The sequence below is a fragment of the Pseudomonas sediminis genome, assembly GCF_002741105.1.
GTDB classification, from domain to species: Bacteria; Pseudomonadota; Gammaproteobacteria; order Pseudomonadales; family Pseudomonadaceae; genus Aquipseudomonas; species Aquipseudomonas sediminis.
In genome coordinates this window covers 53,780-111,000 of record NZ_NIQU01000009.1, presented here as the reverse complement: position 1 = coordinate 111,000, position 57,221 = coordinate 53,780, and the positions used below count along the sequence as shown (strand labels likewise).

General features: G+C 64.1%; 54 protein-coding genes, 1 pseudogene and 2 riboswitches (2 of these 57 running past the window's edge). Of the genes and pseudogenes, 24 read left to right on the top strand and 31 right to left on the bottom strand.

What is annotated here, in order from left to right; translation table 11 throughout:
• The 5 genes from CDO35_RS19795 to CDO35_RS19775 all read left to right on the top strand — a co-directional run.
• Positions 1-577 carry the final stretch of a hybrid sensor histidine kinase/response regulator gene (locus tag CDO35_RS19795; protein ID WP_099526335.1) on the top strand. Its footprint begins 1,688 nt before the window's first position, so the window shows 577 of its 2,265 coding nt (coding positions 1,689-2,265); its start codon lies off the left edge, out of view; it ends in the stop codon at positions 575-577.
• A complete protein-coding gene (cheB, locus tag CDO35_RS19790) occupies positions 574-1,578 on the top strand; it encodes a chemotaxis response regulator protein-glutamate methylesterase (protein ID WP_099526334.1) in 1,005 nt (334 codons plus the stop codon). The genes CDO35_RS19795 and cheB overlap by 4 nt, the downstream gene beginning before the upstream one ends.
• Before the next feature lie 61 nt (positions 1,579-1,639).
• Positions 1,640-2,662 (top strand): response regulator, encoded by a 1,023-nt coding sequence (locus tag CDO35_RS19785; protein WP_099526333.1) that lies wholly within the window; start codon positions 1,640-1,642, stop codon positions 2,660-2,662.
• A gap of 209 nt (positions 2,663-2,871) precedes the next feature.
• The gene (aroQ, locus tag CDO35_RS19780; protein ID WP_099526332.1) at positions 2,872-3,312 is read left to right on the top strand and encodes a type II 3-dehydroquinate dehydratase; all 441 of its coding nucleotides are present in this window, start codon (positions 2,872-2,874) and stop codon (positions 3,310-3,312) included.
• A 4-nt stretch (positions 3,313-3,316) separates the two neighbouring features.
• Positions 3,317-4,171 (top strand): shikimate dehydrogenase, encoded by an 855-nt coding sequence (locus CDO35_RS19775; RefSeq protein ID WP_099526331.1) that lies wholly within the window; start codon positions 3,317-3,319, stop codon positions 4,169-4,171.
• A gap of 61 nt (positions 4,172-4,232) precedes the next feature.
• Here the strand turns inward: CDO35_RS19775 and CDO35_RS19770 are convergent, their stop codons facing one another.
• From CDO35_RS19770 to CDO35_RS19745, 6 genes are all read right to left on the bottom strand, one after another.
• Entirely contained in the window at positions 4,233-4,904 is a 672-nt protein-coding gene (locus tag CDO35_RS19770; RefSeq protein WP_099526330.1) for a TetR/AcrR family transcriptional regulator, read from the bottom strand.
• 98 nt (positions 4,905-5,002) lie between these two features.
• The gene (gene quiC, locus CDO35_RS19765) at positions 5,003-6,910 is read right to left on the bottom strand and encodes a 3-dehydroshikimate dehydratase QuiC (protein ID WP_099526329.1); all 1,908 of its coding nucleotides are present in this window, start codon (positions 6,908-6,910) and stop codon (positions 5,003-5,005) included.
• Between the two features lie 188 nt (positions 6,911-7,098).
• Complete coding sequence (locus CDO35_RS19760) at positions 7,099-7,986, bottom strand: DMT family transporter (protein WP_099526328.1); 888 nt, start codon at positions 7,984-7,986, stop codon at positions 7,099-7,101.
• Positions 7,987-8,113: 127 nt separating this feature from the next.
• Positions 8,114-8,929, bottom strand: coding sequence for a sugar phosphate isomerase/epimerase family protein (locus CDO35_RS19755; RefSeq protein ID WP_099526327.1), 816 nt, complete (start codon positions 8,927-8,929; stop codon positions 8,114-8,116).
• Between the two features lie 156 nt (positions 8,930-9,085).
• Positions 9,086-10,135, bottom strand: a complete 1,050-nt coding sequence (locus CDO35_RS19750; protein WP_099526326.1) for a Gfo/Idh/MocA family protein — start codon at positions 10,133-10,135, stop codon at positions 9,086-9,088.
• Positions 10,136-10,416: 281 nt separating this feature from the next.
• Entirely contained in the window at positions 10,417-11,193 is a 777-nt protein-coding gene (locus CDO35_RS19745) for an IclR family transcriptional regulator (RefSeq protein WP_099526325.1), read from the bottom strand.
• A 554-nt stretch (positions 11,194-11,747) separates the two neighbouring features.
• Here CDO35_RS19745 and CDO35_RS19740 point away from each other — a divergent pair.
• The 3 genes from CDO35_RS19740 (at position 11,748) to CDO35_RS19730 (ending at position 14,816) form a co-directional block, all read left to right on the top strand.
• The gene (locus CDO35_RS19740) at positions 11,748-12,218 is read left to right on the top strand and encodes a tripartite tricarboxylate transporter TctB family protein (RefSeq protein ID WP_099526324.1); all 471 of its coding nucleotides are present in this window, start codon (positions 11,748-11,750) and stop codon (positions 12,216-12,218) included.
• Between the two features lie 13 nt (positions 12,219-12,231).
• Positions 12,232-13,746 (top strand): tripartite tricarboxylate transporter permease, encoded by a 1,515-nt coding sequence (locus CDO35_RS19735; protein ID WP_036998328.1) that lies wholly within the window; start codon positions 12,232-12,234, stop codon positions 13,744-13,746.
• Positions 13,747-13,814: 68 nt separating this feature from the next.
• A complete protein-coding gene (locus CDO35_RS19730) occupies positions 13,815-14,816 on the top strand; it encodes a tripartite tricarboxylate transporter substrate binding protein (protein ID WP_013717226.1) in 1,002 nt (333 codons plus the stop codon).
• 53 nt (positions 14,817-14,869) lie between these two features.
• On the opposite strand, the gene CDO35_RS19725 is transcribed toward CDO35_RS19730, so the two are convergent.
• Positions 14,870-15,739 carry a helix-turn-helix domain-containing protein gene (locus CDO35_RS19725; protein WP_099526323.1) on the bottom strand — a complete coding sequence of 290 codons (870 nt, stop codon included), beginning with the start codon at positions 15,737-15,739 and terminating at the stop codon, positions 14,870-14,872.
• Positions 15,740-15,870: 131 nt separating this feature from the next.
• On the opposite strand from CDO35_RS19725, the gene pobA reads away from it, so the two are divergent.
• From pobA to CDO35_RS19690, 8 genes and pseudogenes are all read left to right on the top strand, one after another.
• A complete protein-coding gene (gene pobA / locus CDO35_RS19720; protein WP_099526322.1) occupies positions 15,871-17,061 on the top strand; it encodes a 4-hydroxybenzoate 3-monooxygenase in 1,191 nt (396 codons plus the stop codon).
• Positions 17,062-17,267: 206 nt separating this feature from the next.
• Entirely contained in the window at positions 17,268-18,320 is a 1,053-nt protein-coding gene (locus CDO35_RS19715) for a TRAP transporter substrate-binding protein (protein ID WP_099526321.1), read from the top strand.
• 58 nt (positions 18,321-18,378) lie between these two features.
• Entirely contained in the window at positions 18,379-18,909 is a 531-nt protein-coding gene (locus tag CDO35_RS19710; RefSeq protein ID WP_243699111.1) for a TRAP transporter small permease, read from the top strand.
• Complete coding sequence (locus CDO35_RS19705) at positions 18,906-20,228, top strand: TRAP transporter large permease (RefSeq protein WP_099526320.1); 1,323 nt, start codon at positions 18,906-18,908, stop codon at positions 20,226-20,228. The genes CDO35_RS19710 and CDO35_RS19705 overlap by 4 nt, the downstream gene beginning before the upstream one ends.
• A gap of 177 nt (positions 20,229-20,405) precedes the next feature.
• Positions 20,406-21,602 carry an OprD family porin gene (locus CDO35_RS19700; RefSeq protein ID WP_425048548.1) on the top strand — a complete coding sequence of 399 codons (1,197 nt, stop codon included), beginning with the start codon at positions 20,406-20,408 and terminating at the stop codon, positions 21,600-21,602.
• Between the two features lie 107 nt (positions 21,603-21,709).
• Positions 21,710-22,789, top strand: a pseudogene (locus CDO35_RS23335) (methyl-accepting chemotaxis protein); the annotation flags it as partial.
• Entirely contained in the window at positions 22,781-23,644 is an 864-nt protein-coding gene (locus CDO35_RS23330; RefSeq protein WP_425048547.1) for a methyl-accepting chemotaxis protein, read from the top strand. The pseudogene CDO35_RS23335 and the gene CDO35_RS23330, both read left to right, overlap by 9 nt.
• Positions 23,645-23,875: 231 nt before the next feature.
• Positions 23,876-25,570 (top strand): FAD-dependent oxidoreductase, encoded by a 1,695-nt coding sequence (locus CDO35_RS19690; protein WP_099526317.1) that lies wholly within the window; start codon positions 23,876-23,878, stop codon positions 25,568-25,570.
• Between the two features lie 81 nt (positions 25,571-25,651).
• Here the strand turns inward: CDO35_RS19690 and pcaC are convergent, their stop codons facing one another.
• The 12 genes from pcaC to pcaQ all read right to left on the bottom strand — a co-directional run bounded on the left by pcaC (position 25,652) and on the right by pcaQ (position 36,918).
• Positions 25,652-26,047: a 4-carboxymuconolactone decarboxylase gene (gene pcaC / locus CDO35_RS19685; protein ID WP_074856978.1), complete on the bottom strand. Its 396-nt coding sequence runs from the start codon at positions 26,045-26,047 to the stop codon at positions 25,652-25,654.
• Between the two features lie 89 nt (positions 26,048-26,136).
• Positions 26,137-26,925, bottom strand: a complete 789-nt coding sequence (gene pcaD / locus CDO35_RS19680) for a 3-oxoadipate enol-lactonase (RefSeq protein ID WP_099526316.1) — start codon at positions 26,923-26,925, stop codon at positions 26,137-26,139.
• Between the two features lie 9 nt (positions 26,926-26,934).
• Entirely contained in the window at positions 26,935-28,287 is a 1,353-nt protein-coding gene (locus CDO35_RS19675; protein WP_099526315.1) for a 3-carboxy-cis,cis-muconate cycloisomerase, read from the bottom strand.
• A 190-nt stretch (positions 28,288-28,477) separates the two neighbouring features.
• A complete protein-coding gene (pcaF, locus tag CDO35_RS19670; RefSeq protein ID WP_099526314.1) occupies positions 28,478-29,683 on the bottom strand; it encodes a 3-oxoadipyl-CoA thiolase in 1,206 nt (401 codons plus the stop codon).
• Entirely contained in the window at positions 29,680-30,462 is a 783-nt protein-coding gene (locus CDO35_RS19665; protein WP_099526313.1) for a CoA-transferase subunit beta, read from the bottom strand. Before CDO35_RS19665 ends, pcaF begins: the two co-directional genes overlap by 4 nt.
• On the bottom strand, positions 30,462-31,313 hold the full coding sequence (locus tag CDO35_RS19660; RefSeq protein ID WP_099526312.1) for a CoA transferase subunit A: 852 nt from the start codon (positions 31,311-31,313) through the stop codon (positions 30,462-30,464). The genes CDO35_RS19665 and CDO35_RS19660 overlap by 1 nt, the downstream gene beginning before the upstream one ends.
• Positions 31,314-31,444: 131 nt before the next feature.
• Positions 31,445-32,290 carry an IclR family transcriptional regulator gene (locus CDO35_RS19655; RefSeq protein ID WP_099526311.1) on the bottom strand — a complete coding sequence of 282 codons (846 nt, stop codon included), beginning with the start codon at positions 32,288-32,290 and terminating at the stop codon, positions 31,445-31,447.
• Positions 32,291-32,528: 238 nt separating this feature from the next.
• On the bottom strand, positions 32,529-33,476 hold the full coding sequence (locus tag CDO35_RS19650) for an AEC family transporter (protein WP_099526310.1): 948 nt from the start codon (positions 33,474-33,476) through the stop codon (positions 32,529-32,531).
• On the bottom strand, positions 33,470-34,513 hold the full coding sequence (gene zapE / locus CDO35_RS19645) for a cell division protein ZapE (protein ID WP_099526309.1): 1,044 nt from the start codon (positions 34,511-34,513) through the stop codon (positions 33,470-33,472). The genes CDO35_RS19650 and zapE overlap by 7 nt, the downstream gene beginning before the upstream one ends.
• A 4-nt stretch (positions 34,514-34,517) precedes the next feature.
• A complete protein-coding gene (gene pcaG, locus CDO35_RS19640) occupies positions 34,518-35,126 on the bottom strand; it encodes a protocatechuate 3,4-dioxygenase subunit alpha (protein WP_099526308.1) in 609 nt (202 codons plus the stop codon).
• Between the two features lie 12 nt (positions 35,127-35,138).
• A complete protein-coding gene (pcaH, locus tag CDO35_RS19635) occupies positions 35,139-35,858 on the bottom strand; it encodes a protocatechuate 3,4-dioxygenase subunit beta (RefSeq protein WP_099526307.1) in 720 nt (239 codons plus the stop codon).
• A gap of 127 nt (positions 35,859-35,985) precedes the next feature.
• Complete coding sequence (gene pcaQ / locus CDO35_RS19630) at positions 35,986-36,918, bottom strand: pca operon transcription factor PcaQ (protein ID WP_099526306.1); 933 nt, start codon at positions 36,916-36,918, stop codon at positions 35,986-35,988.
• Positions 36,919-37,063: 145 nt separating this feature from the next.
• On the opposite strand from pcaQ, the gene CDO35_RS19625 reads away from it, so the two are divergent.
• From CDO35_RS19625 to CDO35_RS19590, 8 genes are all read left to right on the top strand, one after another.
• Entirely contained in the window at positions 37,064-37,837 is a 774-nt protein-coding gene (locus tag CDO35_RS19625; protein WP_099526305.1) for a sulfite exporter TauE/SafE family protein, read from the top strand.
• 162 nt (positions 37,838-37,999) lie between these two features.
• On the top strand, positions 38,000-38,242 hold the full coding sequence (locus tag CDO35_RS19620) for an exodeoxyribonuclease VII small subunit (RefSeq protein ID WP_003463176.1): 243 nt from the start codon (positions 38,000-38,002) through the stop codon (positions 38,240-38,242).
• Positions 38,239-39,126: a (2E,6E)-farnesyl diphosphate synthase gene (gene ispA / locus CDO35_RS19615; protein ID WP_064494999.1), complete on the top strand. Its 888-nt coding sequence runs from the start codon at positions 38,239-38,241 to the stop codon at positions 39,124-39,126. The genes CDO35_RS19620 and ispA overlap by 4 nt, the downstream gene beginning before the upstream one ends.
• A gap of 7 nt (positions 39,127-39,133) precedes the next feature.
• Positions 39,134-39,442 (top strand): DUF2388 domain-containing protein, encoded by a 309-nt coding sequence (locus tag CDO35_RS19610; RefSeq protein WP_099526304.1) that lies wholly within the window; start codon positions 39,134-39,136, stop codon positions 39,440-39,442.
• A 191-nt stretch (positions 39,443-39,633) separates the two neighbouring features.
• Positions 39,634-42,906, top strand: coding sequence for a carboxyl transferase domain-containing protein (locus CDO35_RS19605; protein WP_099526303.1), 3,273 nt, complete (start codon positions 39,634-39,636; stop codon positions 42,904-42,906).
• Positions 42,907-42,912: 6 nt separating this feature from the next.
• A complete protein-coding gene (locus tag CDO35_RS19600; protein WP_099526302.1) occupies positions 42,913-43,863 on the top strand; it encodes an alpha/beta fold hydrolase in 951 nt (316 codons plus the stop codon).
• A gap of 82 nt (positions 43,864-43,945) precedes the next feature.
• The gene (dxs, locus tag CDO35_RS19595) at positions 43,946-45,841 is read left to right on the top strand and encodes a 1-deoxy-D-xylulose-5-phosphate synthase (RefSeq protein WP_099526301.1); all 1,896 of its coding nucleotides are present in this window, start codon (positions 43,946-43,948) and stop codon (positions 45,839-45,841) included.
• Between the two features lie 72 nt (positions 45,842-45,913).
• A riboswitch (cobalamin riboswitch) is annotated at positions 45,914-46,119 on the top strand.
• Between the two features lie 87 nt (positions 46,120-46,206).
• Positions 46,207-48,093: a TonB-dependent receptor domain-containing protein gene (locus CDO35_RS19590; protein WP_099526300.1), complete on the top strand. Its 1,887-nt coding sequence runs from the start codon at positions 46,207-46,209 to the stop codon at positions 48,091-48,093.
• Between the two features lie 57 nt (positions 48,094-48,150).
• Here CDO35_RS19590 and CDO35_RS19585 read toward each other — a convergent pair whose 3' ends face one another.
• The 12 genes from CDO35_RS19585 to ribD all read right to left on the bottom strand — a co-directional run.
• Positions 48,151-48,945: a cobalamin-binding protein gene (locus tag CDO35_RS19585; protein WP_099526299.1), complete on the bottom strand. Its 795-nt coding sequence runs from the start codon at positions 48,943-48,945 to the stop codon at positions 48,151-48,153.
• Positions 48,945-49,358, bottom strand: a complete 414-nt coding sequence (locus tag CDO35_RS19580) for an MFS transporter (protein ID WP_099526298.1) — start codon at positions 49,356-49,358, stop codon at positions 48,945-48,947. Before CDO35_RS19580 ends, CDO35_RS19585 begins: the two co-directional genes overlap by 1 nt.
• The gene (gene ribA, locus CDO35_RS19575) at positions 49,355-49,975 is read right to left on the bottom strand and encodes a GTP cyclohydrolase II (RefSeq protein WP_099526297.1); all 621 of its coding nucleotides are present in this window, start codon (positions 49,973-49,975) and stop codon (positions 49,355-49,357) included. Before ribA ends, CDO35_RS19580 begins: the two co-directional genes overlap by 4 nt.
• Positions 49,976-50,086: 111 nt before the next feature.
• Complete coding sequence (locus CDO35_RS19570; RefSeq protein WP_099526296.1) at positions 50,087-50,731, bottom strand: TIGR02281 family clan AA aspartic protease; 645 nt, start codon at positions 50,729-50,731, stop codon at positions 50,087-50,089.
• Between the two features lie 18 nt (positions 50,732-50,749).
• On the bottom strand, positions 50,750-51,484 hold the full coding sequence (locus CDO35_RS19565) for a substrate-binding periplasmic protein (protein ID WP_099526295.1): 735 nt from the start codon (positions 51,482-51,484) through the stop codon (positions 50,750-50,752).
• Between the two features lie 9 nt (positions 51,485-51,493).
• Entirely contained in the window at positions 51,494-52,021 is a 528-nt protein-coding gene (locus CDO35_RS19560) for a phosphatidylglycerophosphatase A family protein (RefSeq protein WP_064495007.1), read from the bottom strand.
• Between the two features lie 15 nt (positions 52,022-52,036).
• A complete protein-coding gene (gene thiL / locus CDO35_RS19555) occupies positions 52,037-52,990 on the bottom strand; it encodes a thiamine-phosphate kinase (protein ID WP_099526381.1) in 954 nt (317 codons plus the stop codon).
• Positions 52,991-53,140: 150 nt separating this feature from the next.
• A complete protein-coding gene (nusB, locus tag CDO35_RS19550) occupies positions 53,141-53,620 on the bottom strand; it encodes a transcription antitermination factor NusB (RefSeq protein WP_099526294.1) in 480 nt (159 codons plus the stop codon).
• The gene (gene ribH, locus CDO35_RS19545) at positions 53,617-54,093 is read right to left on the bottom strand and encodes a 6,7-dimethyl-8-ribityllumazine synthase (protein ID WP_064495009.1); all 477 of its coding nucleotides are present in this window, start codon (positions 54,091-54,093) and stop codon (positions 53,617-53,619) included. The genes nusB and ribH overlap by 4 nt, the downstream gene beginning before the upstream one ends.
• Positions 54,094-54,273: 180 nt before the next feature.
• Positions 54,274-55,353 (bottom strand): bifunctional 3,4-dihydroxy-2-butanone-4-phosphate synthase/GTP cyclohydrolase II, encoded by a 1,080-nt coding sequence (gene ribBA / locus CDO35_RS19540; protein WP_099526293.1) that lies wholly within the window; start codon positions 55,351-55,353, stop codon positions 54,274-54,276.
• Between the two features lie 11 nt (positions 55,354-55,364).
• Positions 55,365-56,027: a riboflavin synthase gene (locus CDO35_RS19535; RefSeq protein WP_099526292.1), complete on the bottom strand. Its 663-nt coding sequence runs from the start codon at positions 56,025-56,027 to the stop codon at positions 55,365-55,367.
• Between the two features lie 126 nt (positions 56,028-56,153).
• Positions 56,154-56,308: riboswitch (FMN riboswitch) on the bottom strand.
• A 64-nt stretch (positions 56,309-56,372) separates the two neighbouring features.
• A protein-coding gene (ribD, locus tag CDO35_RS19530) for a bifunctional diaminohydroxyphosphoribosylaminopyrimidine deaminase/5-amino-6-(5-phosphoribosylamino)uracil reductase RibD (RefSeq protein WP_099526291.1) crosses the window boundary here: on the bottom strand, positions 56,373-57,221 show its 3' portion. Its footprint extends 267 nt past the window's final position; 849 of the gene's 1,116 nt are visible here — the last part of the coding sequence; its start codon lies beyond the right edge, outside the window — the gene reads right to left on this strand; the stop codon is at positions 56,373-56,375.

The following is a 57,221-nucleotide window of genomic DNA, read 5'->3' as shown; positions in this document are numbered from 1 at the left end:
TGGCGAGTTCACCCTGGTGCTGATGCCCCTCGATGGACGCCTGGGCAAGATGCGCGACGTTGCTGCCGGTGCCCTGCTGCACGACGGTACGCCGGTGCTGATCCTCGACGTCGACGACCTGCTCAACTCGGTGGGTAAATTGCTCGGCACCGGTCACCTGGAGCGTGTCGACCATGCCAGTCATGCGCGCCAGGCTGTCAGCAAGCGCGTGCTGGTGGTGGATGACTCGCTCACCGTGCGCGAACTGGAGCGCAAACTGCTGCTCAGCCGCGGTTATCAGGTATCGGTCGCCGTCGACGGCATGGATGGCTGGAACGCCCTGCGTGCCGAGACCTTCGACCTGCTGATCACCGATATCGACATGCCGCGCATGGACGGTATCGAGCTGGTCACCCTAGTGCGCCAGGACCCACGCCTGCGCTCGCTGCCAGTGATGGTGGTGTCGTACAAGGATCGCGAGGAAGATCGCCGCCGCGGCCTGGAGGCCGGCGCCGACTATTACCTGGCCAAGGCCAGCTTCCATGACGAAGCACTGCTGGACGCCGTACAAACCCTGATCGGTGAGGCCCGCGAATGAGGATCGCCATTGCCAACGACATGCCCCTGGCGGTCGAAGCCCTGCGCCGTGCGCTGGCGGCAGAACCCGAGTACCAGTTGATCTGGGTCGCCAGCAATGGCGAGGAAGCGGTCAGCCGCTGCCGCGACGACCTGCCCGACCTGCTGCTGATGGACATGCTAATGCCCGGCATGGACGGCGTGGAAGCGACCCGACGCATCATGCACGACACCCCCTGCGCCATTCTCATCGTCACCTCGGATGTCGAGCGCAACATGTCACGGGTGTTCGACGCCATGGGCGCCGGTGCGCTGGATGTGGTTGCCGCGCCGTCGCTTGGCCCGCAGCAGGTGCTCGATGCCGCGACCGTGCGGCGCAAGATCCATAACATCGCCTGGATGATCGGCCACAAGACCTCGCGCTCGGTCAAACCGACGCCCGTGCGCAGTGCCGACAACCGTGGCAAGAGCCTGGTGGCCATCGGTGCATCGGCGGGCGGCCCGGCTTCACTGGTGGAACTGCTGCGGCAGATCCCGGCGGATTTTCCTGCCAGCATCGTGCTGGTGCAGCATGTCGACGAAGTCTTCGCCGCCGGCATGGCCCAGTGGCTCGGCAGTGAATCGCACATACCCGTGCGCCTGGCGCGGGAAGGCGAAGTGTTGCAGCCGGCTACCGTGCTGCTGGCCGGCACCAACAACCACCTGTATCTGGCGCCCGAGGGGCGCCTGGTCTATCGACGCGAACCTGCCGATCAGGTCTACCGGCCCTCTATCGATGTATTCTTCGAAAGTGTGGCCACCTACTGGCGAGGTGATGCTATCGGCGTGTTGCTGACGGGCATGGGCCGCGATGGCGCCAGGGGCCTGAAGCTGATGCGTGAACGCGGCTTTCATACCATCGCCCAGGACCAGGCCAGCAGCGCCGTCTACGGCATGCCCAAGGCCGCCGTGGCACTGGGTGCCGCAGCAGAAGTACTAGCCCTGGACAGAATTCCCACGCGCCTGATCGAGCGCCTGGGCTAAAAACGCCAACCGCGGCCAAAGCAGCCGCGTAACCTACGAAAACAAAGGCGGAGACGCGCTTATGCAACGGCCTCAAGGTAACTCCAACCATCATCACGGTTTGCCCGACTATTCGATGATGGTGCTGCTGGTCGACGACCAGGCCATGATCGGCGAAGCCGTGCGACGTGCCCTGAGTGAAGAGAGCGATATCGACTTCCACTTCTGCTCCGACCCGCACCAGGCGCTGAGCGTGGCTCAGCAGATCAAGCCGACGGTGATCCTGCAGGACCTGATCATGCCCGGTGTCGACGGCCTTGAGCTGCTCGCCCAGTACCGCGCGGCGCCCGGCCTGCGCGATGTGCCGATCATCGTGCTGTCGACCAAGGAAGACCCCAAGGTCAAGAGCGCCGCCTTCACCGCCGGTGCCAACGATTACCTGGTCAAGCTGCCGGATGTGATCGAGTTGCTCGCGCGCATTCGCTACCACTCGCGCTCCTACCTGACCATGCTGCAGCGCGACGAAGCCTACCGCGCCCTGCGCGAAAGCCAGCAGCAGTTGCTCGATACCAATCTGGTGCTGCAGCGCCTGATCAAGTCCGACGGCCTCACCGGCCTGGCCAACCGCCGCTACTTCGACGAATACCTGGAGATCGAGTGGAGCCGCGCCCTGCGCGATCAGAGCGAACTGTCGCTGCTGATGATCGACGTCGACTATTTCAAGGCCTACAACGACCAGCACGGCCACGTCGCTGGCGATGAAGTATTGCGCCGCGTTGGTGAGTCGCTGCGCGCCAGCTGCACACGCGCCACCGACCTGGCAGCCCGCTACGGTGGCGAGGAATTCGCGGTGATCATGCCCGGCACTGCAGCCGGCGGCGCGCGCCTGCAGGCAGAAAAAATCCGCCGCGCAGTGGAAGGGATGGGTATTCCTCACGACCTACCCAAGCCGGGCTCGCCAATCAGCGTAAGCATAGGTATCGCCACCATCCGCCCCTCTGTGGAACATGACCCGCTGAGCCTGGTGATAAAGGCCGATGAAGGCCTTTACCTGGCCAAGCACAGCGGCCGCAATCAGGTGGCGCAGGCAGGCGAAAATCACTGAGCCCGCTCCACGGGCGGTAATCGCCCACTTTCCTGACTCTCTTCGGCTCTGCCGAGATTCCTCGTAACCCGCGCATTTACTGATGCCTGCCGCCCCATCCAGGGGCAGCAGGCATTTTTTGCGTGCCCGTTTGGCCGCCACTGAATTGACTGAATTAACCAGTTAGTACATTTTCCCCGCAGTCACGTCACAACAACAAGAGACACCCCATGACGCCCTGCATTCTTGTACTCAATGGCCCCAATCTGAACCTGCTTGGAACCCGCGAACCGGCCACCTATGGCCATGAAACCCTCGCCGACATTTCCCAGCTTTGCGCCGATACCGCCGCCGAACACGGTTTGAAGATCGAGTTTCGCCAGACCAACCACGAAGGCGAGCTGCTCGACTGGATTCATGCCGCACGTGGGCGCTGCGCCGGCATTCTGATCAATCCGGCAGCCTGGACCCACACTTCGGTAGCCATTCGCGATGCGCTGGTGGCCAGCGAACTGCCGGTGATCGAAGTGCACCTGTCCAACGTGCACAAGCGCGAGCCGTTCCGTCATCACTCGTTCGTCTCGACGATCGCCGTCGGTGTCATCTGTGGCCTCGGCAGCCAGGGTTATCGGCTCGGCCTGCAGTACTTCGCTCAATCGCTCAAGGGGTAAGGTCATGTCTAGCGTCAACAGCGGCATTCTCGCCGGTCTCATCGGCAAAGGTATTCAGGCCTCCCGCACGCCAGCCATGCACGAGCGCGAAGGCGATGCACAGGGGTTGCGCTACCTCTATCGTTTGATCGACCTCGACCAATTGGGCCTCGACCTCGATGCGCTGCCTAGCCTGCTCGATGCGGCGCAGCACATGGGCTTTACCGGCCTCAACATCACCTTCCCGGCCAAGCAGGCGATCATCCCACTGCTCGACGAGCTATCGAGCGAGGCGCGTGGCATTGGCGCGGTGAACACCGTGGTGCTCAAGGACGGCAAGCGTGTCGGCCACAACACCGATTGCCTGGGCTTCGCCGAGGGCTTGCGCCGTGGCCTGCCCAACGTGGCCCGCCGTCGCGTAGTACAGATGGGCGCTGGGGGGGCCGGCGCAGCCGTGGCTCATGCCCTGCTCGCCGAAGGCGTCGAACGCCTGTGCATTTTCGAGGTGGAGCCAGGCCGCGCCCAGGCCCTGGCAGACAACCTCAACGCTCACTTTGGTAGCGAGCGCGCCATCGCAGGTGACGACCTGGCAGGCGAAGTCGCGGCTGCCGATGGCCTGGTCAATACCACGCCAGTGGGCATGGCCAAGCTACCGGGCACACCGCTGCCGGTGGAGCTGCTGCACGCCGAGTTGTGGGTCGCCGAGATCATCTACTTCCCGCTGGAAACCGAACTGCTGTGCCACGCCCGCGCCCTGGGCTGCCGCACCCTGGATGGCGGCACCATGGCGGTGTTCCAGGCGGTCAAGGCGTTCGAACTGTTCAGCGGCCGCCCGGCCGATGCCGAACGCATGCAGGCGCACTTCGCCAGTTTCAGCTGAGCCACATGCAAAGAGGCCCTGGCCGCGCACAGCGCGGCCAGGGCCTCTTTTTTGTTCCGTCCTAGCCCTGGATGTAGCGCAGCACCGCCTCGCAGATCATTGCCTTGTGGCGTTGCTTGACCTGTTCGTCAGGCAGATCGATCTGGAAGATCTCGCCAAAGGTATGCCGGTTCGATACGCGGTAAAAACAGAACGAGCTCATCAGCAGGTGTACGTCCAACACATCGATGCCTGGGCGGAACACGCCCTCTTCCTCGCCGCGGCGCAGGGTCTTGCCGAGGGTATCGAGCACCACGTTGCTCATCTGGCGAATGACCGGCGACTGCTTGACGTATTCGCCGTAGTGGATGTTCTCGATGCTGACGATGCGCACGAAGTCGACGTTGCGGTCATGGTGATCGAAGGTGAATTCCACCAGCCGACGAATCGCCAGGACCGGTGGCAAGGACGCCAGGTCGAGGCGGCTCTCGGTACCGCGGATGTCGCCGTAGAGTTTGACCAGCACCTCGAGGTAGAGCTGCTCCTTGCTGCCGAAGTAGTAGTAGATCATCCGCTTGGAGGTGGCGGTGCGCTCGGCGATGGCATCCACCCGCGCCCCGGATAGCCCCTGCTGGACGAACTCCGTGATGGCAGCCTGGAGGATGCTCTCACGGGTTTTCTCAGGGTTGTTCTTACGTACCTTGCGCACCACCTCGGTCGGTGGCGGGGTCAGGTTGGCAACGGCTTCTGTCATACGGCAATGGTCTTTTTTATAGGTATTGGTGTACGGATTATGGCAGGCCGCACAGACGCTGGGCAGCGGCGCCCCTCATGGTCACCGTCAGACCAGAATCAAAGCCTCGGTTTCTTCACCGCACCGCTGCGCGTCTTGGCCATGGCCGCCAGGCGTACCGCGACGTTGGCCGCGCCATAGCCGACATAACCGCCCTTGCGCTGAATGATCTCGAAGAAGAAGCGCTCCTCGAACGGCTCGGTGTAGACATGAAACAGCTCGCCGCCCTGAGCATCACGATCATAGAGCACGTTGTAGTAGGCCAGCTCGCTCAGGAATTCGTCGTCGAAATCGAAGCGCGCGGCCAGGTCGTCATAGTAGTTCAGCGGGATTTCCAGTAGCGGCACACCCGCTTCCTTGGCCCGCGCCACCTCGGCGAAGATGTCCTCGCAGGAGAACGCGATGTGGTGCACACCGGAGCCCTGGTAGCTGGACAGCGCATGGGCGATCGCCGTGTTGCGGTTCTCCGAGATGTTCAGCGGCAGACGAATCGAGCTGCAGCGACTACGAATCGCGCGGCTTTTCACCAGGCCGTAGGGGTCGGGCAGGACCACCTCGTCGTCCGCCTCGAAGTCCAGCAGGCTCTTGTAGAACAGCACCCAGCTGTCCAGCGAATCGGCCGGCAATGCCAGGGCCATGTGGTCGATACGTTGCAGGCTGCCCGTGGCCGTAGCGGCCGGGTTCAGGCTGAAGTCGGTGTCATAGATGGTCTGGCCTTCACCAGCCTGCTCCACCAGATAAATCAGGCTGCCATCCGGAGCGCGTACAGCCGGCACCTCGCGCTCGTTCGGGCCGACCAGGCCACGATAGGGCTGGCCGCGATAATCGCAGGCGCGCTGGAGCGCATCGGCACCATCTTTGACCCGCAATGCCGTGGCGCACAATGAAGGGCCATGGGATGCGAAGAAGTTGTGCGCGAAAGAGTAAGGCTCGGCATTGAGCACGATATTGATATCGCCCTGACGCAGCAGGCTGACATCCTTGGAACGGTGCTGACCGGCGTGAGCGAAACCCAGACGCTCCAGCCAACCGGCCAGGCGTGCACCCACCGCCTCATCGACGGCGAACTCGAGGAACTCGATACCCGCGTAGGGATGGGCCGCCGGCGGAGTGAACAGTAGGCCCGGCTCGATCTGATGCCCCTCTTTCTCGAGACGCTTGTGGGTCTTTTCCTCGAGGTAGAGCAATGAGCGCAAGCCATCGGCCGCGTTCTGCCGCGGCGGTGCGGCGCGGAAGCCATCGTTGAAGATTTCCAGCGACAGCGGGCCGCGATAGCCAGTACGCAGGATCGGCGCGAGAAAGCCCGCCAGATCGAATTCACCCTGGCCCGGGAAGCAGCGGAAATGCCGGCTCCACTCCAGCACGTCCATCGCCAGGATCGGCGCGTCAGCCATTTGCACGAAGAAAATCTTGTCCCCGGGAATCTCGGCGATGGCACTCGGGTCGCCCTTGAGCGACAGGGTATGGAAGCTGTCGAGGATCATCCCGACGGCCGAGTGATCGGCCTGTCGCACCAGGTTCCACACCTGCTGATAGGTGTTGACGTGACGCCCCCAGGCCAGCGCTTCATAGCCGATACGCAGGCCGCGCGCACCGGCGCGCTCGCCCAGCAGACGCAGGTCATCGACAAGGATTTCTTCATCGCCCAGCGAATCGGCGGCGACGTTACTGCACACCAGCACCAGGTCGGTGCCCAGTTCCTGCATCAGGTCGAACTTGCGCTCGGCGCGGTCGATGTTGCGCTGCAGACGATCACGGCGGCAGCCTTCGAAGTCGCGAAATGGCTGGAACAGGGTAATGGCGATGCCAAGGTCGGCGCAGCGCTTGCGAATCTCGGTAGGGCTGCCGTCGTAATAGAGGAGGTCGTTCTCGAAGATTTCCACGCCGTCGAAACCGGCCGCGGCGATGGCTTCGAGTTTCTCTGGCAGGGTACCGCTGAGGGAAACGGTGGCAATTGAACGCTGCATAGACGGCTCCGGGCTAAGGCGGCGCCGTGGCGGGCAAAGTGAGGGAGGCAAGACGCGCTCATGAGCCCTCACTCGGCCGGTTGGTCGGCGCTCATGGATTGTTCGTAGCCTGGATTATTGGCAGGGGCGGGAACATCGGCAATTCAAAATGAACGAACTGGTTAGTTTTCTGTTCGATTATCGAACAACTATGATTTCTGACGCCCTCGCCCATTCTGCCAGGCCGCCGCCAGACCACTGAGGCAGATGATGAGAATACCGACCAGCGCGGTGCTGTCCGGCTGATGCTGGAACACCAACAAACCCAGCAGCCCGGCGAAGATGATCTGCCCATAGCCAAACGGCGCCAGCATCGCCGGCGCCGCATAACGGAAGGAATGCGTCAGCAGCAAGTGTGCGGCCATGCCACAGCCCCCTAACGCCAGCATCATCAGCCCATGCGTGACGCTGGGTATCTGCCAGAAGAACGGCACCAGCAGGCTCATCACCAGGGTGTTGACCAGCCCGGCGAAGAAGTTGCTGGTGGTGGCGCTGTCCACGGTACTCAGGCGCCGGGTCAGTATTTGATAGAGACTGAAGCACAGTGCAGCGCTCAGCGGTAACAACACCGCCGGGGTAAACAGATCGCCACCGGGATGGACGATGATCATCACGCCGACAAAGCCAACGATCACCGCGACCCACTGCCCACGGCTGACCTTCTCGCCCAGCAGCGGCACCGACAGGGCAGTCACCAGCAAAGGCGCGAGGAAGATCACCGACGTTGCTTCAGCCAACGGCATGAACATCAGGCCCGTGGTGAACAGCAGGCTGACGCTAAGCAGGCTGAGCGCCCGCAATACCTGCAAACCCGGACGCTTGGTGCGCAGAACGCGCAAGCCTGACTGTGGCAGGAAGATGCCGGCCATCAACAAGGTATGCACGACGTAGCGCGCCCAGACGATCAGGACGATCGGATAGAAGCCGGACAGGTACTTGGAAATCGCATCGTGACTGGCGAACAGAAAGGTCGCCAGCACCATCAGCGCAATGCCCTTGAGTGGATGATTGACGCCGGATAGCGGTTTGGAGCTCATGGGGTACTCGGGATGCGGCAAGCCGCGCAACCATAGATAGGTAGCTAACTATACAGACCGCCCTATCCTGCCGCCTATGACCCGCGTGACAGTATTCGACCCGCGGGTGACGGACGGCATCGAGGCGCTACAAGCGCTCCAGCAGGCGCAGAGTTTTGTGCATGGCCATTTGCGCCCGTTCCAGGGCGCTGACGCCCTGTTCGAGCAGCTGACGCGTGGGTATTTCCAGGCTCAGGGCAATACTCGGCGGCAGCGCACGCAGCAGACCGAGCAAGTCGCTGTCGCCATCACCGGGGAAACGCCGTTCGTTGCGCGCCTGGCGCAAGATCTCGTCCATGTCGTCCGGGCGCGGGCCGTTGACGTCGCACAGTTGCGCGTAACGCATGCGTGCGGCCGGTACCTGCGCCAGGTCCGCCAGGCTCGAGCCCGAGCGATCGAAGTGAAAGGCATCGACCAGAATGCAGCCGTTGGGCCGGTTGGCCGCATCGACGATACGCTTGGCCTGGGTCAGGTCACGCGCGTTGGTCCAGGGCATGAACTCCAAATGCGGGAACAAACCAAATGGCGCGGCCAGGTCACAGACGGCTGCGAAATTGTCGGTCAGACGCGCTTCGTCCGGGTCGTTGCCAGCGATCAGCACCTCTGTAGCGCCAAACTCGGCGCCCACGTCGAAGATGGCCTCGAAGTTGCTGACCCGGGTATCGGGCTTCAGACGCAGAATCTCGATATCCGCCACCTTGATCCCGGTATCGCGCAGGCGCTTGAGCGTCTGTGCGCGTAATCCGGCATCAGCCATCAACGGAAAGTGATGCTCCTCGGCCGTGGCCGGCACCAGGCGCAGGCCTACATGGCTGTAGCCAGTGCGCGCGGCGATATCGACCATTTCCGGCGGTGAAACTTCGAGGACGGTGAGGGCAGCTAGGGACAGAATACGTTCGCTCATGATGACTCTCGTGTTTAGAGGGTGTTTACAAAGCAGCGAGCGAAGGTCAAGTAAGGCGAAAGCAGTCGAAAAAGCGGAGTGTACGAGTAGTACATGAGCATTTTGAGACTGTTTTCAACGCAGCATGACCGAGCGCAGCAATTTGTAGGCGCCCTCTCAGATGATTTCAGGGTTACAGGCCTGTCCGCTCTCCGCCGCCTGGCGGATGGCCTCGACCAGCGCCAAGGTACGACCGGCATCGGCGGCGCTGATCAGCGGCTGAGCCTGGCCTCGGGCAACTGCGATGAAATGCCGCAGCTGACGGCGCAAGGCTTCGCCGGCATCGAAACCTTCCTGCACCTGCAACAACGGCTGGTGCCAGCCGGCGCCGTCCTCGGCGTAATGCCAGCGCTTGAGCTGCGGAATGCTCAGGGCACCGCGCGTACCGGCGAGCAGGTAGCAGGGCTGGTCGGCCTGGCGCGGGTAGACCGGGTTCTCACCGGAATCCAGTTCCCAGCTCCAGGGCGCGGCAACGGCGTCGGAGCCAGTCAGGCTGCCCAGCGCACCACCTTCGAATTGCAGCAGCACCGCCGCGCTGTCTTCATTGGCAAAGCCGCGTACGCCATTGCTGGTGATGGCTTGCACCTGGCGCACTTCGCCGCACAGATGGCGCAGCAGGTCGAGGTCATGAATCAGATTGGTCAGCAGCATCCCGGCCCCGGCTTCACGGCGCCAGGCTATGTCGTAGTAGCTGTCGGGCTTTTGCACCTGCCACAACGCGGTCACCGTGGTCAGTCGACCGAGACTGCCCTGCTCGATCAGCTCGCGGGCGCGGGCGATCAATGGATTGTGTCGACGATGATGGCCAACCAGTACCGGCACACCGGAACGCTCGCTGGCAGCGACCAGCTCACGCACCTCGTCCAGATGCACGCCCACCGGTTTCTCCAGGAGGACCGGTACGCCAGCGGCGATGCAATCGAGCGCCGTGCTGACGTGAAGTGCGTTGGGGTTGGCGACGATCACCGCCTCGGGCCGCGCCTGCTCCAGCATCTGCAAGTGATCGGCGAAATACGGCACGCCGCATTCAGCCGCGAAGTCAGCCGCTTGCGGGCCTGGGTCGGCGATGGCACAAAGTTGCGCCTCGGCCAGAGCCTGCAGGTGCTGGTGATGCTGACGGCCCATGACACCGGCGCCGATCAGGGCAATACGCAAAGGGGAAGTCACGCGGCGATCCTCTTGTTGTCGTTCTCACGCAGGTGCACCCCATGCATCAGGCGCAGACCTTTTTAATATTTAGAACTCAGTTCCAAAATTTACGCAAGACGAAAAATACAGAGGAGCTTTGCGCGTTACGGAAACGTCGTAGGGCGCGCCGTGCGCACCTAAACCGGCAAAGGAATCGGATTCGACAGGCCGTAGCAGCGGCTTCAGCCTCGAATCACCGTGCTTCGCGGCTGAAGCCGCTCCTACAATGACGTGGCCGCGGGCGTGTCGCTTCTAGCCGATCAGGCGAACAACTCGGAGGCAGGGCTGGCAGCGGACAACTCTTCGGCAGCAGCCAGCAGATCTGCAGCCAGCTCGTGCATGCGCGCAAGCGGCAAGCGTGCGCTCGGGCCGGCGATGCTGAGCACACCGATCACCCGACCATCACGCGGGTCACGCACCACAGCAGCCAGCGCTGCGGTGCCGATCGACGAACTTTCCATGACCCAGGCATAACCCTGCTGACGCGCCAGGGCCAGGCGCTGCAGCAACTCCTGTTCGTTGCGTGGCGCATTGGGGCCGACATCGGCAGAGTCGGCAATACCCTGCCGCGCCACCAGTTGCAGGGCATCGGCATCGCTCATGCTGGCCAGCCAGGCGTGCCCGGAAGCGGTGTAGAACAGCGGCGCGTCGCGCCCCATGTCAGGGTCGTAGCGCAGGCCGGAACGGGCGCCCTGGCTCTTGGCAATCCAGGTCTGGCGCTCGCCCTCGATCACGCCAAGACGGACCAGCTCGCCGCTGGTTTCGGCCAGGCCATCGAGAATCGGCTGCACCACGTCAGCGCCGCTGTTGGTCAGATAGCGAAAGCCCAGCGCCACCAGTTTGGTGGAAAGCCGATAGCGACTGGTGAGCGCATCCTGGCGTACGTAACCCAGGCGAATCAGCTCGGCGAGCATGCGATGCGTGGCGCTCTTGGGAATATCCAGCTCATCGGCCAGAACCTGCATCTGCACGCCACGGGCGTCGCGAGTGAGGCTTTCGAGAAGGCTGAGCGCGCGTTCGATCTGACTGCCGGCCATGAGAGAGTCCTGGAAAATTTGCGCCGATTCTAAGAGACAAGCGCCCGCCGATGCGAGCCAGACGCACGCCTGCCTCTGGATGCAGGGGCGCGGACGCGCGATACTGCCGGCGCGACGCGTAATGTACTAACTGGTTCGTTCTTGTTCGGTTATCGAACAGAACCCCGTTTAGCGAATTGAAATGGCCAGCCTGGTCGGCTCACTATTCCTACCACGCCTGAAAACGAAGCGATCTTCTGCCTGGTGCATCGCGCTTCGAATGTTTCAGCAGCCAATAAATATAAGAAGGTCAATTGTCATGTCACAGCCTATGCACCTGCGTGCCCCGGCCTCCCATGCCACAGCCAGGGCCACTCCTTGCCCGGCCACCAGCTCGTTGCTCGACGACTGGTCATCCCTATCGACGCTAGCCATGCCCGTCCTCGCCCCTGCCTGTCATGACATGCACAGGAGCTTCCGGCCGCGCCTGATCAGCTCGCTGCTTGCCAGACTGCTACCTGCGCGCAAAGCCTGACTCAGCCCCTTACCCTCCCCCATTCTGTCGGAGCGATAGCATGAACAAGACAGACAAGATGCTGGTCGGCGAGCGCACGTTCTGCGCCCTGCTGCTGGTGTTCAGCCTGGTGATCTTCTACCTGGCCTACCAGATTTCCGGCTTCTCCTCGGCCAACTCTCCAGGCGCCTTTCCTATCGGCGTGGCGCTGGTGATGATCCTGTCGGCGGTAAAGATTGCCTTCGAACTGCTCGGCAAGGCGCGGCCCGACTGCAGTGGCTGGCTCGATGCCTTCCAACAGTTTCGTCGCCAGCATTTCCCCAAAGCTGTGCTGATCTTTGGCCTGCTGGCCGTGACGTACCTGGCGGCTATTCAGTGGGTCAGTTTCTACGTCAGCACTTTCCTTTTTCTGGTGCTGTCGATCGTCTACCTGCGCAATGGCCGCGTTCTCAACGCCATCCTGATCGCAGCTGTGTTGCTGGTGCTGATCTATTTGCTGTTCAGCCTGGCCTTCAGCGTTTACCTGCCATAACGAGGCACCCGAGATGAGCGATACCTTTTCCTACCTGCTGATGGCCTGGAGTGATCCGCAGCTGCTGATGCTGACTGCGCTGGGCACCTTTGCCGGCATTTATATCGGCGCCATCCCAGGCCTGTCGGTGACCATGGCAGTGTCCATCCTGGTGTCCTTCACCTTCTCCTGGGACGTCAACGACGCCCTGGCGCTGATCGTCGGCATCTTCATTGGCGGCGTTTACGGTGGCTCGCGCAGCGCCATCCTGCTGAACATCCCCGGCGCGCCCTCCTCAGTGGCCACGGCCTTCGATGGCTACCCACTGGCACAACAGGGCGAAGCCGGACGCGCCATCGGCCTGAGCACCGTAATGTCGGTGGTCGGCGGCATCGTCGGCACCATCATGCTCGCCAGTGCCGCACCGCTGATCGGCGATCTGGCTCTGCGGTTCGCTCCGCGCGACTACTTTCTGGTGGCGACCATCGGCCTGCTGCTGGTCGGCAGCCTATCCGAAGGCTCACTGGCCAAGGGCATCTTCGCCGCAGCACTGGGCGCGATCATCGGTCTGGTAGGCATGGACCCGGTCACCGCCGAAGGGCGCTTCACCCTCGGCCAGGTCGAACTGATGGGCGGCATCCACTACGTGGTGCTGATGATCGGCCTGTTCGGCGTCGCCGAGGCCTTCTATCAACTGCATAACCTGGACAGTCCGGTGATTCGGCAGAAGGTCGACAAGATTCTGCCGTCCTTCGCCATGGTCCTGAAATTCCTGCCGCTGTCGATCCGCACCTCGATCATCGGCGTGGTGGTCGGCGTGTTGCCGGGCGTCGGCGGCGATATCGCTGCGCTGATGGCCTACGACCATGCCAAGCGCACCGTGAAAAATCCGTCCAAGCCATTCGGCAAGGGCGCCTACGAAGGCCTGGTCGCCCCGGAAACCGCCAACAGTGCAGCGGTCGGTGGCGCCTACGTGCCGATGCTGACCCTGGGCATGCCGGGCGACGCGGTCACGGCGGTAATCATCGGCGCCCTGGTCGTGCACGGTCTCAACCCCGGCCCGATGCTGATGGTAGAGAACCCGCACATTTTCTACTTCACCGTCGGCAACCTGCTGCTGGCCAACGTGTTTCTGATGATCTTCGGCCTGATGGGCATCAAGCTCTTCGCCAAGTTCGTCGAGATGCCCAAGGCCGTGCTGATTCCGCTGATCCTGGTGCTCTGCGTAGTCGGTACCTACTCGATCAACAGCAGCATGACCGAGGTGTACTGGATGCTCGGCTTCGGTGTGCTCGGCTATCTGCTGAAGATCTTCGGCTTCCAGATGGGCCCGATCATCCTCGGCGCCATCCTCGGCCCGCTGATGGACACCTCGTATCGCCAGGCAATGTCCTCGGCCGGCGATCACCCCGGGGAACTGCTGCAAGGTCTGGTCACCAGCCCGCTGTCGCTGATCCTGACCAGCGCGGTCGTGCTGATCCTGCTGGGCAACACCCCGCTACTGAAGAAACTCAAGAGCAAGTTCAGCCCGGCTTCGGCCCGCGGCTGATACCCGATTTCACCAGGCGTGCCCCGGCCTACAGGGGCTCACAACAACAACCGATGGAGAGTCTCCACATGTTCAAATCGTTACTGACTGGCGCCGCTCTCGGACTCAGCGCCCTCACCATGGCTCTGCCAGCCCACGCCGAATACCCCGAGCGCAGCATCCAGGCGGTCATTCCCTGGGGTGCAGGCGGCGCCACTGACAACGTCATGCGCAGCCTGACTCCGTACGTGGAGAAAGAGCTGGGCGGCAAGTTCATCCTCAACAACCGTCCGGGTGGCACCGCCGTCATCGGCAGCACTCACGTCATGCAGCAACGTCCGAACGGCTACACCATCCTGCTCGGCGCCGAGAACCCGCAGCTCTATAAAGTGCTGAAACTCGCCGACTTCGATTACGCCGACTTCTACCCGGTCAACATCATCGGCCAGAACGTGGTGGTGATCGCCGCCAACGCCGACGCGCCATTCAACAACATGGCCGAGCTGATGGCTGCCGCCAAGGCCAACCCGGACACCCTGCGCATGGGCTCCACCGGTGCCGGCGGCCTGCCGAGCACCGTCAGCGCGATGATCAACGCAGTGGACGAGCTCAAAGTGCGTGAAGTGACCTTCGGTGGCGACGGCCCCGGCATCACTGCACTGATGGGCAAGCACATCGACTTCATGCCGCTGAGCCTGGCCGCCGCACGCGAGCTGGTACGCAGCGGCAAGCTCAAGGCCCTGGCCGTGTTCGCCACCGAGGAAACCCCGGAACTGCCGGGCGTGGAGCCGATCACCAAGTCCCTGCCAGCCATCGCCGAATACCTGCCTTGGGGTCCGTTCTGGGGCGCCTTCGTGCACAAGGACACCCCGGATGACGTCAAGCAGAAGCTGGTCGATGCTTACGCAAAGGCCGTGGCCAACCCCGAGTTCCAGGGCTTCCTGAAGAACTTCGGTGCACAGAGCCTGAACCTCAGCGGCGCAGAAGCCGAAGAGTTCCTCAAGCGCTGGCAGTCGGTCACCACCTGGTCGATGTACAAGGCCAAGGCCATCGAGATTTCCCCGGACTCGGTCGGCATCGCCAAGCCCTGATTCCCGCCTATGGGTGCCTTAGGCGCCCGCCTTCCTTTCGCCTGCATCGCTACTCAGCGATGCAGGCGAAATGCTTTCGGTGCCAGCCCGGTGCCTCTTTTGAAGAAGCGCGAAAAATAGCCCGGCTCGGAAAAGCCCAGACTGTCCGAGACCTGGCTTACGGTCATGGTGGTGTACACCAGACAACGCTTGGCTTCGAGCAGCAGACGCTGATTGATCAGCTGCAGCGCGGACTGTCCGGCCAATCGCCGGCATAACGCATTTAGATGCGCAGTGCTGATGCCCAGGCGCGACGCGTAATGCTCGATGGGCAGATGTTCACGAAAATGCGTTTCGAGCAATTGCACGAATGCCTGCACATGCTCACGCCCTCGCCCATCCGCCGGTTCCTGCGCCTCGCTTCGTGCCAGCTGGCGTCGCGCGACAGCAACCAGCAGGACGCTGATCAGCGACTGCAGCATCAGTTCTCGCGCAGGTTGCAGACGGCCGTACTCCTGACTGATCGACTCGAACAGCGCATCCAGATAACGCCGCTGCTCGTCCACCTCAAAGCACACCGGCGCCTGCAACCACTGCAGACCCAATGGCTGAGCCAGTTGCTCGACCAGCGGCTGCGCCAGGCTCAGTACGTAGCCTTGAACATCGCAGGAAAAGCGAAAACCGTGGACGCATAGCGCCGGCACGACCTGCAACGAAGCGCGGTCTACCTGGCGTACTTGCCCTTCGATTTCCAGCTCCGCTTCACCCGCCTGCACATAGAGCAACTGCAGCAGATCGCCATGGCGATGCGGTTTGATCTCCCAACCGTGCAGTTGGCTGCGCTCGGGAATCGATTCGCAGTGAATGAGGTCAGGTGTCGGCCATGCAGCCGTCTCACCGTACAGTTTGAAGACCGGTACCGGGGATGCTTTCGAAGCGTTCATGGCGGCGCTTAAATCATCGAAAAGTCCAAGAATATTTTCCGATATTGCCTTCTACCCCAAGGTGCATCCACAAAAAATACAGACCTGAGCCTGTCATCGGCGTAAAGCCGATGACCTACTGGAGAACAATAATGAACACTCAGGTCGCCATCATCGGCGCAGGCCCTTCCGGCCTGCTTCTCGGCCAACTGCTGCACAACGCCGGCATCGACAACATCATTCTCGAACGCCAGAGCCCGGACTATGTACTCGGTCGTATCCGCGCTGGCGTACTCGAGCAGGGCATGGTCGATCTATTGCGCGAAGCCGATGTTGCCGCACGCATGGATCGCGAAGGCCTGCCGCACGACGGCTTCCAGCTGGCCTTCGATGGTCGCTGCGAACGCATCGATCTCAAAGCCCTGACCGGTGGCAAAGGCGTGATGGTCTACGGCCAGACCGAAGTCACCCGCGACCTGATGGAAGCTCGCCAAGCCAGTGGCGCAGTCACCCTGTACAACACCAGCCAGGTACAACTGCACGAACTCAAGGGCAAACGCCCTTATCTGACCTTTGAGCACGAAGGCCGCTCCCAGCGTCTGGAGTGCGATTACATCGCAGGCTGCGACGGCTTCCATGGCGTATCGCGGCAATCCATACCGGCTGGTGTGCTCAAGGAATTCGAGCGGGTGTACCCGTTCGGCTGGCTGGGCATTCTGGCCGACACGCCCCCGGTGCATGAAGAGCTGATCTACGCCAACCATGAGCGCGGCTTCGCCCTGTGCAGCATGCGATCACCGACACGCACTCGCTATTACGTTCAGGTCGCCGCCGAAGAGAAGGTCGAGGACTGGTCCGACGAGCGCTTCTGGAGCGAACTCAAGCGTCGCCTGCCAGACCAGGTTGCCAGTCAGCTGATCACCGGTCCTTCGATCGAGAAGAGCATCGCGCCACTGCGCAGCTTCGTCGTCGAACCGATGCAGTATGGCCGCTTGTTTCTGCTCGGCGATGCCGCGCACATCGTGCCGCCAACCGGCGCCAAGGGGCTCAATCTTGCAGCTAGCGACGTCAGCACCCTCTATCGCATTTTGCTCAAGGTCTACCGAGAAAGCCGCACTGATCTGCTCGAACGCTACTCGGCGATCTGCCTGAAGCGTATCTGGAAAGCCGAACGTTTCTCCTGGTGGATGACCTCGATGCTGCATCGTTTCCCCGATACCGATGCCTTCAGCCGCCGCATGCAGGAGACCGAGCTGGACTACTTCGTCAGTTCCGAAGCCGGCCGCAGAACCATCGCCGAGAACTACGTCGGCCTGCCCTACGAGGCCATCGAACAGGAGTGATGAGCGATATTCGCCCGAGGCCTGCCAAGGAGGCTCTGGGCACACGCAATTCGTTCGTTTATCGCACACTAAGTCGTTAATCGAATTGAATAGCCCCTCGCTAACTCGCACCATGCGAACAGCGAATCCTAGCGGCAGCAGTATTGCAGCCGAGTTTGGCTGTACCTGAGTCGCCTACTAACAATGAATAAGAAAGGACATTTGCGATGCACAAGCTTTCCAAGGCTTTGCTGACGCTGCTTGCCACCAGCGTCATGACCTGGGCCAACGCCGATGAGGCCGAGGTCACCCTCAAGGTTCACCACTTTCTGCCGGCTCACTCGGTGACCCAAGCCGATTTTCTCAAGCCCTGGGCCGAGAAGATCACTGCCGAATCCAATGGTCGGATCCAGTTTCAGTTCTACCCTTCCATGCAGTTGGGTGGCACCCCGCCGCAATTGATCGACCAGGCGCGTGATGGCGTCGCCGACATCGTCTGGACCCTGCCTGGCTACACCAGCGGCCGCTTCCCGCTGGCATCGGCATTCGAAATGCCGTTCATGAGCCGCTCTTCCGAAGCCAGCAGCCAGGCAATGTGGGATTTCCTCGAAGCTCACGGGCAGAAGGAGTTCGCCGATGTGCATCTGCTCGCGACTCACCTGACCGATGGTGCACTGCTGCACACGGCGAAAAAGCCGGTGCGCAGCCTGGCCGACTTCCGTGGTCTGAAACTGCGCTCGGCCAACCGTATTTCCACCAAGCTGATCTCCATGCTCGGCGCCACCCCGGTGGCCATGCCGGTACCGCAGGTTCCAGAAGCACTGTCCAAGGGGGTGGTCGACGGCGCCGTGCTGCCTTGGGATGTGGTCCCGGCGCTCAAGCTGCAGGAGCTGGTCAAGTACCACACCGAAATGGCCCCGGGTCAGCCGGCATTGATGCACACCGCCCTGGTACTGGCGATGAACCCGGCCAAGTACGCCAGCCTGCCCGATGACTTGCGCAAGATCATCGACGACAACAGCGGCCGCGAAATTTCGCGTCAGGCCGGCCATATCTGGGACACCAACGTGATCGAGACCGGGCACAAGCTGGCCGAGGCGCGTGGCAACGAGATCTACGTGCTGCCTGCAGAAGAGCAGGCCAAGTGGATGGCCATCGGCCGCAAGCTGGACAACGACTGGATCAAGGAAGTCGAGAGCAAAGGCAACGAGAACGGCGCCGCACTGTTGCAAGAAGTGCGTGACCTGATCGAGAGCTACAACGCCAAGCTGCCTAACTGATCGCCAACCCTCGTTGTGCTGGCCGGCATCTCACATGCCGGCCTTGCGGAGTCGTCTCATGATCGAAAACTCTGCCTTGCCTGGGCAGCCCCAGCGCATGCGCCCACTCGGCCAGTTGCTCGACACACTGGCATGCTGGCTGGCGATGGCCGGAGGCCTGGTGCTGGTTGCCATCACCCTGCTGTCGGCCTACAGCATCACCATGCGCAGCCTGTTCGATGCACCACTGCTCGGCGACGTCGAACTGGTGCAGATGGGCTGTGGCATAGCTGTGGTGAGCTTCCTGCCGCTGTGTCAGCTGCGTCGTAACAATGTCATCGTCGATGCCTTCACCTTGCGCGCCTCGGCCACCACCCGGCGCTATCTCGACACGCTCGGCTGTCTGCTGATGGCCGCCTGCGCGGCACTGCTGGCCTGGCGCTCGGTAATCGGCACGCTGGACACTTATCGCAACGGTGAAGAATCGATCATCATGGGCATTCCGATGTGGTGGTCGATGACCCCCTTCGCCCCGTCCTTCGCCCTGCTGGCCGTCGTTTCCCTGTACACCGCCTGGCTCGACCAGCGTGGTGAGGGAGGCAAGCAATGAGCAGCGTCGCATTGGGCGGACTCTTCCTCGCCTTCCTCCTGGTTCTGCTGGCGATCCGCATTCCGATCGCCATCGCCATGCTGCTGACTGGTATCGCCGGTTACGTCTCGATCAGTGGCTGGGACCCGCTGCTCAACTACCTGAAGACAGTGGCCTACGCGCGTTACACCGTGTACGACCTGTCAGTGATTCCGCTGTTTCTGCTGATGGGGCAGTTCGCCTCGCGCGGTGGCCTGGCTACGGGCCTGTTCCGTGCCGCTGCCGCCATGGTCGGGCACTGGCGCGGTGGCCTGGCGATCTCCGCGATCGGCTCCTGCGCTGCCTTCGGCGCGGTCTGTGGCTCATCGGTGGCGACTGCGGCAACCATGGGCCAGGTGGCCCTGCCGGAGCTGCGGCGCTACAAGTACTCCAACTCGCTGGCAGTCGGCTGCCTGGCGGCCGGCGGCACCCTGGGCATTCTCATTCCGCCCTCGGTGGTGCTGGTGATCTACGCCATCCTCGCCCAGCAGAACATCTCCACACTGTTCATGGCCGCCTTCGTGCCAGGCATTCTCGCCGTCATCGGCTACATGATCGCCATCGCCATCTATGTGCGCCTGTTCCCGGACTCCGGGCCAGCGCAGGAGCGTTCGAGCTGGAAACAGCGGCTGCAAGCGCAGCGGGGTGTGTGGCCGGTACTGCTGATTTTCCTGATCGTACTCGGTGGCATCTACGGCGGCTGGTTCACCCCTACCGAGGCCGCAGCCATCGGCACCGTAGGCACCGGTTTCTTCGCATTCACGCTGGGCAAGATGCGCCTGGCCGAACTAAAGGAAGTGTTACTGGGGACCGGCATCACCACCGCGATGATCTTCATGATCCTGCTGGGCGCCGATGTGATGAACGCTTTCCTGGCCATCTCGCAACTGCCCAACTTCATCGCCGAAGCGATCAGCGGTGCAGGTCTGCCGCCCTTCCTGGTGCTGGCCGGGATACTCATCCTGTACCTGATCCTCGGCTGCGTGATGGACACCATGTCGATGATCCTGCTGACCATCCCGATCTTCTTCCCGGTGATCATGGGGCTGGACTTCTATGGTCTGGACCAGACCGAGAAGGCCATCTGGTTCGGCATCCTGGCCCTGATGGTGGTGGAGATCGGCATGGTTACCCCGCCTCTGGGCATGAACGTGTACGTGATTGCCGGCATGGCGCGTGACATCCCTATGCGTGACGCCTTCAGGGGCATCGTGCCATTCCTTGTTTCAGACATCGTGCGCGTGGTCATCCTCGTGCTCTTCCCATCGATCACCCTGTGCCTCGTGCGCTGGCTGAGCTGACAGAGGCCCCGTAATGCATTCAGGCGAACGTCGCTAAACCCCGAATAACTGCCACCACTCTCCCCGATGTAGAAGCGTATCCGCCGCTGCGGAGGGGAGCTTTCAACCTTGAAAAAGGAAACGATAACAATGAAAAAAGCTCTGTACCTCGCTCCAAGTGCAATTGCCGTTGCCATCATGGCCTCCAGCCTCTCGGTCGGCGTCCACGCTGCTGGCTTCGTCGAAGACGCCAAGGTCACCCTCGGCCTGCGCAATTACTACTTCAACCGTAACTTCCTCAACCAGACCCAGGGCGGCCAGGGCCAGGCTTCGGGCTGGACCCAGAGTTTCATTCTCGACGCTCGCTCCGGCTACACCGAAGGCACCGTCGGTTTCGGCCTCGACGTGCTCGGCCTGTACTCGGTGAAGCTAGACGGCGGCCGCGGCACCACCGGTAGCCAGTTGACCCCCGTGCACGACGACGGCCGCCAGGCGGACGACTTCGGCCGTACCGCCGTGGCGGCGAAAGCCAAGATTTCCAAGACCGAACTGAAGGTCGGTGAGTGGTTCGCCGTACTGCCGATCCTGCGCGCTGACGACGGCCGCTCGCTGCCGCAAACCTTCCAGGGTGCGCAGATCACCTCCAACGAGATCGACGGCTTGACCCTGTACGGCGGCCAGTTCTGGAAAAACAGCCAGCGTAACGATGCCAGCCGCGAAGAGATGTCCTTCGGTGGCGTAGAGGGTGATGATTTCAACTTTGGCGGTGGCGAATACCGTTTCAACGGCAACAACACCATGGTCGGTGTCTGGCACGCGCGCCTCGAAGACGTCTACAAGCAGAGCTATGTGCAGCTGACCCACAGCCAACCGGTTGGCGACTGGGTGCTGGGTGCCAACCTGGGCTACGTCAACGGCAAGGAAGAAGGTGCGGCCAAGGCCGGCAAGCTGGACAACAAGGTCTACCAAGGCGCGCTGACCGCCAAGACTGGTAACAACAGTTTCATGGTGGCCTACCAGCGTCTGAGCGGCGATACCAAGTTCATGCGCATCGACGGCGCCAGCGGCGGCACTCTGGTCAACGACGGTTTCACCAACAGCTATGACAACCCGGAAGAACGTTCCTGGCAGGTGCGTCATGACTACAACTTCGCCGGCCTCGGCATTCCGGGTCTGACCCTGATGAACCGCTACGTCAGCGGCTCCAACATCCACACCGGCGGCCGTACCGATGCCGAAGAGTGGGGCCGCGAATCCGAGCTGGCCTACACCTTCCAGGAAGGCACTCTGAAGAACCTCAGCGTGCGCTGGCGTAACTCCGACGTGCGTCGCGACGTGGGTACCGATCTGCACGAGAACCGCCTGATCATCAACTACCCGCTTTCGCTCCTGTAAGCATCACGCGGCATCGCTGCACAAGTGACTCCTAGTGTTACGGCACGTTCAGCCCGTCCTCGTGACGGGCTTTTTTTTGATGTGCACCTGTTCGAGGAAGTACCACCATGCGCTGGATTATCGAACGCAGTGCCGACCTCAAGGTCGGCCACAAACTCCTGCTGGGCTTCTCGCTGGTCATGCTGCTGACCCTGGCAGTGGCCCTGGGTGGCTGGCGCACCGCCAGCGAGATTCTCGGGCATGCCGGGCAATCGCTGCAGGTCGCGGACCTCAAGCAGCAGATCCTGCAACTGCGCCTGCTGGAAAAGGACTACCTGCTGGCGCCGCTGGCTGGCCATGAGGTGGCGCTCACCGAGCAGCACGCACGTATCGCAGCAGACCTGACGGACATCGCCAGCGATACCGAGCAATTCCAACAACTGCAACGAGGCAACGACGCCTACCTGCAGCAATTCACCCAATTGCGTGCCACCCAGTCTCAAGCCGGCACGGCGCAGACCGGGATGGCGATACGCGCCGATGAAGCGCTGATCCAGTTCGAGATGGTCACTCAGGACCAGTTCAATCTGATCCGCGACCAACTGCTCGACGGCGAAAGCGGCGCACAGAACAGTCTCGACCAGGCCGAGGCGGCAGCCCGCCTGAGCCATATGCTGTTGCTACTGCGCCTGGCGGAGGGGCAGTTCATCCGCAGCGCTGACAACGCCGATGCCGACCTCTGGCAGGCACGTTTCGTGACCATGACCGAGGCGGCGCAGCAGCTGCGCACGCAACTGGCGGCCCTGCAGCAGGCCTCCCTGGACGAAGCGCTGCGCGCGCTCGACAGCTACCGCGAATCCTTCGAGCACTACCGCCAGAGTCGCGAGGCCGAACAGCAACGCCGCAGCCAACTGACCGATCTGGCGCAGGGCATGTTGCAGCAAGGCAGCGATCTGCAGCAGCACCAGCAACGCGTCATGCATGAAGGCAATCGCACGTCGCTGCAGGCTCTTGCCCTGCTTACCGCTGCCGCGTTGCTGCTGGCGCTGTTCGCCAGTTGGCTGATTCGCCGCCTGATCGTCGGGCCGTTGCAGCACTGCCTGCTGCTGGCGCAACAGGTTGCAGCCGGCGACCTCAGTGGTGTTCGCAGCGCCATCCGGCGTGACGAGGTCGGCCAGCTTCTCGGGGCGCTGCAGAGCATGCGCGACCACCTGCGCGAACTGATCGTACAGATCGGCGGCAGCGCCACGCAGATTGCCGCGGCGGCAGAACAGCTGTCGGCCGTCAGCGAACAGACCCGTGCGGGGGTACGCGAACAGAGTGAGGAGTCCGGCCAGACCGCCAGCGCCATGCAGCAAATGGTCGCCAGTGTGCAGCAGGTGGCGGGTGACGCCGAGCACGCCTCGCAAGCCGCGCAACAGGCCGAAGCGCAAACCCGCGACGGTGATCGACAGGTGCGCCAGGTCGTCGAACAGATCGAGCGCCTGGCCAACGAAGTGGCGCACACCGGGCAGACCGTCGGCCAGGTGCAAGGCGAGAGCCAACGCATCGGCAGCGTGCTGGATGTGATCAAGTCCATCGCCGAGCAGACCAACCTGCTCGCGCTCAACGCCGCCATCGAAGCGGCGCGCGCCGGTGAACAAGGCCGCGGCTTCGCCGTGGTCGCCGATGAAGTACGCGCCCTGGCGCGCCGCACCCAGGACTCGACTAGCGAGATCGAAGCGCTGATTGCCAGCCTGCAGCATCGCGTGCAGCAGGCCGTCGCTCAGACGCACGCCAGCCAGAGCCTCAGCCAGGATGCAGTGAGCAGCGTCGAGCGGGCCGGTCAGAGTCTCACGCAGATCAATCAGGCCGTTGCGCTGATCGAGCAGATGAACCAGCAGATCGCCAGTGCCGCCGAGCAGCAGAGTGCGGTGGCGATGGAAATCAACCGTAGCCTGGACAACGTGCGCAGCATCGGCGAGCAAAGCGCCAACGCGACCGAACAAACTGCACTGTCCAGCGCCGAGCTGGCCAGGCTGGGTGGCGAGTTGCAGCTGCGCATCGGTCGCTTTCGTACCTGAGGGCTGGAGCTGAGCAGTAGGGTGGACAACGCGCAGCTTGTCCACCTTTGCGGCTCATGAGCAAGACGCAATCACTGGCCTTTCGCGGATTGCATCCGCGCTACACCGACAATAATTGACCGCTAACCGCACCACTTCCCCGGCGAATCATCCGACAGTGCTTGGCGCCTCGGCAGCCCCAACATAAAATCCGGAACCAAGTTCCAATAAATAAAAATATGGAGATCTGCCATGGCCAACGCCCCACTCGACTGCGACCTGCTGGTGGTCGGCTCCGGCGCGGCCGGTCTGGCCGCTGCAGTCAGCGCTGCGCACCTGGGCAAACGGGTGATTCTGGTGGAGAAGGACGCCGTGCTGGGTGGTGCCACCGCCTGGTCCGGCGGCTGGCTGTGGGCGCCGCGCAACCCCCTGGCCCAGCGCGCTGGCATCGTCGAGGATATCGAGCAGCCGCGCACTTACCTGCGTAACGAACTCGGCGAGCATTACCGTCCCGAACTGGTGGACGCCTTTCTGCAGCACTGCCCCGATATGGTGGCGTTTTTCGAGCAGCACACCGCGCTGCAGTTCGTCGATGGCAACGGCATCCCCGACATGCACGGTGACACGCCCGGCGCTGCCACCGGCGGTCATCAGGTCATCGCCGCGCCCTACGATGGCCGCGAGGTGCTCGACCTGTTGCCACGCCTACGCAAGACCATGCGCGAGACATCCTTCATGGGCATGCCGATCATGGCCGGCGCTGACCTGGCCGCCTTCCTCAACATGACCCGCTCGCCCAAGGCGCTGCTGCACGTGATCCGCCGCTTCACCAGCCACCTCTATCATCTGGCCCGCTACGGCCGGGCCATGCACCTGGTCAATGGCGTGGCGCTGGTCGCCCGCCTGGCCCGCTCGGCGCAGGACCTGGGCGTGCAGATGCTGGAGTCCACGCCCGCGCAGCGCCTGATCGTCGAAAACGGCAGCGTATGCGGCGCCGTGGTGCTGCATGCCGGCGAAGAAATGACTATCCGCGCCAAAGCGGTGGTGCTGGCTGCTGGCGGTTTTCCCAACGATCCGAAGCGGCGCCAGGCGATGTTCCCGCGCGATGCCAGCGGTCATGACAACCTCGCCCTGCCGCCGCTCAGTTGCTCCGGCGACGGTCTGCGCCTGGGCGAATCCGCTGGCGGACGCGTGGCCGACGACCTGCGCTCGCCAGTGGCCTGGGCGCCAGTGTCGAAGGTGCCCTACCCCGACGGCAGCGTCGGCCATTTCCCGCACATCATCGACCGCGGCAAACCCGGCATCATCGGCGTGCTGCAAAACGGCCAACGTTTCGTCAACGAGGCTGGCGGTTACTACGACTACGTCGACGCAATGCTCAAGGCCATTCCCGAGGATCAGGAAACCTGCTCCTGGCTGATCTGCGACCACCGCTTTCAGCGCCGTTATGGTCTGGGCTTCGCCCGCCCGGCTCCGGTGCCGCTGTGGCCACATATCCGCAATGGCTACCTCAAGCGCGGCGCGAGCCTGGAAGAACTGGCTGTTGCCTGTGGCATCGACGCGCTTGGTCTGGCCACCACCGTCAGCGAATTCAATCGTCATGCGCGTCAAGGCGAAGACCCGCAATTCGGCCGCGGCAGCACGCCGTTCAACCGCCGCAGCGGCGACGCCCAGCATGACGGCCCTAACCCCTGCGTGGCGCCCATCGAGCAGGGGCCGTTCTATGCGGTGAAGGTACAGCCGGGCTGCTTCGGCACCTTCGCCGGTCTACGCACCGATGGGCAGGCGCGGGTGCTGGACGCTGGTGGCCAACCGATACCGGGGCTCTACGCGGCAGGCACCGATATGGCCAGCCCCCTGGGCGGACACTACCCCTCAGGCGGCATCAACATTGGGCCGGCGCTGACCTTCGGCTACATCGCCGGACGCCACGCGGCCACGATCTGAGACTCACCAGCCACGGATGGCAGGCATAAAAAAGCGCCACCCGGATGCGTGGTCCGGGTAGCGCTCCATTGCTCGCGACAATCAGTCCTGCAGCGACTCCACACCCAGCTCGTCCCACACCGCTTCGGCGAGGTGGAAAGTGGCGTTGGCCGCCGGGATGCCGCAGTAAATGGCGCTCTGCATGATCACTTCCTTGATCTCTTCGCGGCTCACCCCGTTGTTCTTCGCTGCACGCAGGTGCAAGGTCAACTCACCCTCGCGGTTCATGCCGATCAACATGGCGATGGTGATCAGGCTGCGGGTATGGCGCGGCAGACCCGGGCGCGTCCAGATATCGCCCCAGGCGTGACGGGTGATCATCTCCTGGAACTCACTGTTGAACGGCGTGAGCTTCTCCAGGCTGCGGTCGACATGGGCGTCACCGAGTACCGCGCGGCGTACCTGCATGCCGGCTTCGTAGCGTTGTTTTTCGTCCATCGATCAATCCTCGAATTGGATCTGTAGGAGCGAGCTCTGCTCGCGAAGCGCTTGCGCGAGCAGAGCCCGCTCCTACGGAAAAGCGGCGATCAGGCGCGCAGGAAATCCAGCACGCGCTGGCTGAATTCATCACCGGCCTGCACGTTGGACAGGTGCGCGGCGTAGAACTCCACCAGTTCGGCGCCAGCGATACGCGCCTGCATGAAACGGCCGTCCTCGGTGGTGGTGACCGGGTCGCCACTGCCGCAGACGATCAGCGTCGGCGCGACTATGCTGCCAAGCTGCTCGCGGTAATCGGCATCACGCACCGCCGCACAGTTGGCTGCGTAGCCTTCGGGCGAAGTCTGCGCCAGCATGCCGACGATGGGCTCGACCTTGCCCGGATTGGCCTCGGCGAAATCGGCGGTGAACCAGCGCGAGATCGACGCATCGCGTAAACCACGCATGGCCTGCTCGCCCTCGGCCAGCACCATCTCGATGCGCGGGTTCCACACCTCTGGTGTGCCGATCTTGGCGGCGGTGTTGCACAGCACCAGGCGCTCGATGCGCTCGGGCGCCTTGATGCCCAGCCACTGACCGATCAGGCCACCCATGGACAGGCCGCAGAAATGCGCCTTGGCGATGTCCAGCGCATCGAGCAGGGCCAGCACGTCACGACCGTTCTGTTCGATGCTGTACGGGCCGTCGCTCACCAGCGAGGCGCCATGACCACGGGTGTCGTAGCGCAACACTTGGAAGTGCTGGGTGAAGGCCGCGATCTGCGCGTCCCACATGTGCAGGTCGGTGCCCAGCGAGTTGGACAACACCAGCACCGGCGCACCGGCCGGGCCTTCTAGTAGGTAGTTCAAATCGCCATCGGCGAGACGTACGGCAGACATGGATAACTCCTAACGCGAAAATTGCGTGTGTTCGGCAACGGCCCGCTCGACCCAGCGGCGAGCCTGGCCCAGGTAATGTGCTGCATCGAGCAGACGATCCAGCTCGTCAGCGGAAAGTTGTGCGCTGACCTCGGTGTTGGCACCGAGCACCGCGCGCAGGTGGACGCCCTCGCGCACCGCCTGCTTACAGCATTGCTCGATCAGATGATGGGCAGCGTCGCGGCCGATCTTCTGCGCCAGGGCGATGCTCACCGCCTCGGCCAACACCAGCCCCTGGGTCAGCTCAAGATTGGCGCGCATGCGCGCGGCATCCACCTCCAGCCCCGGCACCACCAGCAGCGCCTGCTGCAGGGCGCCAGAGACCAGGCAGCACAGCTCCGGCAGGGTGTCCCACTCGGCGTGCCACAGACCGAGGCTGCGCTCATGCTCCTGCGGCATGGCGGCGAACATCGTCGCCACCAGGCCCGGCGCTCGCGTCGCGGCACCGATCAACACCGCTGCGCTGACCGGATTACGCTTGTGCGGCATGGTCGACGAGCCACCTTTGCCCGGCGCCGACGGCTCGAAGACTTCGCCGGCTTCGGTCTGCATCAGCAGGCTGAGGTCGCGGCCCAGCTTGCCCAGGCTGCCGGCGATCATCCCCAGCAGGCTGGCGAATTCCACCAGACGATCACGCTGGGTGTGCCAGGGCTGCTCGGGCAGAGTCAGTTCCAACTCCTGCGCCAGCGCACCGCTGACCGCCCAACCGGCCTCGCCCAGCGCCGCCAGGCTGCCGGAGGCGCCGCCGAACTGCAGGCTCAGCAGGCGCGGCTTGAGTTCGCTCAGGCGCTGGCGATGACGGGTAACCGCACCGAGTACACCGGCCAGCTTCATGCCGAGGGTGACCGGCGTGGCCTGCTGCAGCCAGGTGCGCCCGGCCAGCGGAGTGTCGATATGACGCTCGGCCTGCGCTGCCAAGGCACCGGCCAACTTCGCCAGATCGCTTTCCAGCAGGCCGATGGCGGCGCGCAGTTGCAGCACCAGGCCGCTGTCCATGGCGTCCTGACTGGTGGCGCCAAGGTGTACGTAGCGCTCGGCCTCCGGGTCAGTGGCGGCGATGCGCTTGCCCAGTGCCTTGACCAGCGGGATGGCGGAATTACCCGCCGTGGCGATGGCCTGGGCCAGCGCCGGGTAATCGTAGAGCTCGGCCTTGCAAGCGGCCTCGATGGGCGCCACGGCCTCGGCGGGGATCAGCCCCACGCGCGCCTCGGCCCGCGCCAGGGCGGCCTCGAAATCGAGCATGCCCTGCACCCGCCCGGCGTCGCAGAAAATCGCGCGCATGGCCGGCGCGGTGAAATAGGCATCGAAAAGTTGGTTGCTCACGCGCGCAACGCTCCTGGAAAAAATGTACGGCTAGTGTGGCATCAACCGGCGGCCGTGGGAGGGCCGTAGGGTGGGCTTTAGCCCACCACCGTCAATGGTGGGCTAAAGCCCACCCTACGCGCTCCACCAATAGCCGTAGTGGACATGGTGGCGCCGCCCGGCCCACCCTAGGCGCTCGAATCAGCTGTCCTCACACCCGCTCGATGGCCAGCGCCAGGCCCTGGCCGACGCCCACGCACATGGTCGCCAGGCCGAGCTTGCCGCCGGTCTTTTCCAGGTGATGCACGGCGGTCAGCACCAGGCGGTTGCCGCTCATGCCCAGCGGGTGGCCGAGGGCGATAGCGCCGCCGTTCGGGTTGACCTTGGCGCTGTCGTCCGGCAGACCGAGGTCGCGGGTGACGGCCAGGCCTTGAGCGGCGAAGGCTTCGTTGAGCTCGATCACGTCGAAGGCATTGATATCCAGGTTCAGGCGAGTCAGCAACTTGCGCACCGCTGGCACCGGGCCGACGCCCATGATGCGTGGCGCCACGCCGCCGCTGGCCATGCCCAGCACCTTGGCGCGCGGCTTGAGGCCGTACTGCTTAACGGCTTCAGCCGAGGCCAGGATCATCGCCGAGGCGCCGTCATTGAGGCCCGAGGCGTTGCCGGCAGTGACGGTTTTGCCTTCGCCATTGACCGGTTTGAGCTTGGCCAGGCCTTCGGCGGTGGTGTCGGCACGCGGGTGCTCGTCACGGTCGACGACGATCTCGCCCTTCTTGGTCTTGATCACCACCGGGACGATTTCCTCGGCGTAGTAGCCGCTCTCCTGGGCCGCTGCCGCGCGCTGCTGGCTGCGCAGGCCGAACGCGTCCTGGTCGGCGCGGCTGACGCCGTAGTCCTCGGCGACGTTGTCGCCAGTGACCGGCATCGGGTCGACGCCGTACTGCGCCTTCATCAGCGGGTTGACGAAGCGCCAGCCCAGGGTGGTGTCTTCCAGATTCTGGCCACGGCCGAAGGCGCTGTCGGCCTTGCCCATCACGTAGGGCGCGCGGGTCATGGACTCGACGCCAGCCGCGATGGCCAATTCCATCTCACCCGAGGCGATGGCGCGGAAGGCAGCACCGACCGCTTCCATGCCCGAGGCGCACAGGCGGTTGAGGGTCACGCCCGGCACCGTTTCCGGCAGGCCGGCGAGCAGCAGCGCCATACGGGCAACGTTGCGGTTGTCTTCGCCGGACTGGTTGGCGCAGCCCATGAACACTTCATCGACGGCAGACCAGTCGACCTGCGGATTACGCTCCACCAACGCCTTGAGCGGAATCGCCGCCAGGTCGTCGGCGCGTACCGCCGACAGCGCGCCATTGAGGCGACCAATCGGCGTGCGGATGGCGTCGCAGATGAATACCTCGCGGCTCATTCCTCACCTCCAGCCTGACCATGAGCGGCAGCGGTGCGCGCTTCCAGGTCACGCAAGGCGGCCAGTTCCTCGGCTTTTGGCGCCTCGGTGGTGGTCAGGTTGTCGGCGAAGCGAATTTGCCAGCCGGTGTTCTCGATCACCTGCTCGCGGGTCACACCCGGGTGCAGCGAGGTGACGATGAATTCGTTGCTGCCGGCTTCCGGCTCCATGATGCACAGGTCAGTGATGATCGCCACCGGGCCGTCACCAGGCAGGCCCAGGCGCTTGCGGTGGTCGCCGCCCTCGCCGTGACCGACCGAGGTGATGAACGCCAGCTTGTCGACGAAGGTGCGATGGCCCTGCTTGAGGATGATCAGCACCTTCTTCGCCGAACCGGCGATTTCCGGCGCGCCACCGGCGCCCGGCAAGCGCACTTTCGGCGCGTGGTAATCGCCGATCACGGTGGTGTTGATGTTGCCGAACTTGTCGACCTGGGCGGCGCCGAGGAAGCCAACGTCGATCCGCCCGCCCTGCAGCCAGTAGCGGAAAATCTCGCCGGTCGGCACCACGGTGTCGGCGGTTTCCGCCAGCTCGCCGTCACCGATGGACAGCGGCAGCACGCTCGGCTTGGCGCCAATCGGGCCGGATTCATAAATCAGCACCACTTCCGGCGCATGAGTCAGGCGCGCCAGGTTGGCGGCCTTGGACGGCAGGCCGATGCCGACGAAGCAGACGCTGCCATTGCCGAGGCGGCGGGCGGCAGCCACGGTCATCATTTCATTGGTGTTGAACGCGCTCATCACTTGGCCTCCCCATTCACTTTCGCCTGGTACTGCGCAAAATCCTCGGTGCCACGGATGTACTCATCGATCCAGGCGGTGAAGGTGTCGCGGTCACGGGCGATAGGGTCCCAGGCCTGATAGAAGCGGTTGTCGCGCTCGTAGTAGCCATGGGCGTACGACGGATGGGCGCCACCGGGTACCACGCAGACAGCGCTGATGGCCCAGGTCGGCAGCACGCAGGCGTTCATCGGCGCCTGCAGGTCGTCGACGATTTCTTCGACGGTGATGATGCAGCGCTTGGCGGCCAGGGCGGCTTCCTTCTGCACGCCGAGGATGCCCTGGATCAGCACGTTGCCCTTGCGGTCGGCCTTCTGCGCGTGGATCACGGTGACGTCCGGGCGAACGCTGGGGATCGCCGCCAGCTTCTCGCCGGTGAAGGGGCACTCGATGAACTTGATCTCCGGGTTGACCTTGACCAGGTCGGAACCCTGGTAGCCACGCAGCACGGCGAACGGCAGGTTGGAGGCGCCGGCCACGTAGGCGTTGGCCATGGCGGCGTGGCTGTGCTCGCTGATTTCCAGCTTGTGTGGCCAGTGCTTCTCGACCGCGTCGCGCAGGCGGTGCAGCGAGCCGACACCGGGGTTGCCGCCCCAGGAGAAGGTCAGCTTGCGCGCGCAACCGGCGCCGATCAGCAGGTCGTAGACCAGGTCCGGGGTCATGCGTACCAGGTGCAGGTCTTTCTTGCGCTGGCGGATGATCTCGTGGGCAGCGGCAGTGGGAATCAGGTGGGTGAAGCCTTCGAGGGCGACGCAATCGCCGTCCTGGACATGGCGCGAAATGGCGTCGCGCAGGGTGATGATGTCGGCCATCGTATTGTTCTCGTCAGGTTGCAGGCGCCACCGAAGCGAGCGCGGTGGATACCTGCCACATTAAAAACTGACCTTGATGAGAACAATCCGATAATCGCCATATCGGGCGATTATCGAACACCTTCGAACGCTTACACCGCGCGGAACAACTGCCCGCTCAACTCTCGGCTGGCCGACAGCATCAGCGGCAGGTAGCGTTTTTCCAGCTCGGCGGCCGGAACGCGAGCAGCGTGGGTGCTGATGTTCATCGCCGCCAGCACGTGGCCGGCGGAGTCGTACACCGGCACCGCCAGCGAACGCAGGCCTTGCTCCAACTCCTGGTCGACGATGCACCAGCCCTGGTGCCGCACGCGCTGCAGGCACTCCCACAGCGCGTCGGGGGTGTGCAAGGTACGGCTGGTCTTGGGCTGCATCTCGGCGTGGGCCAGGTAGTCCTGCAACTGATCGTCATCCAGTGCGGCGAGCAGGATGCGGCCCATCGACGTGCAGTAGGCCGGCAGGCGGCTGCCGACGCTCAGGTCCACCGAGATCAGCCGTTGCGGGATGGCCGAGCGGGCGATGTAGAGCACCTGCTCGCCCTCCAGCGTGGCCAGGTTGCAGGCCTCGTGCAGTTGCTCGCTGAGGCGGTCGAGAAACGGCTGCGCGGATACCGCCAGCGGCGTCGACGACAGGTAGGCGTGGCCCAGGGTGAGGACCTTGGGCAGCAGCGAATAGGTGCGCCCGTCGGTGGTGACGTAGCCCAGCTTCATCAGGCTGTAGAGACAGCGGCGCACGGCAGCACGAGGAATCTCGGTGCGGTGGCTGATCTGCGCGATGGTCAGGTGGCGTTTGCGCTCCTGGAAGGCGTTGATCACCGCCAGGCCCCGCGCCAGGGAGGTCATGAAGTTGGGGTCGCCAGCGAACTCCTCGATACGCTTGGCCGGCGATACGTAGGGCGGCGGTGCAAGACTGGTAAGCGGCGGACGGGTTTCGCTCATGATGACTCCGAAACGGCGATGAACAGCACTTGGCGATTATCGAACCGTCGTGCGGTAATCGCAAACATGCTGAGCAATATAGCGAACGACACTTCTGTGGCCCGGATGCAATCCGCGACCATCGTGTCAGTCATTCCCGGATTTCATCCGGGCTACGAGGCTCAATACCCTTGCCGCTGCCCAGCCCCAGCCGTTACGGTCAGGTACCCCTCAGGGCGCGGGCGGGGTTCGCCACTGTTTACGCGAGCAGCCCGCGGAATTCGATGAAGCCGATCAGCGCACTGATAGTGAAGAACGCCAGCACGGTCGCCCCGACCAGCGCCGCCGCGCAACGCTCCTCGAGGCCGAAACGCTGCCCCATGATCGGGTAGATGCTCAGCATCGGCGCGCTGGCGAACAGCACCCCGGCCACCAGCATGTGCGGCTCGATACCGGGCATCAGCATCAGCGCGGTGAACACCGCCAGCGGGTGCAACAGCAGCTTGGCCAGGCTGATTTGCGCCACCTCGCGCCACACGCCATTGGCCTTCATGCCGTACAGGGTGCCGCCGATCACGAACAGCGCCACCGGCGCCGAGGCACTGGCCAGCATGTCGATGGGCCGGCTCAGCAGGGTCGGCAGGTCGATCCCCAGCAACGAGACCGCCAGGCCCAGACTGATACCGACGATGATCGGGTGCTTCAGCAGGCGCTTGAGGGTTTCACCAAGCACCGCCCACTTCGACTGCGCCTGCTGCTGTCCGCTCTCGGCAAGCATCAGCGCCAGGGGGATCATCAGCAGGTTCTCCACCAGCATGCCCAGGGCCAGCGCTACGGCGGCCTGCTCGCCCAGCACCGTGAGCGCGATCGGGTAACCGACGAAACCGCTGTTGGACACCGACACGCCCAGGGCCATGATCGCGCTGCGCGACACGCCCTGCCGGCGCAACCAGAAGGCCACGGCAAAACCGATGGCGAAGATCGTCAGCGAGCCCAGGGCATAGGCGCCCATGTACGGCACGTTGAGCACCTCGCTCAGCGGCCGCTTGGCCAGGGCGTTGAACACCAGGGCGGGCAAGGCGAAGGTGATGACGAAGGTGCCCATGCCGCGCAGTTGTTCGCGGTTGACCAGACCACCCCGTACCGACACGAAACCCAGACCGATCAGGATGAAAATCGGTGCGGTAATGCTGAGTACGGCTAACACGCGACGCAGTTCTCCACAGAGCTGGACAGTTGCTGCAAACGGCTGCGGGTGCGGCTGAAATCGCTGGCGCCGATATCGGCGCACACCTGCTCCAGGCTCGACTCGCTGGCGAGCAGCAGGACCACCCCACTGTCGTAGGCAACGTCGATGAAGTTGATCACCCGCTGCTGCACATCCAGTGACAGCCGATGCAGCGGTGGAACGTTACTGACGGCGACGCAAGCGAGATGTTCGCACAACCACAGGTAATCCGCGGTCGATGACGGCACCTCGAACAGCGCCGAAAAATCCAGCCAGATCCCCTGCCCGCTTCGCCCCCGCAAGGCGAACGAGCGGCGGTTCAGTTGCAGCTCGCCGCCCTCGCCCGCCACGATCTGCAAGGCGCGGCACAACAGGCTGTCGGCCCGTTCGGCAGGCGCCTGGATGAAGCGCCCCCAATCGTGCCGGGTGTGCTGGCGATAGTCTTCGCCGGCATCCAGTTCGAGTACCTGGCAATGGCGCTGCAGCAACGCGATGAACGGCCTGAAGCGTACATGATAGAGCGGGTTCGGGCACAGCCCGGCCGGTGCGAAATTGGACGTGAACACCAACGCCACGCCTTCACGCAGCAGGCATTCGAGCAGGCGCCCGAGGAGAATGGCGTCGCCGATGTCGTGCACATGGAACTCATCGAAGCACAGCAGGCGCGCTTCCACGGCCAGGTCGGCGGCGACCCGGGCCAGCGGCTCGGGCTGGCCGCTGTAAGCGTTCAGGCGCCGTTGCAGCTCCTGGAGAAAACCGTGCACGTGCACCCGGCGCTTGTTCGCCACGGGCGCGGCGGCGAACAGGCAATCCATGACGAAGCTCTTGCCGCGCCCGACACCGCCCCACAGGTAGACACCTGCAGCCGGACGTCGCCAGCGCCGCTTGGACGCCAGCTGCGCGCCCAGCCAGTCGGCAAGTTGGGCGATGGCCCGCTGCTGGGCGGGGTCGGCGCGAAAGCCCCGAGCCGCCAGCTCGCGGTCAAAGTGACGGCGCACCGCCTCGGCGGGCGCCACCGGGTCAGAAGTCAAAGAACACTGTCTCGCCGTCCCCCTGGATACGGATATCGAAACGGTAGGCGGTCTTGCCCTCCACTTCGCAACGTTTGGCGATCAGCGTCTCACGGCGCTGCGGCTGCTCAATCAGGTTGAGCACCGGGTCCTTGGCGTTGGCTTCGGCCTCATCCTCGAAATACAGGCGAGTATTGAGGTGGATGTTGATGCCCCGAGCGAACAGCGCGACGTTGATATGCGGCGCCATCGGCACCCCGGCGGCGTTTTTCACCACACCCGGCTTGACCGTGTAAGCGAACCATTCGCTGCCAGCATCGAAGGTGGTGGCGGTACGGCCAAAGCCGTTGAACGACTTGGACTGGTCGTAATCCTCGTCGTAGTGGCCTTGATGATCGGCCTGCCACAGCTCGAGGAAGGCATCGCGCACCAGGTGGCCATTGCCGTCATAGACATGACCGACCAGCACGATGTGCTCGCCCGGGGCTTCAGGGCGCGCCATCTGGTTCCAGATTTCCTGCTCGCGGGTCGGGTTACCCGCGGCAGCCAGGGCCAGGCCGATATGCACGTAGGGTCCGGCGGTTTGCGAAGGGGTTTCCGGCAGCAATTCAACAGGCATGGTCATCCCTCCTTACTTGTTCTCGAAATGGGTTTTACGCTGGCCACGCAGCACGATATCGAAGCGGTAGGCCAGGCAATCCATCGGATTGGCCGTGCTCATATCCAGCTTGGCGATCAGCGTCTGCACCGCGTCCGGGTTGGCGATGGATTTGACGATCGGGCACAGCGGGATCAGCGGGTCGCCCTCGAAATACAGCTGGGTGATCAGGCGCGTGGAGATCGACGGGCCGTTGAGCGAAAAGTGGATATGCGCCGGGCGCCAGTCGTTGGGATTGTTACGCCACGGATAGGGGCCGGGCTTGATGGTGCGGAAGATGTAGCGGCCTTCGCTGTCGGTCAGCGCGCGGCCGACACCGCCGAAGTTGGGGTCGAGCGGCGCCAGATAGCGGTCGTTCTTGTGGCGATAGCGGCCGCCTGCGTTGGCCTGCCACATTTCCACCAGGGTATGCGGGATCGGCTTGCCGTACTGGTCCATGACCCGGCCGGAGACAATGATGCGCTCACCGATGGGTAGCCCACCGTTGTTGAAGTTGAGCAGCAGATCGTTGTCGTGCTCGGCGAACTTCAGGTGCGAGAAATCCGGACCGGTGGTTTCGGAAATCGACTGCGGAATGCTTACCAGCGCCTGACGCGGCGAACGGGCAATGGAAGTCTTGTAATCGGGGGTGAAGGCTTTCGGATGCCAGTTGCGGTCGCGAATGGCAAAGCGACGGTTGTCCTCGGCAGGCATGGTGCACTCCTGTTATGGCTATTGTGGAGTTTTCCCAGGGTGCAGGTTCCCTGGGGAGTTGGCGCAGTCTCGGCCAAACCTGCCTAGATGAACATTGAAAAGACGCCGTCAAAACATAACCAAATGGTTATGGAAAAGCACCCTCGCGGTAGGCTTGCGCCACCTCGCGCAGCACATCGCAGAAGCGCTCCCCCGCCAGTGACAGCCCCAGCGCACTGTTACGGCAGATGCCTACCGAGCCACCAGGCTCACGCACCGGCAGTTGCAACTCGACCAGCTCGCCGCGTCGCACGTCCAGGCATACGGCGTCCTGCGGCGCCACCCACAGCGCATCGCTGCACAGCACGTAGCGCCGACTCAAGGCCGGCGAGAGGGTTTCCAGACGCTGCCGCGAAGGCGTCACCCCGCATTGCACGAAGAGGCTGTCGGCATGCTTGCGGATGGTGGTGCCGGTCGTCGGCAATACCAACGGGTAATCACCCAACCGCCCCAGCGCCTCCTCTCCGGCAGCCAGCAACGGATGCCCCGGGCGTACCACCAGGGTCATCGACTCGCTGTACAGGTGCTCGAACGTCAGGCCCTGGATGTCCGGGCTGTCGGTCATGCGGCCGATCACCAGATCCAGCTCGCCGACGCGTAACTGACTCAAGAGATAGGCCCCTGGCCCGGTGGCGACGCTGACCACCAGCGCCGCATGACGTTGGTGCAGGCGCCCGACCACCTCGGGAATCAGCAGGCTCTCGACGGTAGACAGCACGCCCACGCGCACCTGCCCAGCCTCATGCTCGCCTTCGCGCAGGCTATTCACGCCATCACGCAGCGCCTGCACGCAGGGGCCGGCGTAACGCATGAAGGCCACCCCGGCAGCGGTCAGACTCACCCCGCTCTTGCCCCGCTCGAACAGACTGGCGTCGAGGATCTCCTCCAGTTCCTTGAGCGTCTTGGAAATCGCCGGCTGGCTAACCGCCAGGGCATCGGCCGCCTTGGCGAAACTGCGCTGGCGAGCGATCTCGAGAAAGCACAGCAGGTGGCGGAATTTGATACGGGTGTCGATGTTCATCGCGGGTACCGAGTACAGGTGCTGCGATGATGCCGCAAAGCATAGGCCTGGCACAGACGACAATTGGCAGGTTCGTCACTTTGGTCGCACTTGGCTGACCGAAGGGTCAGCTCTATGCTGCACCTTTTTTGTGCGAGCCTGCCCGATGTCCCTGTTCGATTTACTGCTGCTGGCCCTCGCCGGTTTCGCCGCTGGGGGCATGAACGCCCTGGCAGGTGGCGGAACCTTCTTTTCCTTCCCTGCCCTGCTCGCCGCCGGCCTGCCACCGGTGACGGCCAATGCCACCAACGCCGTGGCCCTATGGCCGGCCAGCCTGGCTGGTGCCTGGGCAGCGCGCGCCTCGTTGCGGCCGCTGGGTCGTTATCTGCTTCCACTGCTGCTGGCCGGCCTGGCCGGCGGCCTGCTGGGCGGCCTGTTGCTGCTGGCCGGCGGCGACGATGTGTTCCGCGTGTTGATCCCGTGGCTGTTGCTGGCCGCCACTGCGCTATTTGCCGCCAGCCCATGGCTGGGACGCTGGCTGGCCGAGCGGCGCAAGAACAAGGCATCCGCACACCCACCGCATACGCCGCTGTCGCTAAGCGCGCATATCAGCGTGTCGATCTATGGCGGCTACTTCGGCGCCGGCATGGGCATTTTGCAGCTCGCCGCGTTCTCCATCGAAGGTCATCCGCTGGCACGCGCCAACGCCCTGAAGAATCTGATCTCGGCAGTCATCTACAGCATCGCCACACTGACCTTCGTCATCGCCGGCCGGGTCAGCTGGTACGAGCTGGCCATCCTGCTTACCGGCGCCACCATCGGCGGTTATGCCGGCGGCGCACTGGGCGAGAAACTACCACCTGCGTTGCTGCGCAGCTTCGTCATTCTGGTCGGCAGCACGATGACGCTGTACTACTTCTGGAGCACCTATCTAGGATAGGCCGTAGGGTGCGCCGTGCGCACCATCGCGGTCTTGTTGGTGCGCACAGCGCACCCTACGCGGAGCCCAACCCCGAAGCACGTTCCCGGGCCCGCTGATTTGCCCGAGTGGCGCGGCTCTGCTAGTGTCGCGCCCGTTCCAGAATCAGCGAGAACCCGCACCATGGCCCGCAAGAAAGCCGCTCCCGACTTCGAACACTCCCTTGCCGAGCTGCAGACTCTGGTCGAGCGCCTGGAGAGCGGCGAGCTGTCGCTGGAAGACTCCCTGACCGCCTTCGAGCAGGGCATCGGCCTGACTCGTGAGTGCCAGGCCGCGCTGGCTCAGGCCGAGCAGAAGGTGCAGATCCTGCTGGAGCGTGATGGCGAGTTGCAGCCCGCCCCCTTCGATACGGACGAGCCTGCATGATCGCGGCGTACCAGAAGCGCTGCCAGACCCGCGTCGATACCGCTCTGGAACAGCTGTTCCAAGCACCGCGCACAGAACTCGAACGGCTCTACCAGGCCATGCGCTACAGCGTCATGAATGGCGGCAAGCGCGTACGTCCGCTACTGGTCTACGCCGCCTGCGAAACTCTCGAAGGTGATCTCGAACGTGCCGATGGCGCGGCCTGCGCGGTGGAGCTGATTCACGCCTATTCGCTGGTGCATGACGACCTGCCGGCGATGGACGACGACGACCTGCGCCGTGGCCAGCCGACCACGCACAAGGCCTTCGATGAAGCCAGTGCAATCCTTGCCGGCGACGCCCTGCAAAGCCTGGCATTCGGCGTACTCGCCGACCGCCGCCGCAACCCGCAAGATGCCGAGACGCGCCTGCAAATGATCGAGCTGCTGAGCCAGGCTGCAGGCCCGGCGGGCATGGTCGGCGGCCAGGCCATCGACCTTGGCTCGGTCGGTCTGCAACTCGACCAGCAGGCACTGGAAGTCATGCACCGGCACAAGACCGGCGCGTTGATCGAGGCCAGCGTGGCGCTCGGTGCCCTGGCCAGCGGCAGCACTGACGAACTGGCACTCAAGGCCCTGCTGCAATACGCCCGCGCCATCGGCCTGGCCTTTCAGGTGCAGGACGACATCCTCGACGTGGAAAGCGATACCGCCACCCTGGGCAAGACCCAGGGCAAGGACGAAGCCCACGACAAACCCACCTACCCCGCCCTGCTCGGCCTCGACGCCGCCAAGGACTATGCCTTGGAACTGCGCGACCAGGCCCTGCACGTGCTGCGCCCGTTCGGCAACAGCGCCGAACCGCTGCGCGAGCTGGCGCGTTATATCGTCGAGCGGCGCAGTTGAACGACGCATGAAGCGAGCCCTTGCCCTGCTCGTTATGCTCAGCGCCAGCCAGGCCTGGGGCATGGACGGGCAAGGCAACTCCAGTGACCACTTCACCGTGGGCAGCAGCCTCGGTACCGCCGGCATCAGCGCCTCCACCAGCAACTCGCTGCGCGCCTACCAGAGCGCCCGTGACGATGCCCTGGCCTATGTCGCCTCGGCCGGCGATATTCGCGGCGCACGGCTGGAAGGGGCGTTCCATCAGTACCGCCATGACCATCCAGATGCAGATAGCAGCGACATGCAGGTCGCACAGGCCATCGCCTCGTTGCGCTGAATCGGCTGGGGCACCTCTAAAAACCTAGGCGATGCAGCTAGGCCGCTCTTGTGGGAGCGGCTTCAGCCGCGATGGCCGCCCCACTCCATCATTGTCATCTATGACCGCATGATCGCCGCATAAGGCTTGCTTTACCCGCGCGTCCAGCCACCTAAGATGGGCTCGATAATGACAAGACGCCTGGAGCCGCCATGCCCTTCCCCGCCCTGCTGATCGCCAACCGTGGCGAGATCGCCATTCGCATCGCCCAGGCCTGCGCCGACCTGGGTATCCGCAGTGTCGCGGTGTACGCCGAGGACGACACCTCCTGCCTGCACACGCGCAAGGCCGACCTGGACGTGGCGCTGGTCGGTCGCGGTGTCGCGGCCTACCTGGATATGGATCAGCTCATCGCCATCGCTCGTGAGCAGGGCTGCACGGCCATCCACCCCGGCTACGGGTTTCTCGCCGAGAACGCCGAGTTCGCTCGCCGTTGCCAGGCCGCTGGGCTGACCTTCGTCGGCCCCACGCCCGAGACGTTGCAGCTATTCGGCGACAAGGCCGCCGCCCGAGATCTCTCCGAGCGCTGCAACGTCCCCCTGGTACCCGGCATCAACCAGGCGGTAACCCTGGATCAGGCTGCTGCCTTTCTCGCCGAACACGGCAGCGTGATGCTCAAGGCCCTGGCTGGCGGTGGTGGGCGCGGCATGCGTGCAGTGGACGAGCCGGCGCAGTTGGCCGAGGCCTTCGCCCGCTGCACCTCCGAAGCCCAGGGCGCCTTCGGCAGTGGCGCGCTGTACGTGGAAAAGCGAGTGCGCCGCGCCCGACATATCGAAGTGCAGGTGCTTGGTGACGGCAGCGGCACAGTCAGCCACCTGTGGGAGCGCGACTGCAGTCTGCAACGCCGCCACCAGAAACTGGTAGAGATCGCCCCCAGCCCCGACCTGGATGCGGCCACCCGTGACGCGATCACCGCCAGCGCCCTGCGCCTGGCAGCCGAGGTGCACTATCGCGGCATCGGCACCTTCGAGTTTCTGCTCGACCTCGACCAGCCAGGGCACTTCTATTTCATGGAAGCCAACCCGCGCGTGCAGGTGGAGCACACCGTCACCGAGCAGGTCACCGGCGTCGACCTGCTGCATACGCAACTGCACCTGGCCGCTGGCAAAAGCCTGGCCGAGCTGAATCTGCTCACTCCACCGCCCACGAAAGGCTATGCCGTGCAGGTGCGCCTAAATCTGGAAACCCTGCTCGCCGATGGCAGCGCTCGCCCGGCCAGTGGCGTGCTCGGCGCCTATCAACCGCCCTCCGGCCCGGGCCTGCGTGTGGATGGCTGCGGCTATGCCGGCTACGTCGTCAGCCCGGCCTACGACTCGCTGATCGCGAAGCTGATCGCCAGCGCCAGCGATTATCCCAGCGCTCTACGCCGCGCCTACCGCGGGCTGTGCGAGTTCCGCCTCGACGGTGTGGCGAGCAACCTGCACCTGCTGCAGAACCTGCTGCAGCGCGACGAGGTGATCGCCAATCAGGTCGACACCACCTACGTCGAGCGGCATCTGAGCGAGTTGCTGGCCGCCCGCGAGCAGGCCCACCCACACCGTTACTTCGCCACTGACGCCGCGCGGCACAGCACCAAGGCCACTGTCGATGCACCACCTGGCACCCTGGCCCTGAGCGCCCCCAGCGCTGGCGTGCTGGTCAGCCTGGCGGTGGCCGAGGGCGATGCTGTGGCCGCTGGCCAGGCCATCGCCGTGCTGGAAGCGATGAAGATGGAGTTCGAGGTCAAGGCCGAGCACAGCGGCATCGTCCGCGCGCTGGCCGTTGCCCCCGGTGAGGCCATCGGTGAGGGCCAGGCGCTGGCGTTCCTGGAACCGGCCGAGGTGGATGGCCTCAACGCCCACGGCGAGCAAGCAGTCGACCTGGCGCATATCCGCGACGACCTGGCCGAGGTGCTGGAGCGCCACGCACGCCTGACCGATGCACGCCGCCCCGAGGCTGTGGCGAAAAGACGAAAGACCGGCCAGCGCACCGTGCGCGAGAACCTCGCGGACCTGCTCGATGAGGACAGCTTTATCGAATACGGCGCCATGGCCCTGGCCGCCCAGCGCCGTCGCCGCTCGCCCGAGGAGCTGCTGGAGCTAAGCCCCGCCGACGGTTTGGTCGCCGGCATCGGCACGGTCAACGCCGCGAGTTTCGGCGCCGAGGCCGCGCGCTGCATGGCCATTGCCTACGACTACACGGTGTTCGCCGGCACCCAGGGCGTGATGAACCACAAGAAGACCGACCGCATGCTGGCCCTGGCCGAGCAATGGCGCCTGCCGGTGGTGCTGTTCGCCGAAGGCGGCGGTGGCCGACCAGGCGATACCGATTTCGTCGGCGTGGCCGGGCTGGACTGCCACACTTTCGTCGCCATGGCCAAACTCTCCGGCCTGGTGCCGACGGTGGGCCTGGTCTCCGGCCGCTGCTTCGCCGGCAACGCCGCGCTGCTCGGCTGCTGCGACGTGATCATCGCCACCCGCAATGCCAGCATCGGTATGGCTGGCCCGGCGATGATCGAAGGTGGCGGCCTCGGCAGCTTCACCCCCGAGCAGGTCGGCCCGACCAGCGTGCAAGGCCCCAATGGGGTGATCGATGTGCTGGTGGAAGACGAAGCCGCAGCGGTCGCCGTGGCCAAGCAGTACCTGGGCTATTTCCAAGGACCGGTGAGCGACTGGCAGTGCAGCGACACCCGCGAGCTGCGCCAGGTGATCCCGGAAAACCGCCTGCGCGTGTACGACATCCGCCGGGTGATCGAGCTGCTGGCCGATCACGGCAGCGTGCTGGAACTGCGCCGCCAGTTCGCCCCCGGTCTGGTCACCGCGCTGATTCGTATCGAGGGTAAGCCGTTCGGCCTGATCGCCAACAACCCCGCGCACCTGGGTGGCGCCATCGACGCCGTGGCCGGCGACAAGGCCGCGCGCTTCCTGCAACTGTGCGAGGCGCATGACCTGCCCATCGTCTCGCTGTGCGACACCCCCGGCTTCATGGTCGGCCCGCAAGCCGAGCAGCAGGCCACGGTGCGCCATGTCTCGCGCCTGTTCGTCACCGCCGCCAGCCTCACGGTGCCCTTCTTCACCCTGGTGCTGCGCAAGGGCTACGGCCTCGGCGCCCAGGCCATGGCCGCCGGTAGCTTCCATTCGCCGCTGTTCACCGCCGCCTGGCCTAGTGGCGAATTCGGCGCCATGGGCCTCGAAGGCGCGGTGCGCCTTGGCTTTGCCAAGGAGCTGGCGGCCCAACCGGACGAAGCCGCACGCCAGGCGCTGTTCGACAAACTGGTGACCAAGGCCTACGAAAACGGCAAGGCGCTGAACATGGCCAGTTATCTTGAGATCGACGCGGTGATCGACCCGGCTGACAGCCGCGCCTGGCTGCTGCGCGGGCTCAACGCGATACCACGAGCGCCTCGGCGCGATGGCAAGAAACGCCCCTTCATCGACACCTGGTAATTAGCCATGCATATCGATCACCGCCTGCTCGCCGTCAATGGCATCGAACTCAGCCTGTACAGCGCCGGCCACGAGCACGGCAAGCCGGTGTGGCTGCTGCATGGCTTTCCCGAATGCTGGTACGCCTGGCATCCGCAGATCGAGGCGCTGGCCGCCGCCGGCTACCGCGTGTTCGCCCCGGAAATGCGCGGCTATGGCGCCAGCAGCGCGCCAGCCGATCCGGCGGCCTATGACCTGCTCACCCTCTGCGGCGATATCCAGGCGGCGATGGACATGCTCGGCCAGCGCGAGATAGTGGTGGTCGGCCATGACTGGGGCGCGCCGGTGGCCTGGCACCTGGCGCTGCTGGAGCCTGAGCGGATCAAGGCGCTCGGCGCACTGTCGGTGCCCTTCGGCGGCCGACCGAAACGCCCGGCCATCGAGATGATGCGCGAGGCCTACGCCGGGCAATTCCACTACATCCTCTACTTCCAGCAGCCAGGCGTGGCCGAGGCCGAACTGGACGACGACATCGCCCGCAGCCTGCGTCTGCTGCTCGGCGGCCTCGGCGATGCCCTGCTGGCGACGGACAAACCGGCCAATGCGCGGCTGTTCGATGGCATGCCGGATGACCTGCCACTGCCGCCCTGGTGCAGCGAGGCGATGTTCACTCACTACCTGCGCACCTTCGAGCGCCACGGCTTTCGAGGCGCGCTGAACTGGTACCGCAACTTCGAACGCAACTGGCAGCGCACCGAGCATCTGGCCGGGCTTCAGGTAGAGCAGCCGACGCTATTCCTGCTCGGCGAGCACGACCCGGTGGGCCGCTTCGAGGCGCCGACGCTGAAACGCATGGGCGACAAGGTGCCGCACCTGGAACGCCACGACCTGCCCGGCGCCGGCCATTGGCTGCAGGCCGAATGCGGCGAGCGGGTCAGCGCCCTGCTGCTGGATTTCCTCGCACGAAACTACCGGTAACGCCGATGTGGTCAGCAGATTGGGCTGTTTTCCTGGCATCAGGTAAACTGCCGCATCTTTTACACCTATAACGATTCGCCTGATGCCGACCACTTTCCACGAGATCCCCCGCGAGCGCCCGTTGACGCCGCTGCTCGACAGCGCCAACACGCCCGACGAACTGCGCCGCCTGGCCGAAACGGACCTGGAAACCCTCGCTGACGAACTGCGCCAATACCTGCTCTACAGCGTTGGCCAGAGCGGCGGGCACTTCGGTGCCGGCCTCGGCGTGATCGAGCTGACCATCGCCCTGCATTACGTCTTCGACACCCCCGATGACCGTCTGGTGTGGGACGTCGGCCATCAGGCCTACCCGCACAAGATCCTCACCGGCCGTCGTGAGCGAATGGGTAGCCTGCGCCGGAAGGACGGCCTGGCCGCCTTCCCACGGCGCGGCGAGAGCGAGTACGACACCTTCGGCGTCGGCCACTCCAGCACCAGCATCAGCGCGGCACTGGGCATGGCCATCGCCGCCCGCCTGAAGGGCGAGAAGCGCAAGAGCGTGGCGGTGATCGGCGACGGCGCACTGACCGCCGGCATGGCGTTCGAGGCGCTCAACCACGCCACCGACGTCGGCGCCAACATGCTGGTGATCCTCAACGACAACGACATGTCTATCTCCAAGAATGTCGGCGGTCTGTCCAACTACCTGGCCAAGATCATCTCCAGCCGCACCTACGCCAGCATGCGCGAGGGCAGCAAGAAGATCCTCTCGCGCCTGCCTGGCGCCTGGGAAATCGCGCGCAAGGTCGAGGAACACGCCAAAGGCATGCTGGTGCCAGGCACCCTGTTCGAGGAGCTGGGCTGGAACTACGTCGGCCCCATCGACGGCCACGACCTGCCCACGCTGCTCGCCACCCTGCGCAATATGCGCGACCTCGACGGTCCGCAGTTCCTCCATGTGGTGACCAAGAAGGGCAAGGGCTTCGCCCCAGCCGAGGTCGACCCCATCGGCTACCACGCCATCACCAAGCTGGAGCCGGTAACGCCTGTCGCTGCACCCAAGAAGCCCAGTGGCCCGAAGTACTCCAACGTGTTCGGCCAGTGGCTGTGCGACATGGCCGAGCAGGACGCGCGCCTGGTCGGCATCACCCCGGCGATGAAGGAAGGCTCGGATCTGGTGGCGTTCAGCGAGCGCTTTCCTGATCGTTACTTCGACGTGGCGATTGCCGAGCAGCACGCCGTAACCCTGGCGGCCGGCATGGCCTGCGAGGGCGCCAAGCCGGTGGTGGCGATCTACTCCACCTTCCTCCAGCGCGCCTATGACCAACTGATTCACGACGTGGCCGTGCAGCACCTCGACGTGCTGTTCGCCATCGACCGCGCCGGCCTGGTCGGCGAAGACGGCCCGACCCACGCCGGCAGCTTCGACCTCTCCTACCTGCGCTGCATCCCCGGCATGCTGGTGATGACCCCGAGCGACGAGAACGAGCTGCGCCGCATGCTCACCACCGGCCACCTGTTCGACGGCCCGGCGGCGGTACGCTACCCACGCGGCACCGGCCCCAACGCGCCGCTCGATGCAGGCCTGGAGCCGCTGGAAATTGGCAAGGCGGTCGTGCGTCGCCAGGGCAAGGGCGTAGCCCTGCTGGCCTTCGGCGTGCAACTGGCCGAAGCCCTGCGCGTCGGTGAAACGCTGGACGCCACGGTGGTCGACATGCGCTTCGTCAAACCCCTGGACGAAGCGCTGCTGCGCGAACTGGCAGGCAGCCACGCGCTGCTGGTGACCATTGAGGAAAACAGCATCATGGGCGGCGCCGGCAGCGCGGTCAGCGAATTCTTCGCTGCAGAAAATCGCCAGGTGCCGATGCTGCACCTGGGCCTGCCCGACTACTACGTCGAGCACGCCAAGCCCAGCCAGATGCTCACCGAGTGCGGTCTCGACGAAGCCGGCATCGAACGCGCGGTGCGTCAACGCCTGAGCCTGCTGCAGGCCTGAGCATGAAGCCCGCTCATCGCTATATGAGCGGCGTTTGCTTGTCATTCATATGCGTGCGCACTAAGGTGCGCGCCATTCATGTTCCGCCAGGGTGCGCTGCGCAAGCAGTGTTAAACGGGAAGTCGGTGCGCTCGTCACGAGCAATGCCGACGCTGCCCCCGCAACGGTAATCGACTGCACACACTGAGCGTGTACCGCGTCCAACAGCCACTGGGTCATGCCTGGGAAGGCGGACGCGGGTCGAGAGCCCGGAGACCGGCCAAGGCGGTGCGACTGGTGTTGCGGAGGGCAGCACGGTCAAGCGCTGCCCTGCCTGCGCTTGCACCTGCCCTCCTTGACCGTCTGCCGACCGTTGAGGAAAGAGAATGAAACTGTCCCGTCTGGCACTGGCCATCGCAGTCATGCCAGGTCTCTCGCTTGCCGCCGAGCCCTACCTGGCCGAACCGCTGGTCGTCACCTCCGGGCGCCTGGCCGAACCGCAAGCGCAGGCCACCGCTGCCACCACGGTGTTCGAGCGGGACGACATCGAACGCCTGCAGGTCAGTAGCGTACCCGACCTGCTCAGCCGCGTGCCTGGTGTGTCTATCGTGCAGAACGGCGGTCGCGGCAGCCTCACCAGTCTGTTCCTACGTGGCGCCAACGCCAACCAGACCCTAGTGCTGGTAGATGGCGTACGTCTGAATGCTGCTGCCAGCGGTCTGGCCCGTCTGGAGTTTCTCAGCCCCGATCAAATCGAGCGTATCGAGGTCGTGCGCGGCGCCCGCTCGGCGCTTTACGGCTCCGACGCCATTGGCGGGGTGGTCCAGATCTTCACTCGGCGCGGCGAGGATGGCCTGCAGCCGCGCCTACGCCTGGCCGCCGGCAGCCAACAGACCTTCGAGCGTAGCCTAGGCATGTCCGGCGGTGACCAGCGCACCCGCTTCGATCTCGGCGCAAGCCTGGTCGAACGCGCCGGCTTCGACCGCTCCCAAGATGGCCGTGGCTACGACAACGACCACGATGGCCTGCGCCGTAAGGCCTTCAACCTAAACCTCGATCATCGCTTCAACGACCGTCTCAAGGGAGGCCTGAGCCTGCTCGAGCAACATGGCGAGAGCGAGTACGACGACCTGTTCAGTTTCGATCCGGGCAACCCCAGCGAACGCTTCAGCGTCTCCAGCATTGCCGGCCATCTCGAAGCGCAACTCGCCGAAAACTGGAGCAGCCGTCTGGAGCTCGGTCATAGCGAGGACAAGAGCGAAAACCGCGACCCGCTGAATGCCGACAACAACTACGCCTACAACACCTACCGCGACAGTGCCGGCTGGCTTAACACTCTGCGGTTTGGTGACGCTCACCAGGTGCTACTTGGCCTCGACTGGTACGAGGACCGCTTGGGTAGCGACAGTGACTTCAGCCAAAGCAAACGCTGGAACCGGGCAGCCTTCGCCCAGCACCGCTATCGCGGCAACGATTTCGCCACCGAACTGGGCTTGCGCCACGACGACAACCAGCAGTTCGGCAGTGAAAACACCTGGAATGCTGCGCTGAGTCTGGACCTGGCCGAGCGCCTGGAGCTAGTGCTGAGCTATGGCGAGGGCTTCCATGCACCGACCTTCAACGACCTCTACTTCCCGACCAGTTCGTTCTACGGTGGTAACCCGGATCTTGCCCCGGAGCGCTCGAAAACCTACGAAGCTCAACTGCGCGGTGATCACATGGATACGCGTTGGAGCCTGTCGGCCTACCGGACCGAGGTTGAGGACCTGATCACAGTAGTCAGCGACCCGGTTACCTTCTTCAGCACGCCAATGAACGTCAACAAGGCGCGCCTGCAGGGCCTGGAGTTGAGTGTCGAACGCGAGCTGCTGGACTGGCATGTGGCCCTCGGCGCCAGTCTACTCGACCCGCGTGACCGCAGTAGTGGCCATATCCTGCCGCGCCGCGCCAAGCGCAGCCTGAGCCTGGACCTGGATCGTCAGTTCGGCGCGTTCGCCGCCGGCATGACCTGGCAGGCATTCTCCGGCCGCTACGATGATGCCGCCAACAACCGCGAGATCGCCGGCTACGGCCTGCTGGGCGTACGCGCGAGCTGGCAGATGGACGAGGAACTGCTTTGGCAGGTCAAGGTCGACAACCTGCTAGACAAGGACTATTCCCAGGCCCTTTACAGCCGGCCGGATGATCCGTTCTTCAGCAGCGTGAGCTATTACGGCTACCGCGAAGAAGGCCGCAGCGCCATGCTCTCGCTGACCTGGACGCCACAACTCTGAGCTTGGTGCGCACAGCGCACCCTACGACCGCTGTAGGGTGCGTACCGCCTGAAGAGGCTACCGCGCCCCCGCCATCCGCTCACATAACTGCTCGATGGCACCCAGCATCTGCCGGCTGGGCCTTTCCAGGCCCCTGTCCGGCACTGCCCAGACCTGTTCCAGACGCACGGCATGCAACTGCGGCCAGGCTTGCCAGGCGCTCAGCTCGGCATTGCTGCCGCCGAGTATCACGTCCGGGTCACGCGCCAGCACCGCCTCCACACTGACCTGTGGCGCTGGCTGCGGTAGATCGGCGAACAGATTGCGCGCACCGCACACCTGCAAGGCATCACCGATCAATTGCTCGCCACCGATGGTGTACAGCGGCTGATGCCACACCTGATAGAACACCGTCAGGGGCTGCTCACGCTGGTAGCGCTGACGCAGCGCGTGCAGCTCGGCGCGAAACTCGGCCGCCAGCCGCTCGCCCTGCTCCGCCCGGCCCACTCGCTCGCCAATGCGCACGAAGGCCTCGCCGAGTTGGTCAAGGCGCTGCGGCTCGACGATCAACAGGTCGATACCGAAACGCTGCAACTGCGCTTGTTGCGCCGGCGGCACGCTGCCAGGTGCGATAAGGATCAGATCCGGCGCCAGTTGCAGCAGTCGCTCGAATTCCAGCTGACCATAACGACCAACAGTGGGCAGGTGCGCCAGCGCGGCGGGACGCTCATCGCCTTCGAGCACGCCGACCAGCAAGCCGGCAGCATCCAGGTCGAGCATGATTTCACTGAGCGAGGGTGCCAGGCTGATTACCCGCTCGGCAGCTGACAGCGGCAACGCCAGCAGGCAAAGCGCGAGCAGCAGCGTGCGCATCAACCCAACTGGCGGGGTATGCGGTAGAGGCTGTGCAGCACGATGGACGACAGCGCCAGCAGAACCAGCGGGATCGCCTCGAGGCCAGCAAGGACTGCCAACGCGGCGATCCACGCAGGCAGCGCCGCGCCAAGCAAGGCGCGCAAACGAATACGATCCAGCTCCAGCCAGGCAGTGGGTTCCTCGTCACTATCGAGGGCTTTCTGGGTGGCGATAAGAGCGTGTTTGTAGGCAGAGAACAGCGGCAGGCTGACGAACATCGAGGCCAGGCCGGCAATGAACATCGGCATGCTCATGACCGTGTGACCACCACCGCCGAACAGCAGGTTGAGCATGAACAAGGGCGCCAGCGCCACGCCCAGTTGACGCCACCAGGCCAGCGCAAGACGCCGCTTTACCTGGCCTCGGGTCACAGGCGCTCCTCGGTCTCACCCTGATGCTGGTTGCCCAGCATATGACCGAGCTTGCCGGCCTTGGTGGCGAGGTAGCGCTTGTTGTAGGGGTTGTGTGCAATCTGCAAGGGCACACGGTGATCCACCGCGATACCCATGTCGCCCAGCGCCTTGACCTTGCGCGGGTTATTGGTCATCAGCTTGAGGCTGTGAATGCCCAGGTGCTCGAGCATCGGCAGGCAGATGGCGTAATCACGCTGGTCAGCGCCGAAACCCAGGCGCTCGTTGGCTTCCACGGTATCGGCCCCACCGTCCTGCAGCTCATAGGCGCGAATCTTGTTCAGCAGACCAATGCCCCGGCCCTCCTGACGCAGATACAGCAGCACGCCGCGACCTTCGTTGGCGATGGCCTGCAGCGCAGCCTGCAGTTGGGCACCACAATCGCAACGCAGGCTGAACAGCGCGTCGCCGGTCAGGCATTCGGAGTGCAGACGCCCTAGCACTGGTGCACCGTCGGCAACATTGCCGAAGGTCAGGGCGACATGTTCCTTGCCGGTGACCTCGTCGAGGAAACCGTGCATGGTGAACACACCGAAGGGCGTGGGCAGTTGGGAGGCGGCGACGAACACGACGGACACCGGATACTCCTAGCAATGAGTACGAAACAGGGCCGGCATTGTATCAGCAGCCCCCGCTGGCGGGTCAGTCAGAATTGCCGATCATCAGTATCGAAACTGTCAATGGCAACCTCAAAGCTTGGATTCGAGCACCAGCATGCCTTGTTCTTCGCGCCAGCCCACCCGCCCCATGAAGCTCATGCCGAGCAAGGCTTCGGCGGGCGCGCCACCCTCCAACACCACGGCCTCGACACCCAGCACCTCGATATCGCCGACCTTGACCCGATCCAGGCGCACCCGCCAGCCCCGCGCCGTGCCACTGGCCGTGCTGACCGTGAGCGGTTGCCCACTGACGCGAAAGTCGATGCCCAGACGGCGCGCCTGGGCTTCGTTGAGAGCAACCGACGTGGCACCAGTATCCACCAGGAATGGCACGCTTTGGCCGTTGACCGAACCGGTGATCCAGTAGTGACCACCTGGCCCCTTGGCGATACTCAGGCGCTTTCTTACTGGTTCGGCAAAACCGGCACTGTATTCCCGACTCAGTGGATAGGCGCGCTCGACACCCTCGACACGCAGCACCGCACCCTGCTTGTCGACGCTGACCACCTCTACCCCGCCCGGACCGGTCTGGCCGACCCGCACCAGCTTGCGCTGGCCATCGACATTGACCACCGCCGCCCCAGGAAACAGGCCAACCACCTGCACCTGAGTCGCCGCCCAGGAAGAACTTGCACCTAGCAGCGCCAGCGCGGCGAGACAGTAACGAAGCTGCATATGTGAAAGTCTCCCGGCTCAGTCGAAGGGATAGGGCTGGCGCCAGTGGGCGAAGATCGGTCGCAATTCACCGCTGGCAATCAGTTGTGTCATGCGCCGATCGAAGAGTTCGGCCAGGGCATGCCCGCGTGGCGTATCGGCAAAGCCGAGATAGAGCGGCAGTTGCGTGAGATCCGTCGTGCGATACTGCTGCGGCTTACCAGTCAGGCTCAGCACATAGTCGACCTCGGGGCGCGCATCGATATAGAAATCCGCGTGACCCAGGTCGAGCATGCCGAGGATACCGCTACGCCGTTGCACTTCCCGGTAGTCGTGCACATTCGGCAGATATTCCTCGTAACCGTAGCCCCGCACCCAGACCAGCCGGTACTTGCCCAGGCTGTCGAGGGTCGGCACAGGTTTGTTTTTGAGGCCAAGTGCGACGATCTGATCTCGATCATAGTAGTGCGTGGGGTAGAACACCTGCCCCTCGACCTCGTCACGATAGGACCCGACCCAGGCATCGGCCTCGCCACGCTGCACCAGCCCGATGGAGCGGGTATAGGGCACGCTGTGGATATTCAAGCGAACACCTGCCGGCTCGAACACCTTGCGCATGACGTCCCAACCCAGGCCAGTACCGTCGGCTTCGGTATAGGCCTCCCAGATCTCGCTGGCCAGACGTATTTCACCTGGCAGCTCGCTCTGAGCCTGAGCTCCGCTCAGAGCGCATAGCATCAGCAGCGCGCCCAGCCAGACCTGCCTCATGCGCATGCCCACTCCTTAGAAACCCAGCCCTGCTCCGTAGTTGGCCCACGCCCAGACCAGCCCCTGCATGGCCAGCCAGGCAAAGACCCCGGCGATGATGTCATCGAGCATGATGCCGACACCGCCGTGTACGTGGCGATCGATCCAGCGAATCGGCCAGGGCTTGACGATGTCGAACAGACGAAACATGAGAAAGCCTAGCAGCAACCAGACCCAACCCTCGGGCACCAGCCAGAGGGTGATCCACATGCCGACCATTTCGTCCCAGACGATGCCTTCATGGTCGTGCACGCGCAGGTCGTCAGCGACCTTGCCGCACAGCCAGAAGCCGAACAGCATGGTGACCCCGAGCAGCAGCCAATAGCCCCAGTCCGGCAGCATCTGCCACAGCGGCACGAACGGCAGCGCCACCAGCGAGCCCCAGGTACCCGGCGCCTTGGGCAGCGTGCCGGAGCCGAAGCCGAAGGCGATGAAGTGCCACGGATTGCGCCACACCGAGGGTGGTACGTATTCGGCGGGAACCTGGTTGGGGTGATCGGTCACACGCACTCCGTCCTGTCAGAAATGTTGATAGCCGCCGCGCGGCGGCTCGATTGGCTGGCCATTGGCGTCCAGCAGCTGTACCCCGGTGCCGTTCAGCACACGGCCGATAACCCGGACGTCAGGCCAGTCACGCTGAATGTCGGCGAACAGCGCTGGCGGTAGGGTAAAGGCCAGACGGTAGTCATCGCCACCACCGAGCGCGCAGATCCGCGCCTGCTCTTCACCGGCAAAGGCGCGCAGCGCTGCAGACATCGGCACACGCGCCAGCTCAATGTGCAGGGCGACCTGCGAGGCGTTGGCGATATGCCTGCAGTCAGCGAGCAGGCCGTCGGAAATATCCAGTGCTGCCGTGGCTCGGCCGCGCAGTGCATGCCCCAGGGCCAGTTGCGGTTGCGGCGACCAGTAACGCGCCAGCAAAGGCTCGGCGACTTCAGGCGTTGCATCACGCTGAGCCAATACCAGCGGCAGGGCGCCAGCGGCGTCACCCAGCTCGCCGCCGACGCACAGCAGATCACCCACCTGCGCGCCGCTGCGCAACAGTGCCTGCCCGGCCGGCACACGGCCGAACACGGTCAGCGTCAGGCTTAGCGGGCCACGCGTGGTGTCGCCACCGACCAACGCCAGCGAGCAGTTCTCGGCCATCTGCTGCAGGCCACGCGCAAACTCGGCCAGCCAGGTTTCACTGGCGCTCGGCAAGGTCAGAGCGAGAGTAAAGGCCAGCGGTGTAGCGCCCATGGCAGCCAGGTCACTGGCGGAGACGGCCAGCGCACGCTGACCGAGAAGAAAGGCATCGCAGGCGTCGGGAAAGTGCACCCCGGCAACCAGCGTATCGGTGGACACCGCCAACTGCTCGCCCGCTGGCAACGCCAGCAGGGCGCAGTCATCGCCGATACCGCGAACCACGCCGTCACCGCCCTGAGCGCAACGGGCGGCGGCGAAGTAGTGACGGATCAGCTCGAACTCATTCACGGGCAAGCAACGATCTGCTGCGCGTCGGCCCTGCTGCGTTAAAAGCAGACTCGGAATGCTCATGTGCTACAGCACACTGCGCTTCCTCGCCTGCTTTTGCCTTGCATGGCTCTAGCTCGCAAGATCGTGAATCAAGCATCCCCATAGGCCTCAACGTTTGTTGGCGTTGACTTCGGCCGCACGCAGCTTGGGCGCGAGCTTGTCGAGGATGCCGTTGACGAACTTGTGCCCGTCAGTGGCACCGAACACCTTGGCCAGCTCGATACCTTCGTTGATCACTACCTTGTAGGGCACATCAACGCGGTTCTTCAGCTCGTAGGTGGACAGGCGCAGGATGGCCAGCTCGACCGGATCGATCTCTTCCAGCGGGCGATCGAGCAGCGGCGTGAAGGCCTCGTCCAGCTCGGTCTTCTGCCGCGGTACACCGTGCAGGATCTCGTGGAAGTAAGCGCCATCGACCTTGCTGAAATCGTTGTCGACACGAAACTGCGCTTCGATCTCGTTCAGCGGCTGCCCGGCAATGTGCCAGGAATACAGCGCCTGCATGGCCAGGGTACGGGCCTCACGGCGTGCGAGAATCTTGCCGCTGGGCCCCTTCTTGGCCGACTGGCCGTTACCGGAGTTGCTCACTTGGCCTCCAACTGCGCCAGCAGGCTGACCATTTCCAGGGCAGACAGCGCAGCTTCGGCCCCCTTGTTACCTGCCTTGGTGCCGGAACGTTCGATGGCTTGCTCGATGGAGTCGACAGTCAGCACGCCGAAGGCGACCGGTACGCCATATTCCATGGAGACCTGGGCCAGACCCTTAGTGCACTCGCCGGCGACGTATTCGAAGTGCGGGGTGCCGCCACGGATGACCGCGCCGAGGGCGATGATCGCCGCGTATTCACCACGCTGAGCGACCTTCTGGGTGACCAGAGGAATCTCGAAAGCACCCGGTGCACGGATGATTGTGATCTCGCTCTCGCTCACGCCGTGGCGTACCAGGGCGTCGACGGCGCCACTGACCAGGCTCTCGACGACGAAGCTGTTGAAACGGCCTACCACCAGGGCGTATTTGCCCTTCGGGGCGATGAAGGTACCTTCGATGGTCTTCAGGGTCATGACAAGTCTCACATGGGTTAAAGAGCCGGAGCGGCGGTGCGCTCCGAAAATAAAATTCGTGCTCCCTAGGGAGCTGGCTTTGCTCCCCTCTCCCACTTGTGGGAGAGGGGTTGGGGCGGCCCGCGTAGGGAGAGGGTTAGGCGTTGGCCATAACACCCTCTCCCGCCCTGCGGGCCGCTTTCAATCAGCCGGCAGGTATTCTACAACTTCGAGATCGAAGCCGGATATCGCGTTGAACTTCATCGGCGAGCTCATCAGGCGCATCTTGCGTACGCCAAGATCACGCAGAATCTGCGAGCCCGCGCCCACGGTGCTATAGGTCGCCGGGTTGGCCGGCTGCTGACGGCTGATCAGTGCCAGCAGCTCCGGCCCGGTCAGCGGATTGCCGAGCAGCAGCACCACGCCGCTACCGGCCTTGGCCACTTCCGCCATGGCAGCGCGCATGCTCCAGCGGCCCGGCTGGTTGACCATGAACAGGTCGCGCAGCGGGTCCATGTTGTGCACGCGCACCAGGGTCGGTTCTTCGGCGCAGATGGCGCCCAGGGTCAGCGCCATGTGTGCGGTGTCCTCGACGCCGTCACGGTAGGTCACCAGATTGAACTGACCCAGCTCGGTGTCCAGCGGCTGCTCGCTGATGCGCTCGACGGTACGCTCGTGGATCAGGCGGTAGTGGATCAGGTCGGCGATGGTGCCGATCTTCAGGCCGTGCTCTTCGGCGAACTTCTCCAGCTCCGGGCGACGGGCCATGGTGCCGTCGTCGTTCATGATCTCGCAGATCACCCCGCTCGGCTCGAAACCGCCCATGCGCGCCAGGTCGCAAGCGGCTTCGGTGTGGCCGGCACGGGCCAGCACGCCGCCGGGCTGGGCCATCAGCGGGAAGATGTGGCCAGGGCTGACGATATCCTCGGCCACCGCATTGCGCGCCACGGCAGCCTGCACGGTGCGCGCGCGGTCGGCGGCGGAAATGCCGGTGGTCACACCTTCGGCCGCCTCGATGGAGACGGTGAACTTGGTGCCGAAACCGGAACCGTTGCGCGGCGCCATCAGCGGCAGCTTGAGCAACTCACAGCGCTCGCGGGTCATGGGCATGCAGATCAGGCCACGGGCGAAGCGGGCCATGAAGTTGATGTGCTCGGCGGTGACGCATTCGGAGGCGATGATGATGTCGCCTTCGTTCTCGCGGTCCTCATCATCCATGAGGATGACCATCTTGCCGGCGCGGATGTCTTCGATCAGTTCTTCAGCGGTATTGAGCGCCATCGGGCGTCTCCTCAATTCTTCAGGTAGCCGTGTTCGGCGAGAAAGCTTTCGGTGAGGCCCGAGGCCTTGGGCTCTGCAGCCTTGTCGCCGAGCAGCAGGCGCTCCAGGTAACGCGCCAGCAGGTCGACCTCGAGGTTGACCTTACGCCCGGCCTGGTAGTCGACCATGATGGTCTCGGCCAGGGTGTGCGGCACGATGGTCAGTTCGAACTCGGCGCCATTGACCGCGTTGACGGTCAGGCTGGTGCCGTCGACGGTGATCGAGCCCTTGTGCGCGATGTACTTGGCCAGCTCGCGCGGGGCGCGCACCTTGAACTGCACGGCGCGGGCGTTATCGGCACGCGAGACGATCTCGCCGACGCCGTCGACGTGGCCGCTGACCAGGTGCCCGCCGAGGCGGCTGGTGGGCGTCAGGGCCTTTTCCAGGTTCACCGCGCTGCCGGGCTTGAGGTCGACGAAGGCGGTGCGCGCCAGCGTCTCGCGGCTGACGTCGGCCCAGAAGCCGTCGCCGGGGAGTTCCACTGCGGTCAGGCACACGCCGTTGACGGCGATGCTGTCGCCGAGCTTGACGTCACCCAGATCGAGCTTGCCGGTGGCCACGTAGACGCGCACGTCGCCGCCCTTGGGCGTCATGGCGCGGATACTGCCGATGGCTTCGATTATGCCGGTGAACATAAGCCCTCCGGTTTCACGTTGAAGGTGGTGCTGAACAGCATGGACGAACTCCTGTTTTGGTCAAAAACAGGGCAATGCCGATCGATAGGGATTTCACGGACACGCACGAGGCGCCCGTGGAGGGAATCCCGCTCTCTCTTTATCCGGACTATACCGTCGGCCCCGGAATCGCACCGGGTCTGCTGGACCTCGCCTGGCAGGTACCGTGGCGAGCGCTCGCGGGCTAGGTTCTACGAACCATCACCGCCGGTGGGGAATTTCGCCCCGCCCTGAGAACGTTGCGGCCATGTGAAATGACCGCGTGGCGTTTTATCACATTTATCGCCGCGACGCATGGCCCGTGCGCTATCTGGCCTTGGGCACCGCAGTGATCTGCCAGTCGTCGCCGACGGCGCGAATATCGAGAATCTGCAACTCCGGCGCTTCGGCCATGCGGTTAAGCGGCAGTTCGAACAGCGGCCGCGCACTGGAGCCGAGCAGCTTGGGCGCGACGAAGATGCGGTACTCATCCACCAAACCGGAACGGGCGAAGGCGCCGGCCAGACGCGGCCCGGCCTCTACCAGCACTTCGTTGACGCCACGGCCGGCCAGTTCCAGCAGCAACTTGCGCAAGTCGACGTGACCATTGCTGCCCGGCACGGCGAGCAGTTCGTGACCATCGGCCAGATAGCGATCACGGGCGGCGGCAGCCGCACAGGTGGCCACCAGCGCCGGACCGGCCTGGAAGAAGGCTTTGCTCAGCGGCACGCGTAGACGACCATCGACCAACACCCGCAGCGGTGGTCGCGAGGCGGCCATGAAGGTGGCTTCGACACCCAATCCCAGCTCGTCGGGACGCACCGTCAGCCGGGCATCGTCCGCCAGCACGGTGTCGGCGCCACTGAGCACCACGCTGGACTGCGCGCGTAAACGCTGCACCTCCGCGCGCGCCGCCGGGCCAGTGATCCACTGACTCTCGCCGCTGGCCATGGCAGTGCGGCCATCCAGGCTCATCGCCGACTTGACCCGCACGAACGGCAACCCGCTCTCCATGCGCTTGATGAAACCGGCATTGAGCGCTCGCGCCTCGCTTTCCAGCACGCCACTGGCGACCTCGATACCGGCTTGGGCCAGGCGTAGCAGGCCACTGCCGGCCACCTGCGGGTTGGGATCCTGCATCGCCGCGACGACCCGGCTGACACCGGCGGCGACCAG

Bases quoted from the DNA above. Each gene is read 5' to 3' on its own strand.
- cheB (WP_099526334.1), top strand. From the start codon at position 574: ATGAGGATCGCCATTGCCAACGACATGCCCCTGGCGGTCGAAGCCCTG.
- CDO35_RS19785 (WP_099526333.1), top strand. From the start codon at position 1,640: ATGCAACGGCCTCAAGGTAACTCCAACCATCATCACGGTTTGCCCGAC.
- aroQ (WP_099526332.1), top strand. From the start codon at position 2,872: ATGACGCCCTGCATTCTTGTACTCAATGGCCCCAATCTGAACCTGCTT.
- CDO35_RS19775 (WP_099526331.1), top strand. From the start codon at position 3,317: ATGTCTAGCGTCAACAGCGGCATTCTCGCCGGTCTCATCGGCAAAGGT.
- CDO35_RS19770 (WP_099526330.1), bottom strand. From the start codon at position 4,904: ATGACAGAAGCCGTTGCCAACCTGACCCCGCCACCGACCGAGGTGGTG.
- quiC (WP_099526329.1), bottom strand. From the start codon at position 6,910: ATGCAGCGTTCAATTGCCACCGTTTCCCTCAGCGGTACCCTGCCAGAG.
- CDO35_RS19760 (WP_099526328.1), bottom strand. From the start codon at position 7,986: ATGAGCTCCAAACCGCTATCCGGCGTCAATCATCCACTCAAGGGCATT.
- CDO35_RS19755 (WP_099526327.1), bottom strand. From the start codon at position 8,929: ATGAGCGAACGTATTCTGTCCCTAGCTGCCCTCACCGTCCTCGAAGTT.
- CDO35_RS19745 (WP_099526325.1), bottom strand. From the start codon at position 11,193: ATGGCCGGCAGTCAGATCGAACGCGCGCTCAGCCTTCTCGAAAGCCTC.
- CDO35_RS19740 (WP_099526324.1), top strand. From the start codon at position 11,748: ATGAACAAGACAGACAAGATGCTGGTCGGCGAGCGCACGTTCTGCGCC.
- CDO35_RS19735 (WP_036998328.1), top strand. From the start codon at position 12,232: ATGAGCGATACCTTTTCCTACCTGCTGATGGCCTGGAGTGATCCGCAG.
- CDO35_RS19730 (WP_013717226.1), top strand. From the start codon at position 13,815: ATGTTCAAATCGTTACTGACTGGCGCCGCTCTCGGACTCAGCGCCCTC.
- CDO35_RS19725 (WP_099526323.1), bottom strand. From the start codon at position 15,739: ATGAACGCTTCGAAAGCATCCCCGGTACCGGTCTTCAAACTGTACGGT.
- pobA (WP_099526322.1), top strand. From the start codon at position 15,871: ATGAACACTCAGGTCGCCATCATCGGCGCAGGCCCTTCCGGCCTGCTT.
- CDO35_RS19715 (WP_099526321.1), top strand. From the start codon at position 17,268: ATGCACAAGCTTTCCAAGGCTTTGCTGACGCTGCTTGCCACCAGCGTC.
- CDO35_RS19710 (WP_243699111.1), top strand. From the start codon at position 18,379: ATGATCGAAAACTCTGCCTTGCCTGGGCAGCCCCAGCGCATGCGCCCA.
- CDO35_RS19705 (WP_099526320.1), top strand. From the start codon at position 18,906: ATGAGCAGCGTCGCATTGGGCGGACTCTTCCTCGCCTTCCTCCTGGTT.
- CDO35_RS19700 (WP_425048548.1), top strand. From the start codon at position 20,406: ATGGCCTCCAGCCTCTCGGTCGGCGTCCACGCTGCTGGCTTCGTCGAA.
- CDO35_RS23330 (WP_425048547.1), top strand. From the start codon at position 22,781: ATGCGCGACCACCTGCGCGAACTGATCGTACAGATCGGCGGCAGCGCC.
- CDO35_RS19690 (WP_099526317.1), top strand. From the start codon at position 23,876: ATGGCCAACGCCCCACTCGACTGCGACCTGCTGGTGGTCGGCTCCGGC.
- pcaC (WP_074856978.1), bottom strand. From the start codon at position 26,047: ATGGACGAAAAACAACGCTACGAAGCCGGCATGCAGGTACGCCGCGCG.
- pcaD (WP_099526316.1), bottom strand. From the start codon at position 26,925: ATGTCTGCCGTACGTCTCGCCGATGGCGATTTGAACTACCTACTAGAA.
- pcaF (WP_099526314.1), bottom strand. From the start codon at position 29,683: ATGAGCCGCGAGGTATTCATCTGCGACGCCATCCGCACGCCGATTGGT.
- CDO35_RS19665 (WP_099526313.1), bottom strand. From the start codon at position 30,462: ATGAGCGCGTTCAACACCAATGAAATGATGACCGTGGCTGCCGCCCGC.
- CDO35_RS19660 (WP_099526312.1), bottom strand. From the start codon at position 31,313: ATGGCCGACATCATCACCCTGCGCGACGCCATTTCGCGCCATGTCCAG.
- CDO35_RS19655 (WP_099526311.1), bottom strand. From the start codon at position 32,290: ATGAGCGAAACCCGTCCGCCGCTTACCAGTCTTGCACCGCCGCCCTAC.
- pcaG (WP_099526308.1), bottom strand. From the start codon at position 35,126: ATGCCTGTTGAATTGCTGCCGGAAACCCCTTCGCAAACCGCCGGACCC.
- pcaH (WP_099526307.1), bottom strand. From the start codon at position 35,858: ATGCCTGCCGAGGACAACCGTCGCTTTGCCATTCGCGACCGCAACTGG.
- pcaQ (WP_099526306.1), bottom strand. From the start codon at position 36,918: ATGAACATCGACACCCGTATCAAATTCCGCCACCTGCTGTGCTTTCTC.
- CDO35_RS19625 (WP_099526305.1), top strand. From the start codon at position 37,064: ATGTCCCTGTTCGATTTACTGCTGCTGGCCCTCGCCGGTTTCGCCGCT.
- CDO35_RS19620 (WP_003463176.1), top strand. From the start codon at position 38,000: ATGGCCCGCAAGAAAGCCGCTCCCGACTTCGAACACTCCCTTGCCGAG.
- ispA (WP_064494999.1), top strand. From the start codon at position 38,239: ATGATCGCGGCGTACCAGAAGCGCTGCCAGACCCGCGTCGATACCGCT.
- CDO35_RS19610 (WP_099526304.1), top strand. From the start codon at position 39,134: ATGAAGCGAGCCCTTGCCCTGCTCGTTATGCTCAGCGCCAGCCAGGCC.
- CDO35_RS19605 (WP_099526303.1), top strand. From the start codon at position 39,634: ATGCCCTTCCCCGCCCTGCTGATCGCCAACCGTGGCGAGATCGCCATT.
- CDO35_RS19600 (WP_099526302.1), top strand. From the start codon at position 42,913: ATGCATATCGATCACCGCCTGCTCGCCGTCAATGGCATCGAACTCAGC.
- dxs (WP_099526301.1), top strand. From the start codon at position 43,946: ATGCCGACCACTTTCCACGAGATCCCCCGCGAGCGCCCGTTGACGCCG.
- CDO35_RS19590 (WP_099526300.1), top strand. From the start codon at position 46,207: ATGAAACTGTCCCGTCTGGCACTGGCCATCGCAGTCATGCCAGGTCTC.
- CDO35_RS19585 (WP_099526299.1), bottom strand. From the start codon at position 48,945: ATGCGCACGCTGCTGCTCGCGCTTTGCCTGCTGGCGTTGCCGCTGTCA.
- CDO35_RS19570 (WP_099526296.1), bottom strand. From the start codon at position 50,731: ATGCAGCTTCGTTACTGTCTCGCCGCGCTGGCGCTGCTAGGTGCAAGT.
- CDO35_RS19565 (WP_099526295.1), bottom strand. From the start codon at position 51,484: ATGCGCATGAGGCAGGTCTGGCTGGGCGCGCTGCTGATGCTATGCGCT.
- ribH (WP_064495009.1), bottom strand. From the start codon at position 54,093: ATGACCCTGAAGACCATCGAAGGTACCTTCATCGCCCCGAAGGGCAAA.
- ribBA (WP_099526293.1), bottom strand. From the start codon at position 55,353: ATGGCGCTCAATACCGCTGAAGAACTGATCGAAGACATCCGCGCCGGC.
- CDO35_RS19535 (WP_099526292.1), bottom strand. From the start codon at position 56,027: ATGTTCACCGGCATAATCGAAGCCATCGGCAGTATCCGCGCCATGACG.